This window comes from Mucilaginibacter mallensis (assembly GCF_900105165.1).
In the GTDB taxonomy this organism is placed as follows: Bacteria; Bacteroidota; Bacteroidia; order Sphingobacteriales; family Sphingobacteriaceae; genus Mucilaginibacter; species Mucilaginibacter mallensis.
This window is the reverse complement of the sequence record NZ_LT629740.1, coordinates 1038087-1095757: the sequence shown is the minus strand read 5'-3', so window position 1 is coordinate 1095757 and position 57671 is coordinate 1038087. Positions and strand designations below refer to the sequence as shown.

The 57671-nt window shown below is 41.2% G+C and carries 51 protein-coding genes (1 of these 51 only partly in view); 23 read left to right on the top strand and 28 right to left on the bottom strand.

Annotated features, from left to right (window positions below; genetic code table 11):
- Both BLU33_RS04515 and BLU33_RS04510 read left to right on the top strand, forming a co-directional pair.
- Positions 1-205 carry the end of an inorganic phosphate transporter gene (locus BLU33_RS04515; RefSeq protein ID WP_091369770.1) on the top strand. Its footprint begins 1211 nt before the window's first position, so only the last 205 of its 1416 coding nucleotides appear in the window; its start codon lies beyond the left edge, outside the window; the stop codon is at positions 203-205.
- Positions 206-244: 39 nt separating this feature from the next.
- Entirely contained in the window at positions 245-1066 is an 822-nt protein-coding gene (locus tag BLU33_RS04510) for a universal stress protein (protein WP_091369768.1), read from the top strand.
- Between the two features lie 194 nt (positions 1067-1260).
- Here BLU33_RS04510 and BLU33_RS04505 read toward each other — a convergent pair whose 3' ends face one another.
- Positions 1261-1932, bottom strand: coding sequence for a lipid-binding SYLF domain-containing protein (locus tag BLU33_RS04505; protein ID WP_091380178.1), 672 nt, complete (start codon positions 1930-1932; stop codon positions 1261-1263).
- A 199-nt stretch (positions 1933-2131) separates the two neighbouring features.
- Between BLU33_RS04505 and BLU33_RS04500 the strand changes: the two genes are divergently transcribed.
- Positions 2132-3115, top strand: a complete 984-nt coding sequence (locus BLU33_RS04500; protein WP_091369766.1) for a LuxE/PaaK family acyltransferase — start codon at positions 2132-2134, stop codon at positions 3113-3115.
- 58 nt (positions 3116-3173) lie between these two features.
- Positions 3174-3836 (top strand): PH domain-containing protein, encoded by a 663-nt coding sequence (locus tag BLU33_RS04495; RefSeq protein ID WP_091369764.1) that lies wholly within the window; start codon positions 3174-3176, stop codon positions 3834-3836.
- 85 nt (positions 3837-3921) lie between these two features.
- Here the strand turns inward: BLU33_RS04495 and BLU33_RS04490 are convergent, their stop codons facing one another.
- Genes BLU33_RS04490 through tyrS form a run of 3 tightly spaced genes read right to left on the bottom strand, consistent with a single transcriptional unit; the run spans position 3922 to position 6192 of the window.
- Positions 3922-4374 carry an RES family NAD+ phosphorylase gene (locus BLU33_RS04490; RefSeq protein WP_091369763.1) on the bottom strand — a complete coding sequence of 151 codons (453 nt, stop codon included), beginning with the start codon at positions 4372-4374 and terminating at the stop codon, positions 3922-3924.
- Positions 4374-4871, bottom strand: coding sequence for a type II RES/Xre toxin-antitoxin system antitoxin (gene parS / locus BLU33_RS04485; protein ID WP_091369761.1), 498 nt, complete (start codon positions 4869-4871; stop codon positions 4374-4376). The genes BLU33_RS04490 and parS overlap by 1 nt, the downstream gene beginning before the upstream one ends.
- A 37-nt stretch (positions 4872-4908) precedes the next feature.
- Positions 4909-6192, bottom strand: coding sequence for a tyrosine--tRNA ligase (gene tyrS / locus BLU33_RS04480; RefSeq protein WP_091369759.1), 1284 nt, complete (start codon positions 6190-6192; stop codon positions 4909-4911).
- A gap of 140 nt (positions 6193-6332) precedes the next feature.
- Between tyrS and BLU33_RS04475 the strand changes: the two genes are divergently transcribed.
- From BLU33_RS04475 to BLU33_RS04440, 7 genes are all read left to right on the top strand, one after another.
- A complete protein-coding gene (locus BLU33_RS04475; protein ID WP_091369757.1) occupies positions 6333-7004 on the top strand; it encodes a hypothetical protein in 672 nt (223 codons plus the stop codon).
- Between the two features lie 51 nt (positions 7005-7055).
- The gene (locus BLU33_RS04470; RefSeq protein WP_091369755.1) at positions 7056-7481 is read left to right on the top strand and encodes a lipocalin family protein; all 426 of its coding nucleotides are present in this window, start codon (positions 7056-7058) and stop codon (positions 7479-7481) included.
- A 181-nt stretch (positions 7482-7662) separates the two neighbouring features.
- Positions 7663-9630, top strand: coding sequence for a 30S ribosomal protein S1 (gene rpsA / locus BLU33_RS04465; RefSeq protein WP_091380174.1), 1968 nt, complete (start codon positions 7663-7665; stop codon positions 9628-9630).
- Positions 9631-9699: 69 nt separating this feature from the next.
- Positions 9700-10095, top strand: coding sequence for an ACT domain-containing protein (locus tag BLU33_RS04460; RefSeq protein WP_091369753.1), 396 nt, complete (start codon positions 9700-9702; stop codon positions 10093-10095).
- 675 nt (positions 10096-10770) lie between these two features.
- The gene (gene pyrR / locus BLU33_RS04450) at positions 10771-11316 is read left to right on the top strand and encodes a bifunctional pyr operon transcriptional regulator/uracil phosphoribosyltransferase PyrR (RefSeq protein WP_091369748.1); all 546 of its coding nucleotides are present in this window, start codon (positions 10771-10773) and stop codon (positions 11314-11316) included.
- A 137-nt stretch (positions 11317-11453) separates the two neighbouring features.
- Complete coding sequence (locus BLU33_RS04445; RefSeq protein ID WP_091369745.1) at positions 11454-12380, top strand: aspartate carbamoyltransferase catalytic subunit; 927 nt, start codon at positions 11454-11456, stop codon at positions 12378-12380.
- Positions 12381-12420: 40 nt separating this feature from the next.
- Positions 12421-13857 (top strand): serine hydrolase domain-containing protein, encoded by a 1437-nt coding sequence (locus tag BLU33_RS04440; RefSeq protein ID WP_157682044.1) that lies wholly within the window; start codon positions 12421-12423, stop codon positions 13855-13857.
- Between the two features lie 235 nt (positions 13858-14092).
- On the opposite strand, the gene BLU33_RS04435 is transcribed toward BLU33_RS04440, so the two are convergent.
- The 3 genes from BLU33_RS04435 to BLU33_RS04425 are packed head-to-tail and all read right to left on the bottom strand — an operon-like array spanning position 14093 to position 19841.
- Positions 14093-15283 carry an efflux RND transporter periplasmic adaptor subunit gene (locus BLU33_RS04435; RefSeq protein ID WP_091369740.1) on the bottom strand — a complete coding sequence of 397 codons (1191 nt, stop codon included), beginning with the start codon at positions 15281-15283 and terminating at the stop codon, positions 14093-14095.
- On the bottom strand, positions 15264-18509 hold the full coding sequence (locus BLU33_RS04430) for an efflux RND transporter permease subunit (protein ID WP_091369738.1): 3246 nt from the start codon (positions 18507-18509) through the stop codon (positions 15264-15266). The genes BLU33_RS04435 and BLU33_RS04430 overlap by 20 nt, the downstream gene beginning before the upstream one ends.
- Before the next feature lie 18 nt (positions 18510-18527).
- Positions 18528-19841, bottom strand: a complete 1314-nt coding sequence (locus BLU33_RS04425; protein WP_232009393.1) for a TolC family protein — start codon at positions 19839-19841, stop codon at positions 18528-18530.
- A gap of 177 nt (positions 19842-20018) precedes the next feature.
- Here BLU33_RS04425 and BLU33_RS04420 point away from each other — a divergent pair, with 177 nt between their 5' ends.
- On the top strand, positions 20019-21065 hold the full coding sequence (locus BLU33_RS04420; RefSeq protein WP_091369733.1) for a LysR family transcriptional regulator: 1047 nt from the start codon (positions 20019-20021) through the stop codon (positions 21063-21065).
- Between the two features lie 190 nt (positions 21066-21255).
- Here the strand turns inward: BLU33_RS04420 and BLU33_RS04415 are convergent, their stop codons facing one another.
- Positions 21256-22536: an MFS transporter gene (locus BLU33_RS04415; RefSeq protein ID WP_091369731.1), complete on the bottom strand. Its 1281-nt coding sequence runs from the start codon at positions 22534-22536 to the stop codon at positions 21256-21258.
- 320 nt (positions 22537-22856) lie between these two features.
- On the opposite strand from BLU33_RS04415, the gene BLU33_RS04410 reads away from it, so the two are divergent.
- From BLU33_RS04410 to mgtE, 3 genes are all read left to right on the top strand, one after another.
- Positions 22857-24155 carry a DUF2851 family protein gene (locus BLU33_RS04410; protein WP_091369729.1) on the top strand — a complete coding sequence of 433 codons (1299 nt, stop codon included), beginning with the start codon at positions 22857-22859 and terminating at the stop codon, positions 24153-24155.
- A 145-nt stretch (positions 24156-24300) separates the two neighbouring features.
- On the top strand, positions 24301-24522 hold the full coding sequence (locus BLU33_RS04405; RefSeq protein WP_091369727.1) for a PspC domain-containing protein: 222 nt from the start codon (positions 24301-24303) through the stop codon (positions 24520-24522).
- Positions 24523-24799: 277 nt separating this feature from the next.
- Positions 24800-26176 carry a magnesium transporter gene (gene mgtE / locus BLU33_RS04400; RefSeq protein WP_091369725.1) on the top strand — a complete coding sequence of 459 codons (1377 nt, stop codon included), beginning with the start codon at positions 24800-24802 and terminating at the stop codon, positions 26174-26176.
- Between the two features lie 2 nt (positions 26177-26178).
- On the opposite strand, the gene BLU33_RS04395 is transcribed toward mgtE, so the two are convergent.
- Genes BLU33_RS04395 through BLU33_RS04385 form a run of 3 tightly spaced genes read right to left on the bottom strand, consistent with a single transcriptional unit; the run spans position 26179 to position 28312 of the window.
- Positions 26179-26511 (bottom strand): MmcQ/YjbR family DNA-binding protein, encoded by a 333-nt coding sequence (locus BLU33_RS04395; protein WP_091369724.1) that lies wholly within the window; start codon positions 26509-26511, stop codon positions 26179-26181.
- 6 nt (positions 26512-26517) lie between these two features.
- Entirely contained in the window at positions 26518-27150 is a 633-nt protein-coding gene (locus tag BLU33_RS04390; protein ID WP_091369722.1) for a LysE family translocator, read from the bottom strand.
- A gap of 58 nt (positions 27151-27208) precedes the next feature.
- Positions 27209-28312 carry a PAS domain-containing sensor histidine kinase gene (locus BLU33_RS04385; protein WP_091369720.1) on the bottom strand — a complete coding sequence of 368 codons (1104 nt, stop codon included), beginning with the start codon at positions 28310-28312 and terminating at the stop codon, positions 27209-27211.
- A 185-nt stretch (positions 28313-28497) separates the two neighbouring features.
- Here BLU33_RS04385 and BLU33_RS04380 point away from each other — a divergent pair, with 185 nt between their 5' ends.
- Positions 28498-29274 (top strand): enoyl-CoA hydratase/isomerase family protein, encoded by a 777-nt coding sequence (locus BLU33_RS04380; RefSeq protein ID WP_091369718.1) that lies wholly within the window; start codon positions 28498-28500, stop codon positions 29272-29274.
- An 8-nt stretch (positions 29275-29282) separates the two neighbouring features.
- Here BLU33_RS04380 and BLU33_RS04375 read toward each other — a convergent pair whose 3' ends face one another.
- Both BLU33_RS04375 and BLU33_RS04370 read right to left on the bottom strand, forming a co-directional pair.
- On the bottom strand, positions 29283-29579 hold the full coding sequence (locus BLU33_RS04375; RefSeq protein WP_091369717.1) for a chaperone modulator CbpM: 297 nt from the start codon (positions 29577-29579) through the stop codon (positions 29283-29285).
- An 18-nt stretch (positions 29580-29597) separates the two neighbouring features.
- A complete protein-coding gene (locus BLU33_RS04370) occupies positions 29598-30521 on the bottom strand; it encodes a DnaJ C-terminal domain-containing protein (RefSeq protein ID WP_091369715.1) in 924 nt (307 codons plus the stop codon).
- 228 nt (positions 30522-30749) lie between these two features.
- On the opposite strand from BLU33_RS04370, the gene BLU33_RS04365 reads away from it, so the two are divergent.
- From BLU33_RS04365 to BLU33_RS04350, 4 genes are all read left to right on the top strand, one after another.
- Positions 30750-31109 carry a DUF1493 family protein gene (locus BLU33_RS04365; RefSeq protein ID WP_091369713.1) on the top strand — a complete coding sequence of 120 codons (360 nt, stop codon included), beginning with the start codon at positions 30750-30752 and terminating at the stop codon, positions 31107-31109.
- Between the two features lie 398 nt (positions 31110-31507).
- Positions 31508-32803 (top strand): Nramp family divalent metal transporter, encoded by a 1296-nt coding sequence (locus BLU33_RS04360; protein ID WP_091369711.1) that lies wholly within the window; start codon positions 31508-31510, stop codon positions 32801-32803.
- 364 nt (positions 32804-33167) lie between these two features.
- On the top strand, positions 33168-34331 hold the full coding sequence (locus BLU33_RS04355) for an acyltransferase family protein (protein ID WP_091369709.1): 1164 nt from the start codon (positions 33168-33170) through the stop codon (positions 34329-34331).
- Between the two features lie 121 nt (positions 34332-34452).
- Entirely contained in the window at positions 34453-35940 is a 1488-nt protein-coding gene (locus BLU33_RS04350) for a PAS domain-containing sensor histidine kinase (protein ID WP_091369708.1), read from the top strand.
- Between the two features lie 242 nt (positions 35941-36182).
- Here the strand turns inward: BLU33_RS04350 and BLU33_RS04345 are convergent, their stop codons facing one another.
- Positions 36183-39236: a protein O-mannosyl-transferase family gene (locus BLU33_RS04345; RefSeq protein ID WP_091369706.1), complete on the bottom strand. Its 3054-nt coding sequence runs from the start codon at positions 39234-39236 to the stop codon at positions 36183-36185.
- Between the two features lie 297 nt (positions 39237-39533).
- Here BLU33_RS04345 and BLU33_RS04340 point away from each other — a divergent pair, with 297 nt between their 5' ends.
- Together BLU33_RS04340 and BLU33_RS04335 are read left to right on the top strand one after the other, a co-directional pair.
- Positions 39534-41132: a gliding motility protein RemB gene (locus BLU33_RS04340; protein WP_232009392.1), complete on the top strand. Its 1599-nt coding sequence runs from the start codon at positions 39534-39536 to the stop codon at positions 41130-41132.
- 293 nt (positions 41133-41425) lie between these two features.
- A complete protein-coding gene (locus BLU33_RS04335; RefSeq protein WP_091369704.1) occupies positions 41426-41788 on the top strand; it encodes a response regulator transcription factor in 363 nt (120 codons plus the stop codon).
- 150 nt (positions 41789-41938) lie between these two features.
- Here BLU33_RS04335 and BLU33_RS04330 read toward each other — a convergent pair whose 3' ends face one another.
- The 8 genes from BLU33_RS04330 to rpsT form a co-directional block, all read right to left on the bottom strand.
- Complete coding sequence (locus tag BLU33_RS04330; RefSeq protein WP_232009391.1) at positions 41939-42475, bottom strand: Mpo1-like protein; 537 nt, start codon at positions 42473-42475, stop codon at positions 41939-41941.
- A 127-nt stretch (positions 42476-42602) separates the two neighbouring features.
- Positions 42603-44168, bottom strand: coding sequence for a ribonuclease Y (gene rny / locus BLU33_RS04325; RefSeq protein ID WP_091369703.1), 1566 nt, complete (start codon positions 44166-44168; stop codon positions 42603-42605).
- A gap of 224 nt (positions 44169-44392) precedes the next feature.
- Positions 44393-44683 (bottom strand): cell division protein ZapA, encoded by a 291-nt coding sequence (locus BLU33_RS04320; RefSeq protein WP_091369701.1) that lies wholly within the window; start codon positions 44681-44683, stop codon positions 44393-44395.
- Positions 44684-44704: 21 nt separating this feature from the next.
- Entirely contained in the window at positions 44705-44995 is a 291-nt protein-coding gene (locus BLU33_RS04315) for a hypothetical protein (RefSeq protein ID WP_091369699.1), read from the bottom strand.
- A gap of 106 nt (positions 44996-45101) precedes the next feature.
- Entirely contained in the window at positions 45102-47501 is a 2400-nt protein-coding gene (gene pheT / locus BLU33_RS04310) for a phenylalanine--tRNA ligase subunit beta (RefSeq protein ID WP_091369698.1), read from the bottom strand.
- A 301-nt stretch (positions 47502-47802) separates the two neighbouring features.
- Positions 47803-48021 (bottom strand): hypothetical protein, encoded by a 219-nt coding sequence (locus BLU33_RS04305; RefSeq protein ID WP_091369696.1) that lies wholly within the window; start codon positions 48019-48021, stop codon positions 47803-47805.
- 388 nt (positions 48022-48409) lie between these two features.
- Positions 48410-49111 carry a RadC family protein gene (gene radC, locus BLU33_RS04300; protein WP_091369694.1) on the bottom strand — a complete coding sequence of 234 codons (702 nt, stop codon included), beginning with the start codon at positions 49109-49111 and terminating at the stop codon, positions 48410-48412.
- A 175-nt stretch (positions 49112-49286) separates the two neighbouring features.
- Positions 49287-49541, bottom strand: a complete 255-nt coding sequence (gene rpsT, locus BLU33_RS04295) for a 30S ribosomal protein S20 (protein WP_091369692.1) — start codon at positions 49539-49541, stop codon at positions 49287-49289.
- Positions 49542-49710: 169 nt separating this feature from the next.
- Between rpsT and BLU33_RS04290 the strand changes: the two genes are divergently transcribed.
- A complete protein-coding gene (locus tag BLU33_RS04290) occupies positions 49711-50676 on the top strand; it encodes a zinc dependent phospholipase C family protein (RefSeq protein ID WP_091369690.1) in 966 nt (321 codons plus the stop codon).
- 16 nt (positions 50677-50692) lie between these two features.
- Here BLU33_RS04290 and BLU33_RS04285 read toward each other — a convergent pair whose 3' ends face one another.
- The 6 genes from BLU33_RS04285 to BLU33_RS04260 all read right to left on the bottom strand — a co-directional run bounded on the left by BLU33_RS04285 (position 50693) and on the right by BLU33_RS04260 (position 57350).
- Positions 50693-51340 carry a DedA family protein gene (locus BLU33_RS04285; RefSeq protein ID WP_091380165.1) on the bottom strand — a complete coding sequence of 216 codons (648 nt, stop codon included), beginning with the start codon at positions 51338-51340 and terminating at the stop codon, positions 50693-50695.
- 46 nt (positions 51341-51386) lie between these two features.
- Complete coding sequence (locus BLU33_RS04280) at positions 51387-52133, bottom strand: DUF4397 domain-containing protein (protein WP_091369688.1); 747 nt, start codon at positions 52131-52133, stop codon at positions 51387-51389.
- Positions 52133-52873 carry a DUF4397 domain-containing protein gene (locus tag BLU33_RS04275; RefSeq protein ID WP_091369686.1) on the bottom strand — a complete coding sequence of 247 codons (741 nt, stop codon included), beginning with the start codon at positions 52871-52873 and terminating at the stop codon, positions 52133-52135. The genes BLU33_RS04280 and BLU33_RS04275 overlap by 1 nt, the downstream gene beginning before the upstream one ends.
- Before the next feature lie 106 nt (positions 52874-52979).
- On the bottom strand, positions 52980-54104 hold the full coding sequence (gene dnaN / locus BLU33_RS04270; RefSeq protein WP_091369684.1) for a DNA polymerase III subunit beta: 1125 nt from the start codon (positions 54102-54104) through the stop codon (positions 52980-52982).
- A 36-nt stretch (positions 54105-54140) separates the two neighbouring features.
- Entirely contained in the window at positions 54141-56537 is a 2397-nt protein-coding gene (gldG, locus tag BLU33_RS04265) for a gliding motility-associated ABC transporter substrate-binding protein GldG (protein WP_091369682.1), read from the bottom strand.
- Positions 56538-56642: 105 nt separating this feature from the next.
- Positions 56643-57350 carry an ATP-binding cassette domain-containing protein gene (locus BLU33_RS04260; RefSeq protein WP_091369680.1) on the bottom strand — a complete coding sequence of 236 codons (708 nt, stop codon included), beginning with the start codon at positions 57348-57350 and terminating at the stop codon, positions 56643-56645.
- Positions 57351-57671 lie beyond the last annotated feature (321 nt).

Here is a 57671-nt window from a genome sequence, read left to right as displayed (position 1 = left end):
AGGCTTAAGTTCAAGCTTTGGTTTGCCGGTGAGTACTACGCACGTACTATCAAGCGGTATTGCTGGTTCTATGATGGCATCGGGTGGTAAAGGTAACCTGAACAGTAAAACATTGAAAAATATAGCTTTAGCATGGATATTAACTTTGCCGGTAGCTATAATTTTAGCACTTTTATTATTTATGTTCTTCCATTTATTTATATAACAGTTAATCAGCAAATTTCACATTAAATCTATTTAGACAATGAAACAAATATTGGTTGCAAGTGATTTTTCGAGTGCCGCAGGCAACGCTATGGAATATGCCATGAGCTTAGCTAAAGTATTAGAGATGGAAGTATGTGTAATACATGCCATAGGCCCAACAGAAGGGGTTAACAACAATACTTACGCTGCTATTTTTATTGATGATTACTATAATAATAAAAGACAAGCCCTTAAAGAATGGGCCGCGAAATATTCAGATAAGGACGAATACAAGGATATCGAAGTAAACACCGTTTGCGGTGTAGGATTCCTTAAAAGTGTTATAGGTAAATATATTGATGAGCACCATGTAGAAATACTGGTTATGGGGATCACCGGGGCTACCGGCATTACAGGTATTGTTGGCAGTAACGTAAGTGCAGTAGTTTCTGTAGTTAAAATTCCTACATTGATCATTCCGCTGGAAAGTAAATTCGCCAACGAACCTACCATCACTCTTGCCACAGATTACGAAACCAGGTTATCGGCACATGATGTAAATGCGCTGAATGAAATGGTGAGCGCCTTAGGTTCTGAAAAAATGCAGGTACTGTATGTTGCTGAAAAAGCCGACATCAAACGTATTGAAGCTGAAGAAAGCAGGCTCAGATCATTAATAAAAAACACCGAACTGGAGTTTAATTACCTCAATAACAGTCGCCCGTTGAATGGCATAATGGAATTTGTTGAAAAGAACGATACAGATATCCTTTGCCTGGTAAAACATCATCATAATATTGTTTACCGCCTGTTTAACCGCAGCACTGTAAACCAGGTGATGAATAAATCAGTAAAGGCGATATTGGTATTGCATGAGTAATTATCAGATGGCACTATAAACTTAACCTTTCATATCAAGGAGCTGCAATTGCAGCTCCTTTTGTTTTTGATCATATTTGATTTCTATCACATCAATTTTGAGGGATGAGAATAACCGGCCACAGACGAGTACCAACAATAAATGCCCGGCTGCAAACAACCGGGCATTTATATTTTTAAATCTAAAATTTATGCTTACATACCAGCCAGCGTAGTTTTTAATGCAACTATGCTTTCATTTTTGCTTTTGCCATAAGCAAACAGATCCTGTGAGGTAAAGGCGGGGCCATAAAAATTGGCATCGGCGCTTTTATCAATACTCAGGTTTGAGCCATTAATACTTATACCGGCAAACAAACCGCGGCTCCGTGAATAGGAATAAACTTCGGCCTCCAGTTTATAATCCGTATTAGCTGAGGTACTGCGGCCAACCGGACCAGCTGCTGCTGATACATCACCACCAATGGTAAAATCGCCATTTTTAACTTTGGTAAGCGCACCGCTGTGGCGAAATACCAACACCAGGTCGATAGATTGGACGCCTGCCTGGAAACCTACACTGCCACCGGTTAGGGTGATAAATACCGGATCGCTCCATTTGCCGTTTGGCAAACGCACTATGGCAATGCCCTTACCGCGCTTACCGCCGATACCAAAACTGGCGTTTATCAGGCCGGGGATAATGACAATACCTTTGTATGTTGCGATCAGCTCATGCGGGATGCTCTCTTTCATACCGCGAAAGGTTTTTAATACCTCCGTTGCTTTATTTACCCTTTCTGTTTCTTTACTAACATCAGTTGCTGACGCAAATACGATGAATAAGCTCAGCAAGAGTGGGATTCCTAAAATTTTTAATGTTTTCATGGCTGTGATAATTAATTTTTGTTTAATAGATGTACTTGTACAACCCTGAAATGCAGGCAATTGTTTGTAAAAAAGAGTCAGGAATTAAGAATCAAGAGTCATGATATTTAGTTCGAGGTTCGTGTGGCAGGGTTCGTGGCTTGAAGCTTCTTGATTCCTGACTCTTGATTCTTGACTCTCTTCCCTATCTTTGCCAATAATGAATTTGACTAAAGAGCAAGTATTTTCTATTAACAGCGACGAACAGTTTAGCAATGTTGCCATGCAAGTGTTCAGGCATCAGGCTACAGCATGTGTTGTTTACCGCGAGTTTATTGAGGGGATGAGGATTGATGTTAAGGGTGTTCAGCACGTTGATGATATTCCTTTTCTGCCTATTGAGTTCTTTAAATCGCATACCATAGTAAGCAATAATGATGCGATACAGGTTACATTTACCAGCTCGGGTACAACGGGCATGATTACCAGCCGGCACCCGGTTACTGATGTAAGCTGGTATGAAGCCAGTTTCCGCAAGGCGTTCGAGTTGTTTTATGGCGATATTAAAAACTATACCGTACTGGCCCTGCTGCCCTCCTACCTGGAACGTGAAGGCTCATCGCTCATTTATATGGCCGAAGACCTGATCAAGCAATCAAACAACTCCGATAGCGGTTTCTTTTTGTATAATCATGATGAGCTTTATCATCAGCTTAAAAAACAGCAGCAAAATAAAAGGCCCACCTTATTAATTGGCGTAACCTTTGCTTTGCTCGATTTTGTTGAACAATATCAAATCAACTTTCCCGAACTAATAGTAATGGAAACCGGCGGCATGAAGGGCAAACGCAAAGAAATGATCCGTGAAGAACTGCACGAGCAACTATGCAAAGGCTTTGGCGTTGATGCTATCCATTCCGAATACGGCATGACGGAGCTTTTATCGCAAGCTTACTCCACGGGCAGCGGCATATTCAACTGCCCGCCATGGATGTGCATCATCACCCGCGATACTAACGACCCGGTTACTCTGATTAAGGATGATAAGGCAGGTGGCATCAATATCATCGATCTTGCGAATATCAACTCATGCTCGTTCCTGGCCACACAGGACCTGGGTAAAGTTTATACCGATGGCTCGTTTGAGGTATTGGGGAGGTTTGATAATGCCGATATCCGTGGCTGTAATTTACTGATCGCGTAAAACTTAACCTGTAAATAACATAATATTCTTATTTTTGCAGCATAATAACAGCAATACTATGATCGAGAATTTTTTGAAAGACGAGCAGGACCCAAAAGCAGTTGAGAAAATTTACCTGCGTTTAGTCGACCTGCTTACTACCGGCGAAGAGATATTATACATAGCAGTTCAAAAAAAACCACTGGTAAATTTATTGCCCGATTGTATAGCGCTTACCAACAAACGCGTATTGTTTTTTACGCCTGCAAATCTGGGCCTATCCATAAAATTTGTTGATTTTGTGTGGAAGGATATAATTGACGTATATACCAAGGAAGAGATCATAGGCGCTATTTTCAGCGTAAAAACAACAAACGGTGCAGAAATGGGTGTTGATTACCTGCCAAAGGTACAGGCCCGCAAATTATACCAATACGCACAGGATCGTAAGGAATCAGAGCGTGAAGCCCGCCGCCTGCGCGATCTGGAAGAAAAACGTGCAGAATCAGGCGCGGTACAGTTTGAAACACCTGCTGTAGCCGCCTATCAGCCAGTAGCACAACAAGCACCTGTAGCTGCTCCGGCACCAGCGCCTATAGTACACGACGAACCCGTTGTAGTAACACCAAAGCCTGATGAGCTAACCGAAAAGCTAAAAAAATTAAGGAGTCTGTTTGATAACGGCCTCATCTCGCAGGAAGAGTATAACGCTAAGAAACTGGAACTACTGAGCGACTTATAGTCATTGGTTCATTAGTTCACTGGTTCATTGGCGTGCTAGTTATTGAGGCAAAAGGTATCAATGAACTAGTGAACTAATGAACCAATCAGACCAACCTTTTATCAAAAGTAAACAGTTCCTTGCTGATCACTTTCACTTTCTTCATATCAGGGTGCTGAATATTGAGCAGGTAGTTATATTCTGCAGGCACTATTGCCGATGGTACTTTTAATAACAGGTATTTGTTGGCAGCCAGGAAATCGTCACCTATCTTTTTTAATACCGTAGGCGGCTGCATAGCATTCCAGTTAGCGGGCAGATCTTTAGCTGCTAGCTGTACAATGCTGGTATCAGGCACTTCAATTGATACCAAATAATAGTTTTTAGGTTCTATTAATGCCGGCAGATGTACCAGCACCTCAAGCAAAGCCAACGACTGTGACGATGCCATGTAAATGGTCGCTTTGCCTTTACTATTCCACCGGCCTCCATACAAGCGGGCACCTGTTCCGCTCAAATCATCGGCATAAGCTTCTTTTGTAAGGCGGAATAGTGTCATCAGGCAAAAATACCATGCTCTATACGGCCCAGTTCGGTAAAAACCATATCAAAGCCGACAGAGGTATCTAAAAGAGCTAAAGGAGATTCACCATTAAAAATAATGCTGGGCGTTTTCATCCATATCTTAAAGTTATCAATAGAACCAAAAACTTCATTACCACGCGTATACAGGCGTGCAAGCTCAATAGCTTTTTCACTATACTCGGTTTTGATAACTTCATTATCATCATAGCGCTGTAAGGTACGCTCCGAGATATGCATAATACCGGCTAAATCCTGTATGGTTAAGGATATTTTCCGGGCTAAAGATAAGATAATCCGCTTAGGTAAGCCCTGACGTGCTAAGGTTACCATATCCTGATCAGACATGGACATTAAGCCGAAATTTCTTGCAGCCTCTCCCATTGTAGTGCTGAATATAGTACCAGTAATAGCATAGGCGACTTCTGGTTCACTAACTACAAAACTTTCAATATGTTTTTTCTTATCAGACATTTATCCAAATTTACATACCTTTTGTCGGTTTTACAAATTATTCAGCAATAATTAAAAAATAATTTTTCTTGCCTTTCTGCGCCACCAAAAATTTTCCATTGATTAATGCATCTGCCTGGTAAACATCATCTGCCGTACCTATTTTTTGCTTATTGATAGCAACGCCGCCGCCCTGTATCATCTTTTTAGCTTCGCCCTTTGATGCAAATACAGCAGTTTTCCCGGCCAATAGTTCAGTTGCATTTATACCTTCTATCAATTCGCTTTTTGCGATAGTAAAATTAGGTACACCTTCAAACAAACCGATCACCTCAGCATCATTCAATTCGTTCAAAAACTCAATCCCTGTATTACCGAATAAAAACTCTGATGATTTTATCGCTTTTTCATACTCAGCCTCGCCATGCACCCTTATGGTAATATCTTTAGCCAATGCCTTTTGTAAAGTACGTAAATGCGGTGCGGCATCCTGTTCAGTTTCAAGGGCAATAATAGTATCCTGATCAAACAGGGTAAATATCCTGATATAAGTCTTAGCATCAGCATCGCTAGTATTTAGCCAAAATTGGTAAAATTTATATGGCGATGTTTTCTCCGGGTCGAGCCAGATATTCCCGCCTTCGGTTTTACCGAATTTGGTACCATCCGACTTTTTAATTAACTGTGTAGTTAAAGCATAGGCTTCACCTGCATCTTTACGGCGGATCAGTTCAGTACCGGTAACAATATTACCCCACTGATCACTGCCGCCCATTTGCAGAACGCAATTCTTATTCTTCCACAAATAGTAAAAATCATAACCTTGCACCAATTGGTAAGTAAATTCCGTGAACGACATGCCGGTATCACCACTGATGCGGTTCTTCACCGAATCCTTGGCCATCATATAATTAACCGTAATATGCTTACCTACATCACGTATAAAATTCAGGAACGAAAATTCTTTGAACCAATCATAATTATTCACCATTTCGGCGCTATTGGCGGCGCTGTTAAAGTCTAAAAACTTCTCCAGTTGCTTTTGTATACCATTTAGGTTATGTTGTAATGTATCTTCAGATAATAAATTACGCTCGGCAGATTTACCCGATGGATCACCCACCATACCTGTGGCACCACCTACCAGCGCATATGGTTTATGCCCCGAGCGTTGAAAGTGGATCAAGGTCATGATCTGGGCCAAACTACCCACATGCAGTGAATCGGCAGTTGGGTCGAACCCTATATAACCTGATGCCATTCCTTTATTTAACAGTTCTTCGGTGCCGGGCATAATATCATGCAGCATGCCTCTCCAGCGTAATTCTTCAACAAAATTCATCGTATATACTATCCGTTTAAAGCGGACTGCAAATATAGCAGAATACTATAAAATCTCTTTTTTACTCTTCAATCAACATTCGTTAGCACAAATTTTTCGTATATTGGGTTAATTGGGGTATTTTGCAAGGGAAGCTATATATGAATTTTCTATCGCATTTTTATTTTGACCGGCATGTTACCAACTGTTACCATATACTGGGGACGGTACTGCCCGATCTGCTCAAAAATGCCGATAAAACCATCGTACTGCACCCTGAAAAACTGCATCACAGTAACGAATCAGTAAACGCCATCATCAAAGGATGGAACAAACATTTGGAGGTCGACCGCTACTTTCATTCCTCTGATTTCTTTCTAACCCGCTCGCACGAACTAAAAAAACTATTGCTGCCAGCTATTGAAGGCTCACCGGTAAAACCTTTCTTTTTAGGGCACATTGCTTTAGAACTGATACTGGATAACCTGCTTATCACCACTAATAAAATAACTGTTGATGATTTTTATGATCACATGGCAGGCTGCGACGATGCCGTTATACAAGAGTTTTTAACTTTTTCCGGCTTACAGGATACCAGTAAATTCTTTAAATTTTTCAACCGCTTTAAACAGGACGGTTACCTGCACACCTACTCCGAAACCCCTAAAATAGCCTATGCCTTGAAAAGGATCTGTATGCGGGTATGGGATGATCCTTTTACAGATGAGCATGAGACAGAAATAAACGAAGTTGTTGTTGATTACCGCGAGCAGATATATGATGATTTTATGCTGATTTTTGATGAGATAGATGGGAAATTATCAGAAAACTAATTCTAATCACCCATATTTTTTATATTGGCAGACTAAAAATCATATCACATAATGAAGAAGTTTCCTTTGTATACTATCCTGACGGTTATAATATTTTTTATCTCCTGTAAAAAGGATTCCAATTCAGTAAATAAAGCTTCTATAATCGGAAAGTGGTATTGGGTTGAACAAACTTATACAAGCTATACCAACAATGTATTAACAAGCACTCAGGACTATACAACTACTTTGGATCCTACTAGTTATTTTGAGTTTGATGCAAATGGAGTATTTATTGAAAAACCGCAAGACTCAATGAACGTGCTTGATTCCGGCCAATATCATATTGCAGGAGACAGCTTATATTTAAAAAGAAACATTGATACACGTACTACTTCGTATGATATTAAAAAACTTACGTCTACAAGCCTGGTAATTTATTCTTTCTCAAATGAACCTCCATATAGCGGCAGTCTGGAATATACAATGAAGCGGTAATTACTATAAAAACCTTATAACATACTCATTAATATAATAAAACATCTATCACAATTAAACTTTTCTATCAAAATCACCTAAAAATCAGCATTTAACAATAAAAATATTTTTTTGTACCAAAATTATATCCGTACCTTTGCAGTCCCAATTAGAAAATTGGGAAAAGGAGAAAAATTATTTAATGGCAAAAAAACAAGAAGCAGAAAAAGAATTAAAAGCAAAAGAGGCTGAACTGGGAACAGTTACCGCACCTACTGCAGAAAAAGAGACTATCGAGTCAGAAGCTGATTCGATCTCTATTGAAGACATCAAGTCACAAATTGCAATTACCCCCGACGCAGATTTCGATTGGGATGCAGATGACAAGAAGTTTGGCAATTACAGCGACACTGATCGTGAGAAATTAGAGAAACTTTATGATGGCACTTTCAGCTCTATCACTAAAGGCGAGATCATCACCGGTACAGTTGTAAATGTTAACAGCAAAGATGTGGTATTAAACGTAGGCTTTAAGTCTGACGGTTTAGTATCAGTTTCTGAATTCCGTGATACACCTGATCTGAAGATCGGTGATACAGTTGAAGTTTTTGTTGAATCACAGGAAGATGCTAACGGACAGTTAGTACTTTCACGTAAACGCGCGAAAACTCAAAAATCATGGGAGCGCATTAATTCAGCTTTAGATAATGATGAGATCATCACAGGTTTTGTTAAGAGCAGAACTAAAGGTGGTTTAATCGTTGATATTATGGGCGTTGAAGCCTTCTTACCAGGTTCACAGATCGACATTAAACCTATCAGGGATTATGACGTATATGTTGGTAAGACAATGGAATTCAAAGTTGTTAAGATCAACCACGAATTTAAAAACGTAGTAGTATCGCACAAAGTGCTGATCGAAGACGATTTGGAAAACCAAAAAACTGAGATCGTTGCCCGCCTTGAAAAAGGACAGGTACTTGAAGGAACCGTTAAAAACATTACCGACTTTGGTGTATTTATTGACCTTGGTGGTGTTGATGGTTTACTACACATTACAGATATTTCATGGGGCCGTATTGAGCACCCACGCGAAATCTTAGCATTAGATCAAAAAATCAACGTTGTTGTGCTTGATTTTGATGATGAGAAAAAACGTATCGCTCTTGGCTTAAAACAATTAACTCCACACCCTTGGCAGTCATTGGATGAAACCATCCAGATCGGCTCTAAGGTTAAGGGTAAAATTGTTACCGTTGCTGATTACGGCGCATTCTTAGAAATCATCCCGGGTGTTGAAGGTTTGATCCACGTGTCAGAAATGTCATGGTCTCAAAACTTACGCAATCCTCAGGAATTCCTTAAAGTTGGTGACGAGATTGAAGCACAAGTGTTAACACTTGACCGCGACGAGCGCAAAATGTCATTAGGTATTAAACAATTAACCCCAGATCCTTGGCAAAATGCTGCTGAACGTTACGCTGTTGGTACACAACACATAGCTACAGTTAAAAACATGACCAACTTTGGTGTATTTGTTGAGCTTGAAGATGGTATTGACGGATTGATCCACATCTCTGACCTTTCATGGTCTAAGAAAGTAAATCACCCTAACGAATTCACTAAAGTTGGTGAAAAATTAGACGTGGTTGTATTGGAACTTGATGTTGAAAACCGCAAATTAAGCTTAGGCCACAAACAGCTTGAAGAAAACCCTTGGGATACTTTTGAAACCATCTTCACTATTGACTCAATACATGAAGGTACCGTGTTAAAAGTAACTGAAAAAGGTGCTATCGTAGCTTTACCTTACGGTGTTGAAGGCTTCGCGCCAACCAAACACCTGGTTAAAGAAGACGGAAAGAGCTTAAAAGCTGAGGAAACTGCTGAATTCAAGATCATTGAATTTAACAAAGAAAACAAACGTATAGTTATTTCACACTCACGTATATGGGAAGAAGCTCGCGCTGATGCTCGTGTTCAGGAATTTGAAAACCGTAAAAAAGAAGCAAAATCTGCAACTAACGCGGTTAAGAAAGTGAAAGACTCGGTTGAAAAATCAACTTTAGGCGACCTTAGCGTACTTGCTCAGTTAAAAGAGCAAATGGAAGGTGCTGAAAGCAAAGCCCGCAAGGCTAAAAAATCAGAAACTGAAGACGAAGCCCAATAAGCTTTAGACACTAATATTCTGCAAGCCCTCATGATTTTATCATGGGGGCTTTTTTTATATATTTAAACCATGAACGGAGAAACCGATTTAAACATCTTGCTAAAAAACATGACACCCCTGCTGCATGATGGTGATTATGCTTTTTGTACGATATCCAGCCTGGCCAATATTGATATTAATGAGATCATAGCATCTTTCAAAGAAACCGAAGGCATAACCCTCATCCTTAAAAAAGAAACTGCAGATAGGCTTAAACTTGATTACAGCTATATAGCCGCCTGGATAACGCTAACCATACATTCTTCCCTCGAAGCTACCGGCTTAACCGCCGCATTCGCGACAGCACTGGCTAATGAAGGCATCAGCTGCAATGTTGTTGCTGCTTATTACCATGATCATATTTTTGTTGCAAAAAAAGATGCGGGGAGGGCGATGGTGGCGTTGGAAAGATTGGCAGGAGCATAGCAATCAAATCCTCTTACTTGTGTTGATTTCGTCCTTTGTTGATATTGTCATGCTGAGGAACGAAGCATCTATTATACATGCGGCAGATCATCGCTGACATATGAACGCGGATAGGTTCTTCGCTGTCGCTCAGAATGACAAGTTGATTTTGATCTGTATAGTTAGTGATAACTTCGTTCCTCGTAAAAAGATGTGGTGGAAAGGATTGTTTTCTTTTCCCCCGTCAGTAGAACAGCTTCGGACGAAATCAGGCAAAACGGTGGTGGCGTTGTGTGCAATGGCAAGGCATAACAGATTTTTACAGAAGGGTAAAGGCCAAGTGTGTAGCGACAGCAGGGTAAAAATATAGCAGCCCAGGTTTTGCCTGATTTGCAGGGCAGAGGCCTTGTGCGTAAAGAAGCCTAATCTACTGACTTGATTTTTTTGGTTACTTTTTGTATCAAGACAAAAAGTGACTTCTTAGCGAAAAGCGATTCGAAGCGATAAGTAAACCGCTATCCAGTTGCAAACTGAAAGATAATTCAGTACCCGACAGCATCGTCATCCGTAGGCTTCAGTTGCAAACTGAAGCCAGTGAAAATCCGCTTTACAATTACACCTTCATGACGTTTCTGTTAAATTGCAATTACCTATTTTCTAAAAAATTATTACCTTTGCCCAAATCCACCCCCAACGATGCAAAATCTTACACTGCTCGACGGTCAAAAGTTTCAGATCACTATTCAGCGTTTATGTCGTCAGTTAATTGAAAATCATAACGATTTCTCAGGCTCTGTACTTATCGGCATACAACCACGCGGCATTTATTTAGCCAAGCGTGTAGCTGAAGAATTACGCAAAATATTACCAGGCAAAACTATATTACAAGGCGACTTGGATATCACTTTCTATCGAGACGACTTCCGTCGTCGTGGCGAACAGCTGGTGCCTAATCAAACTAAAATAGACTTTATAATTGAAGGCAAAAAGGTAGTGATGATGGATGATGTGTTGTGGACGGGTCGCACCATCCGCGCTGCAATGGATGCTATGCTAGCCTTTGGTCGCCCTGAGAAGATTGAATTGTTAACATTGGTTGACCGCCGTTATTCAAGGCATATACCTGTGGCGGCAGATTATATAGGTATCGAGGTTGATTCCATCGCATCGCAAAAAGTTGTGGTAAGCTGGAAAGAAACCGATGGTGAGGATAAGATTGTTTTATTGTCGGAAGCAAAATAATTTGACTTCGGATTTCGGAATTTTGATTTCGGAATTGATATAAAACAGCAAGTCATCCTGAACTTGTTTCGGCATGACAGTGAAATAAAAAATAAATAAATCCGAATTCGAAATTCCGAATTCCGAAATAAATAAAAATGGCAGGACTAAGCACAAGGCACTTATTAGGTATAAAAGATCTGAACCCGGCGGATATTCAACTCATTTTTGAAACCGCTGATACATTTAAATCCGTTTTAAACCGTCCGATAAAGAAAGTCCCGTCGCTGCGTGATGTTACCATTGCCAATATATTTTTCGAAAACTCTACACGTACCCGCCTTTCATTTGAATTGGCCGAGAAACGCTTATCAGCCGATGTGGTAAACTTCGCGGCATCGTCATCATCCGTTAGCAAAGGCGAAACGCTGATTGATACCGTGAATAACATCCTGGCCATGAAAGTGGATATGGTGGTAATGCGCCATCCATACGCCGGTGCAGGCATCTTTTTATCAAAACACGTAAAAGCCCAGATAGTAAATGCCGGTGACGGCGCACACGAGCACCCTACCCAGGCTTTGCTCGACGCTTTCTCCATCCGCGAAAAATATGGCGACGTTGCAGGCAAAAAAGTAGTTATTGTGGGCGATATACTGCATTCACGTGTGGCGCTTTCGAACATACTATGTCTTAAACACCTGGGTGCGGAGGTAATGGTTTGCGGACCAACTACGCTTATCCCAAAATACATTGGCTCGTTAGGTGTAAAGGTGGAGCATAACCTGATAAAGGCCTTAAACTGGTGTGATGTAGCCAATATGCTACGCATACAGCTGGAGCGCCAGGATATTAAATACTTCCCATCCCTGCGTGAATACACCATGCTGTACGGGCTTAATAAACAAATCCTCGACTCACTTGATAAAGAGATAACCGTAATGCACCCCGGCCCTATCAACCGCGGTGTGGAAATCACCAGTGATGTAGCCGACAGCAAGCAATCCATCATCCTCGATCAGGTTGAAAATGGTGTGGCTATACGTATGGCAGTGCTATATTTGCTTGCCGGGCAAACTCCGTAAGCCAATATTTTTTTCGCATATTCGTTAAACATTAATGCGTATGAGATCAGCAAGAATTTTCGCTTTGGGATTGGTATGTTTATTATTGTCTATTTCCCTAAATACCATGGCCCAAAGCATTCAGCAGCAAAAAACTGATTCCGTATTTAAACAGGTTAAAAAGCAGTTTAATGCCCAACAGGCCGATTCGCTTTATGCCCTTGCCGGTGCCGAGCTTAAAAAAGCGCTCATTATTGAAGCCTTTAGGAACATAGCTAACAACCAGCTTTTCCCATTAGGCGCTATTAAACAATCAACGCTTATCAGCTTTGAGAATAACAAAATAGCTACTTATAAGCTGGTATTCAGTACAGGTATTGTATTGCAGCTATTAATGAGCCTGGATGATGAAGATAAGCTACAGGTATTCCTCTTTCAGCCTTATAAAAATCCGGTTGGCAGCAAACAGGTGCTCGCAGCTACATCAAACCCCTTAAAAACAATTACCGATAAAAGAGTTGATAGTGTGGCCCGCATCTACATACAAAAAGCAAATACAGTTGGCTTAAGCATTGGCGTATTTAAAGATGGCCAGATCAGCACTTATAATTACGGCGAAACAGCACTTGGCAATGGCAAGCTGCCTACCCCTAACACCATTTTCGAGATCGGTTCTATCACCAAAACATTTACAGCAACCATACTGGCTTATTATGTTAATGAGGGAAAGGTTAAATTAAACGATCCTATCACCAAATACCTGCCCGATTCTGTTGCCAAAAACCCCGAGCTAAAGGATATTACACTGCAAACATTAAGCAATCATACATCCGGTTTACCGAGCCTGCCCGATAATATTTCAGGACCGACAACCGATTCGCTTAACCCTTATAAGTATTATACCCAAAAACTATTGTACGCTTATCTTAAAACCTGCCATCTTAAAACCAAACCCGGCGAGGTATACTCCTACTCTAACATGGCGGTAGGCTTATTGGGCAATATTTTAGCACATATCAGTGGTAAAACCTATGAGCAACTGGTTGCCGAAATTATAACCGGGCCGCTAGCCATGAGTAGTACTGAACAGCGTTTAACGCCATTACTGGCTCAACGTTTTGCAACCGTGTATAACGAAGAGGGTAAGCCAACTCCTGCATGGAATTTTGATGCATTTGCCCCTTGCGGCGCATTAAGATCAACCGTTAATAACCTGCTGGTATATGCAAAAGCCAACATGGTTAAAAACGATACAAAGCTTTCAAAAGCATTTGAGTTAACCCACCAGATCACCTTTAATAAAGGTGTTAAAATAGGCCTGGGCTGGCACATCATCACTGTTAATAATGTGGATTATTATTTCCATAACGGCGGCACCTATGGCAGCAGCAGCTTCCTGGCTTTTAACGCGGAGAAAAACATTGCTATTGTAGTGCTATCTAACTGCGGCGAAAGCACGGATAATGTTGGTGTGGGGATATTAAAGAAATTACAGTAAACGTCGCCCATATTTTTCAATTCCCTCCCTACGGGAGGGGTGCGGCTGATTGTGTGGTGGCAGGGAGGGGTCTCTACGCCATATATACCGGATTAAACCCCTCCCCGCCCCTCCCGTTGGGAGGGAATCGCACAGGGCCCTTGCTTTTTTTTAGTGTGCACATATGATCTACAAAACAAAAAAGATCAGATCGAACTTAATCAACCTGATCTATAACCCTCATTATCAATCTCCACTACTTTTTCGCAGCAGTATCTTTCTTTGCACCCTTATCATCATCAGCCGCAACAGGGCTGCTTCCTATTTTTACTGATGCACCATCTCTTATCTCCTCGGTTGCTGCTTTAACCAGCTGATCGCCGGGTTGAATATCAGCATACAACTCAACCATATCACCTGCTTCAAGGCCTTTTTTGGCATTCACCCATTCTGCCTTACCATCTTTTACCCTTATCACAAATACCTTCTCGGTTGATGTTACCACGGCCGATTTAGGTACGATGAAAGCACTGTCGCGTGATGGCAATGGTACATTAACATCAGCATACATGTTTGGTAACAGTTTGCCACTGGTATTGTAAACGTCCATTTCCAAACGTTCTGATCTTAGCGTATTATCCAAGGAGCCGGCTAAACGTTCAATTTTGGCAGTGAATTTTTCGCCCTGCAATTCTTTTATGCTAAACGTAACCTGATCCTTATTAGTTAAACCACCGGTAAAGCTTTCAGGTATTGATATTACCAAACGCAGCCGTTTATGATCCTCAATAACAAACAAAGGCTGATTGCCTCCGCCCGCTGCCGGACCAACATAAGTACCCAGGTTAATATTACGCAGGGTTACTATCCCGTCAAACGGTGCCCTTATCTGTAAATAAGCCAGGTTTGCTGAAACCTCTTTATAAGCAGATTTAGCGGCCTCAACATTTGCCGAGTCTGATTGCATTTTGGCAATAGCCTGCTCCAGATCGTTTTCAGATACAGTACCCGGCGTTTTGCTGGTACTATACAACCTGTCGTAAGTTGCTTTGCTGGCAAAGTATATAGCCTTATTTTGTTGTATGCGTGATTTTGCTTCTTCCAGTTGTGAGTTGATCTCCGGCGCCTCTAAAGTAGCCAGCAGTTGCCCCTGGTGTACTTGTGAGCCTATATCAACCGTAAGGCTTTTTACATAGCTATTTATTTTTGCATACAAATTAACCTGTTGGTATGGCTGCAATTCACCCGGAACGGTAATGCTCGAGGTTAGCTTGCCTTTAGCAATAGTTATTAGTGAAACAGTAGGCGTATCAAGCGCGTTTACCTGTTCCACAGTTTGGTTTTGCTCTTCCTTATCCTTTTTATTGGGGCCACAAGCGCTTAAAAAGCCTGTGCCTATAACCATTATGGTTAGGGCAATAAATAATCTATTTTGTTTGATGTTCATGGTGCAATGGGACATAAAATTTACTTTCCTTATCTTCAGGGTCTAATGATACAGATTGAGTGGTAGAGTTGCCTTGTACCCAGGCAAATACCAGTGGTAATATAAATAATGCTGCAAATGTTGATGCCAGCAAGCCGCCTATTACCGCGCGGCCCAGTGGTGATGTTTGATCGCCACCCTCACCTAAGCCCGATGCCATTGGTATCATACCCACAATCATGGCCAAGCTGGTCATTAATATTGGGCGTACACGTATGGCAACCGCCTCACGTGCTGCTCTAAGGGCATCGCCATTATGCTTCCGTAATTCCTCGGCATTGGTAATCAATAACACCGCGTTGGATATAGATACACCGACGGACATGATCATACCCATGTAGGATTGCAGGTTCAATGTGGCCCCGGTTATTTTCACCAGGAACAGTGAGCCGAACAATACTGCCGGAACCGTTGACAATACCACTAATGATACCTTAAACGATTGGAAGTTAGCTGCAAGCATCAGGTAGATGACTAAAATAGCAACTAATAAACCTGTTTGCAGGCTATCCAGCGTATCGGTTAAGGTTTGGCTCATACCACGCAGTTCAACAGTTAAACCGTGAGGAAGCTTTCCTAACCGCTTAATAGCTTTTTGTACATCATTGGTAGCTGTACCCAAATCCTTCTTGTTGATATTGGCAGTAACCGACATGGTTGGCACAGCGCCTATATCATCATTTTCGCCATAAGTGGTATCCATTTTAATACTGGCAACATCACTTAACACCGGCCTTGGCTGGTTGGCTAAAACAGGTATCTCACGTATATCATTCAGGCTGGCCATCTGGTATTCGGGAACTTCAACCTGTACCTGGTAGCTTAAGCCTGCTTTCTGATCAATCCAAACGTTCTTTTCGGTAAGGCGTGATGACGAGGTTGAAGCGGTAAGTGTACGTGATATATCATTGATACTCACACCCAGCTCAGCTGCCCTTGTCCTGTCTATATCAATATTTATAGCCGGATATTTATAGGCTTGGCCTATCTGCACATCGCGCAGGTAATTAATACTATCCAGTATTTTCACCATTTTTTGGGCGTAACCTACATCGGCTATTTTGTTTTTGCCGGTAAATGCCACCTCAATAGGTGTTGGCGAACCCTGGCTCAAAATTTTATCGGTAAGCTCTATCGGCTCAAATGACAGCTTCACATCAGGCAATTCCTTTTTCATGGTATCCCTGAAACGCTCCTTCAGATCATCCAGATTCACTTTGTAGCCTTCAGCAAGCTGTACCTGCATTACCGCTTCCTGCGGGCCGGCCATAAACATGTAGATAGGGTTTGTTGAGAATGATGACGGGTGCGTACCAACTATACTTGAAGTAATGGCGATATTTTGTTTACCAACCAAACCTTCTAATAAATGCAATGCTTTAAGCGTAGTGGTTTCTGTACGTTCAAGCCTGGTTCCATCGGCCCCGCGTAAACGTACCTGGAATGTACCTGAGTTTACTTTCGGCAATACATCCCTGCCTATTATAGCAAATAACAGGAATGCCAAACCAAAGGCCACTACCAGGTAAACCGTTACAATAAGCTTGCGCGCTTTCATCATCGCGTCAATCACACCTAAAAACCATACCCTGAATTTATCAAAGCCTGTTTCCTTTTCGCCTGCTTTATGTTCAGTAGCATGTTTTACAGCTTCTTCCTTTAGCTTAGCCTCATCGGCATCGTCATCCATGGCATAATCTTTTTTCTCATGCTTGTTAATCATTATCCAGTTGGCCATAATTGGCACAAAGGTTTGGGCAAGCAGGTAAGATATGATCATGGCGAAACCAATTGCCAGTGACAACGGCAGGAATAATGCGCCCGGTATACCTGTCATGGTAAAGGCTGGTGCAAACACCGCCAGGATACAAAACAGGATCAATAATTTAGGGAAAGCGATTTCCTTACAGGCATCCCATATGGCTAATGCCTTGGGTTTACCCATATCAAAGTGCTGGTGAATATTTTCGATCGTTACCGTCGACTCATCCACCAGAATACCGATAGCCAGCGAAAGCCCGCTCAGCGTTATGATATTTATAGTTTGATGGAACAGGTAAAGGAAGAATACGCTGGATATAACGCAGGTAGGGATCGTTAATATTACGATCAGCGCCCCGCGCCTGTCGCCCAGGAATAATAACACCATTAAGCCTGTAAGTACGGCACCAATAGCACCCTCCTCGGCCAAACTCTTAACGGCGTTTATTACATATATAGATTGGTCGAATACAAACGACAGCTTAACATCCTGCGGTACCAAACCCTGGAAACGCGGGATAGCCTTTTTCAGACCTTGCACTACTTCCCATGTTGATGCTGATGATGATTTTGTGATCGGCAGATAAACAGATCGCTTACCATTTATTAAGGCGTAGCCCGATGTAATATCGGCGCCATCTTCAACAGTAGCCACATCATGCAGGAATACTGTTTGAACGCCATTTTTATACAATGGAATATTACCAAAATCACTCACATTTTTAATGGTGGTATTTGTTGGCGTTAAGTAGTTATAGTCACCTATACGCACGTTACCAGCAGGTGTGTTCTGGTTATTATCGCGCAGGGCGACAACCAGTTGATCCGGCGTTAAATTATGTTGACGAAGCAATTCGGGATCGGCCTTAATTACAATTGTACGCTGGTTACCCCCGAATGGTGCCGGAGCAACCAAACCCGGAACTGAGGTAAAGGCCGAACGTATATAAACCAATGCAAAATCGAGCAATTCGTTATTACTGCGGGTGGGGCTGCTTAATACCAGCTGACCAACAGGCAGTGTTGACGCATCAAAGCGCATGATAAATGGCGGCTGTGACCCTTGCGGGAAGCCGGCCTGGGCCCTGTTGGTGTATGCCGTGACCTCCGCGGCGGCCTGGGCCATATTAGTACCTTCGTAAAACGTAACTTTTATAAGTGTTAAGCCCTGTATATTTTTTGTTTCGATGCTTTTTACACCCGATACAAACAACAGCAAGTTAACGTACGACTTGGCAAAGTACGCCTCCATCTGGTTTGGTGTAAAACCACCGTAAGGGTGCGATACATAAATTACCGGCAAATTAAGGTCAGGAAAGATATCTATCTTAATGCTGCGAGTGGCATTAATACCGAAGAAAAACAAACCTGCTACTATAACCAGTATGGTGATTGGCCTTTGAAGGGCCCCTTTTATCATTCCCATTAGTTCGTGTTCTGTATATTAAAAATTATTTATAAAAATCCCGAAATCACCCGTAGCGGCTGATTTGTAGAGCAAAGCCTGCCAAACACTGTTCGATGCTATATCCTGGTCAACTTCGGCACGGTTTAAGGTGTAAAGCGCATCAGTAAAATCAACAATATTGGCCAGTCCGTTTTTGTACAGGGCAAATTTTTGAATGTAGGCACTGTTTGCCGCCTTAACTTCAACAGGTGCTTCGGCATAATTTTTTAAGGCGCTGTTAATCCTGGTTTCAGCAAGTGCCTGCTGATCCTTTAACTGCTCACTTTGCAAATTATACTCGTCCTGGTATTGTGCCGAGGTATATTTTTGTGACTTTACCTGGTAATGCACCCTGAAAGGCATGGTAATATTCCATACTACACCTATACCCAGTAAATAGTTATAACGGGTAGGATCGGCACCTGCACCATAGCTTGAGCTGTAATCGTTCAGGTTGCTACTATAATCACTTTTGAAACCTGATCCCCTGCCCTGATATAAACCAAACAAACTAAAGGTTGGGTAAGCGAACGTGCTTAAATACTTTGCCTGTTCATCACTCACACCAATACGGTTGCGGTAATACTTTAACAGCGGGTGCTCATCAGTGCTTATAGCGGGCTGTACTAAAATATTATTAGGCGTTTTAGTAATAAAGGCACTATCAAGCTGAAAATCCTGCGGAGGGATCCCCATGTAATTGGCCAGTTGATTGCTTTGATCCTGTACGGTTTGCTGTGCGTTGGTTAATGAAATACGGGCATTTGACACCTGTGCATTTGCCAGCGATGAATCAACCCCCGGGTTCAAGCCATTTTTTACGCGGGCTATAACCACTGTTTGCAGATCAATACTGCGGTTAAGGTTGTCCTGCTCCGCTTTTGCAAGCTGCTGGGCAACCAGTAAATTAAGGTAAGCGCTGGCAACTCTCACTTCATGTTCAAATTGTTCCTGCGCCAGGTCGGTTTCATCCAGATTAACAATGGATTTTTGCACTTTAACTCTTTCTCTCGATTTTCCGAAAGCAAAGAAGTCCCAGTTTACGTTTGATACATAAAGAGAACCAAAGGCTGCGTTCCAGTTTTGATTTGCCAATACCGGGCCTGATGCCGCGGTTGCCAAACCATGATAACCTGAAATTGGGCCAAACTGGCTGTTTACTGTTCCGTAAACCTGTTGTGCTGATAAGTTTACATCAGGCAGGTATTCTGTTTTAGATTCCTTCAGGGATGCTTTAGATGAGTTTAACTGATTTGCCTTTGCTTTGATAGATCCGTAATTAGCAAGTGCTGTTTGTTCTGCATCTTTCATGCCCAATGTTTTTTGTTGGGCCTGAGCATTTATGAAATAAAAAATACCTGATAAAACTAAGAATAGACGTTTAGATATTGAGACTAACATATTCGGTATTTGTTGCGGCAAAAGTAAAACTATCGGATATATGAAAAAAATGAATTAATTTTGTGATAATGATTAATAAAAGTAATAATGAATATAGCCATCCATCATTTTCGTTTAATTGATACCATTTCAAAAGAGGGAACGCTTACAAAAGCGGCCTCTACGCTTCATTTAACCCAATCTGCACTTAGTCACCAGCTAAAAGAACTGGAGCGCGAGCTTGGCATTGATGTGTTTAACCGTAATGGTAAAAAACTCCATCTATCAGAACAAGGCTACAGATTTTTACGTAGCGCTGAGAAAATCCTCGCTGAAATTAAATCTTTAGAGGAAGATATTAATAATTACAAGCACGGTAAGACCGGCAAGTTAAGCATAAGTATGCAATGTTACACCGCATATCACTGGCTACCAGGCATTATAAAGTATTACAAATCTCGCTGGCCTGACATTAATATCCAAATATTATCTGATGCCACCCGTCGCCCTTTAGAATATTTAATGAATGGCGACCTCGATATCGGCATCATTCGCACCCAAATGGTGAATACAAAAATACGCTATGAACCTATTTTTGAGGATAGATTGGTGGCAATTATAAGCAAAGATCATCCTTTAGCTAATAAGGATGTAATAGAAATAGCTGATTTTCAGGACCAGGAATTGATTCTACCGCTGTATGATCCATCCTATCAGGATACACCGATGATCGAAGCATTGATACAGGCACAACAGGTAAAACCAAAAACTTTGCACCGTATACATTATACCGATGCTACCATTGAAATGGTGAACGCGGGCTTGGGCATAAGCGTTATGGCCGACTGGATTGTTGAACCATACCTCAAAAATCGCAACATTGTTACAAAGCCAATGCACCATAGCGTGGCCCGGAGGGCTTGGTTTGCGGCTACCTGCAAACAAACACCGGCTATTACCAACTTTTTGGAATGCCTGAAAATGTATTTTTCGGGCGCGGATATGAATGTTGCGGAGGTTGAGAAGAAACAGATCATACAGGCACATGCCACGCAAATACAAAAGACCTTGCCTGAACCGGTTATCCCCGGCATGATCAATAACGAGGTATTTGTTACCGATGCTGTACGAAATCATAAAAATTACCAGTATTAACATCATATGTGTTCGGAAGATATATTTTCTTACACATATTGAGCATGGGGTCACCTGAGGCACTCGAAGGGTAAGCGTAAGGGCCTTTGCCCGCATGCTTCGAGTGGCTCAGCATGACTCCCTTTCTTAACCTTCCGAACATCTATGGCATTAATATTTAGGATTGATTGAGGTACTGTTAAACAGTACCTCAATCACTTTCTATTTTTGAATGTTTGCGGGTATCGAGCATCGTAACATATATCACCAGTGATATAGCTATACAAATGGCTACATACCAGTAAAACCATTCCTTATGCCCCTCATCCTTAAAAAGCAGGGCTATATATTCAGCGGTACCGCCAAATAATGATACCGCTATAGCATAAGGAAACCCCACGCCCAAGGCCCGCACATTAGCCGGAAAAAGCTCCGCCTTTACCACCGCGTTAATAGAGGTGTAGCCACTAACAATAATTAATGCACACATGATTAGTGCAAAGGCCACCCAAACATCCTTTGTGCCGCTTAAGCTATATAATATAGGTATAGTAGTGATGGCACCCAGTACACCAAAGGCTATTAATAAAGGCTTGCGCCCTATTTTGTCAGACAATAAACCAAACAGCGGCTGTATCAGCATAAAAACAACCAATGTGAGTGTAGATATAAGCGTTGCACTGTTTTTTGAAAAACCCGAAGTATTCACCAAAAACTTCTGCATATAGGTGGTGAATGTGTAAAATGCTACCGTACCGCCTAAAGTCAAGCCGATAACAGTTAGTACTGCCTTTGGATGCTTTGCCAGTTCCTTTAAAGTACCCCGGTTTGATGTAGGCTGAACATCCTTAACAAATGAGGCCGACTCCTGCAAACTACGCCTTAAATACATAGTGATAACTGCCAAAAACGCCCCTATACCAAATGGGATACGCCAGCCCCAATCATGCAATTGTTGTTCGGTTAGGAATACCCGTTGCAATAAAACCAACACACCCAAGGCGATCAGCTGCCCCATGATGAGCGTAACATATTGAAAGCTGGAATAAAAACCCCGGTGCTTGCGGGTGGCGACTTCACTTAGATAGGTGGCGCTGGTACCGTACTCGCCGCCAACGCTCAGCCCTTGTATAATACGGGCAATAACCAGAATAATAGGTGCTGCAATACCGATCTGCTTATAGCCGGGCGTTACCGCTATAATTAGCGAACCCAAACTCATCAGCAATACCGAAAAGGTGAGCGCGGTTTTACGGCCCTTTTTATCAGCATAAGTACCCATGAGCCAGCCGCCTATGGGTCGCATCAAAAAGCCTATGGCAAATATGCCCGCGGTATCCAACAGCTCAGCAGTTTGATTGCCAGAGGGGAAGAAGATATGCGCAAAATACAACGAGAAAGCGGAATAAACATACCAGTCATACCACTCAACCAGGTTGCCCAGCGAGCCACCGATAATTGATTTTAACCTGCCTGCGGTTGTTTGCTCCATAATGTTGTTTGAGTATAGCGGTTTATTATGGCTAAAATACGTTATCCCCTTGTCATTTCGAACGATAGCAAGAAATCTTCTTCGACCGGCATTAGCGTTATGCATTTTGCAGAAGATCCCCGCCCGTTCAAGCGTCCACGCTTGAATGCTGTTTTTTGTAAGCGTCCACGCTTACGACAGCAAAAAACACCATTAAGCGTGGACGCTTAAAATTTGTTGAGTTCAAGCGTGGACGCTTGAACTGGCGGCAGTGGTGAACTAAAGCGAAGAAGATTTCTCGCTATCGTTCGAAATGATAGGAGAAGTATTTATATTAGACCATGCTTTTCACCGAAGACTTTTTGCATTACGTATGGAAATTCAGGCTGTTTGATAAAACCAATCTCAAAACTGTTGAAGGTGAAACGATAGAGATTTACTCCGCAGGCATGCAAAACACCGATGCCGGGCCCGATTTTCACAATGCCCGTATTAAAATTGGCGATACCATGTGGGCCGGGAATGTGGAAGTGCATGTGCCGTCATCCGACTGGTATAAACACAACCATACTAATGATGGTTCGTATAATAATGTAATACTCCACGTGGTTTACCGCGATGATGAGCCGGTTATTTTGCCCAACGGCCGTCGCTTGCCAACACTGGAACTGCAAAACCGTATCTCACCCGATCTGTATAACCGTTTTCATTCCCTTGTTTACAGCAACCAAACCTTTATCCCCTGCGAGGCCAGTATCGGCACAGTTGATGAATTTACCATGCGCAGCTGGTTTACCCGTATACTGATAGAGCGCTTAGAAAAACGATCAACCGCGGTAATAACCGCCCTAAACTTAAACCGCGGCGATTGGGAGGAAACTTTTTACCAGTTTTTGGCAGCGAACTTCGGTTTTAAAACCAATGCCCTACCGTTTGAGCTATTGGCAAAATCGCTGCCGCAAAATGTATTGGCCAAGCATAAGAACAACCCTATGCAAATTGAGGCACTCCTATTTGGGCAGGCCGGTTTTTTGGAGGGCGAGCTAACTGATGAATACCCGCTAACACTTCAAAAGGAATATAATTTCCTCCGCAAAAAATATAATCTTAATCCTGTTGAAAACCATTTATGGAAATTCCTGCGGATGCGGCCGCAAAACTTCCCAACCATAAGGCTGGCACAGTTTGCAGCACTCGTAGTCAAATCAAATCACCTGTTCTCCAAAATACTGGACATAAAAGATGTAAAAGCCCTGCGTGAGTTATTTATTGATATACCTGTTAACCCTTATTGGGAAGATCATTACCGTTTTGATGCACCATCAAAACCTATGGCAAAAAACATAGGGCAATCATCAGTAGATGTATTGCTGCTGAACACACTGGTGCTATTTTTGTTCAGCTATGGTAAGCACCTGCAATTACAATATTATATTGACAGGAGTTTAAAGCTGTTGGAAAATTTGCCAAAGGAAGAAAACAATATCATTGCTGATTTTAACGTTGTTGGAGTAAAGATAAAAACCGCATTTGAGTCGCAGGCTTTATTGGAGTTAAGGAATAATTATTGTAATTTTAAAAAGTGCCTGCAATGCAGCATTGGCAATAAAATACTGGCTCATTCAAAGTCAATGTATTAAATTTGCCAATTAATATGCAAGTAGGATTATCATTATGGTCTGCGTTTAATGGTGCTATACTTTTAGCCGCCATTTATTTAATTTACAAATATTTAATTAAGCCACTTATAAAATGAGCGCTTGATCTTAAAATTTTAAGGCTGATATGTTGCAACGGATACTCACTTTTTTTGAACGCTACTCTTTCGGGGTATGCACCTATCTTGGCGAGCGCTTTAATGTATCGATCAGTAAAATACGCCTGTTTTTCATCTATTCTTCATTCCTGGCAGTAGGCTTCCCGCTTATATTCTACATATTTGCCGGTATAGTGCTCGATATCAGGAACTATGTAAAGCGTGTGCATACACGGGTTACGGATCTGTAATAATTTCTAAAAATAATTCTCCCCAATCCTCTTTGCGCGCAGCGAAGAGAGGGTGGTCGAGCGAAGCAAAGACCGGGTGAGTTAAAATATGCAGGCGGTTAACGTGGGTGATATAAACGCGCTCCGTTGACTCACCCCGACTACTCCGCTATCCAGCGGATCGTCGACCCTCTCTGCCGCAAGCGGCAAAGAGGGTGCGGCCAAGTACCCAACATTTTATTTTGAGTTGCCCTTGCTCAGCGTTTAAGTATTATATTAGCCCTGCTTAATCTGATTTATGAATTTAAAGGACATTAAGGATAAGATAGTAAGCGGCGATCTTAAATCACTGCTACATCCGGGCACTAATACAGACATTCACCCCGTGGATGTTGCCCGAATACTGGACACATTGCCTTTTAACACGGCTTACAATTCATTTATTGAATTTCCTGAAAAAAAGAAGGCAACCCTGTTTGCTTACCTTAGCCATTTTCTTCAACATAAGATCATTTGCAAGCTTGAGCCTAAGGATGCCATTTACATTTTAAATCATATCAACTCAACCGACAGGTACTCCTACTTTGTTTCATTAAAACCGATCGACCGCTCCAAATACCTGGATTACCTGGATGATAAGAATAAAAAGGCCACATGTGATATGCTGGGTTATCCTAAACAGAGTGTGGCCCGGTTGGTTAATACCGATTTTGCAGCTATAACCGAGGGCATGACCATTGCTGAGGCCAGTGAGCATCTGCGGAAAAATCAGGCAGACTCAGATACTGCCAACGTTATTTATGTAATTGATGGAGAGGGGAAATTAATTGATGATATTCCGGTAAGGCGTTTGGTATTGAATGAGCCATCAAAAACCATAAAGGATATTATGGATGATGTGGTTATCAAACTAAATATCGGCGATAATACCGACGAAGCTATAAATAAATTTAAAGAATACGATCGTACCGTATTACCAGTAGTTAATAATGATAACCTGCTGATAGGTGTTATAACTATTGACGATATAATTGATCTGGCTGAGCAAAAGACCACCAAAGAACTGCAACAATTCGGTGGTGTGGAATCACTGGAATATCCCTATGTTAAAACCCCCGTTTTTTCACTTATTCGGAAACGTGGGGGCTGGCTTATTGTATTGTTTTTGAGCGAAATGCTTACTGCTACTGCTATGGGCCATTTTCAGGATGATATAGCCAAGGCGGTTGTACTGGCACTGTTTGTACCACTGGTAATGTCGAGCGGGGGTAATAGCGGCTCGCAGGCGGCTACATTAATTATAAGGGCGCTGGCTATAAAGGAGCTTACTATAAGGGATTGGTGGTATGTAATGAAGCGTGAAGCATTCTCGGGATTATGCTTAGGGATTATTTTAGGTACGATAGGTTTTATACGTATTGCTGCCTGGCAATGGCTGGGCTGGTATAATTACGGACAGTATTGGGAATTGATGGGTGTTACTATATTCTTCTCCCTTATCGGCATAATCCTGTGGGGAACGCTAAGCGGTTCAATGATCCCTATCGTACTTAAAAAATGCAAGCTTGATCCTGCCACATCATCGGCGCCATTTGTAGCTACATTGGTAGATGTTACCGGCCTGATTATCTATTTTAGCATAGCTGCCGTTATATTGAAGGGGAAATTACTGTAATATTAGTGGGTTTTCCTTTTCCTGTTATCAAGAATAGTTTGCCATGCTGTAGCGAGCGCATCCTTAAGCATATCATGCCGTACCTTTGCCAGTTCAACAAAAGTTGCGCCTTGTAATCCCCATTTATTTGGCACAGGATAAAAGATGGAATTATCAAAAGCAACAAATACGGATTGATCAATTGGTGAGAGCTTTACCATAACCTTGTTTTCCTTGATCCACAAGGTGGAAAAAATCTTATTATTTACCCTGAAGGATGGCATGCCAAAATGATCATGCTCTACAGTACCCGGTAGCGACAAGGCAATTTCCCGTACAGTTTCTGTATTAACCATATACCATTATTTTTTTGATAACAAGGCTACCTTGATGCCTAACGCTATCAATACAAAACCCGTAACCTTTTCCTGTATGGCCCACACTTTTGGGTTTTTATTGAAAAAGTCTTGGGTTTTCCCTAAAACACAGGCTACAACTACCAACAATAATGAACCCTGCACATCAAACCAAAACCCAAGTGTAAAAAGCTGAACTTTAAAATACGGCGATGATGTATCAATAAATTGTGGCAAAAAGGATAGAAAGAAGATGGCAACTTTTGGATTTAATGCATTGGTTATAACACCTTGCTTAAACAGTTTCCAATAATTGGCACGTACCGGCGATTGGGCAGTAGTGTTAACATTGGGTTTTGATATTAATGCCCTTATACCCAGGTATATTAAATACCCTGCTCCCGCAAACTTAATTACCTGAAAAAGATAAGCCGATTTTGCAATGATGATGGATAGGCCCATTACAGCTGCAAAAATATGCACAAAACAGCCAACAGCTATCCCCGCTGCTGATACTATGCCAGCTTTTACACCTTGCGAAATACTCCGCGATGCTACATATAGCATATCATTTCCTGGTGTGAGGTTCAGTAATAATGATGCAATAAAGAATAAATATAGATGTTGAAAATTGAACATAGTGCCTGATTTTACAAGCTAATTTATCAATTTTAATTTGGTTGCAGTGTCAATAAAACTAACTGTGCTGCAGCTTTACAAATGGCAAGGTAAAATGAAATATAGAGCCCAGTCCTTCACGGCTGTCGACCCCTATCTGGCCGTTGTGGCGGTGTATGATCTCGTCGCATATATACAGACCCATACCAGTACCTTCAATATCAGCACCGTTATCAGCCTTGAACGACTTTTTGAACAGCTTTTTAATATCCTTTTCGGCAATTCCTATGCCGTAATCCCTGACAGCTACTTTAAGCATAACCCCATATACAGTTAAATTTACATCAACCGTATTGCGGTTTGGCGAATATTTAATGGCGTTGGTAAGCAGATTGGTTAATACTTGGCTAATACCCTGCCTGTCGCCCTCTATCCAAACACAGGGCATGGCCCCCACTTGTATTTTATGGGTAAAAGATATGGTTTGGACGTTGTCAGCAATTTCCCATATCAATTCATCAAGCCTGAAAACCTGGCTGTGGTGGTTAAGTCTGGCACCGTTTTTTTGCGAGGTGCTCAGGTAATCATTGATGATATTTCTCAACCGCTCAGCCGATTTGGAGGTACGCTCAACTATCTGGCTTATCTTTTCATTTGCATTACCGGCTGTTAGGCGCGCAAGTAATTGTAAATAGCTGCGTATGCTGGTTAAGGGTGTATTTACTTCGTGGTTTACAATGCTTATCAGCTCGTCTTTTTGTAGCTCAATTAATTTACGCTCGGTGATATCAATGGTTGTGCCCAGCATTTTTACAGCTTTACCGTTTTCAAATAAAGCAATGCCATCGGCCTTTACCCAACGGATAGGGCTGCTTGCATAAATTATCCTGTATTCCGACTGATACCTTTGCCCTTCATTTTCAATAGCATTTTTCATACTATCGTTCACCTGTGGCAAATCATCCGGGTGTATTAGTGAAAGCAACGTAGGATAGTCGAGGTAAGCATGGGCAGTTAAGCCTACGTTTTTCTTGCAGGTACCGGTGCAGCGCATTTCATAAGTAAGCAGGTCGAGCTCCCAAAAGCCTATCCTTGAGTTATCAAGGGCAATACACAGATGCTGATCAGATATTAGTTCTAAATCATCCTGTCCATACGCGGAAAATGGGCCACTGGTCTCCATACAGATTTATTACAGGGATTTAAATATACAAAATCTAAATATAATGCTATTCTAATTAATTACCTTTAAGTTAATGCGGATTTAACTTAAAACCCAGCCTAATCATTGTCACAAATTATCGTTCACCTTGTTTAAAATAGGAAATTGGTTTTGCGTACTTTCACGCTATAAATAAAATATCAGTTATGTCTGCAACCGACAATGGAAATGTAAACCTAATTATCAATAATAGCGGAATTGCTACAGTTAGTTTTTATCACCCGGCTCAAAACTCATTACCTGCGGCTTTACTTGATGAGCTTACCACAAGAATTGAGCAGGCCGGCAATGATGCGCAAACCCGTATTATTATATTGAAAAGTGAGGGTGAACGTACCTTTTGCGCAGGTGCCAGCTTTGATGAGTTGTTGCAGATAAAGGATAAGGAAGCAGGTGCTATATTTTTCTCGGGCTTTGCAAGGGTGATAAATGCCTGCCGAAAATCGCCGAAAATTATTATTGCCCGTGTACAGGGTAAATCTGTAGGCGGCGGTGTAGGCCTGGCTGCCGGGGCAGATTATTGCCTGGCTACTGAAGCAGCATCCATAAAATTGAGCGAACTGGCTATTGGCATTGGCCCGTTTGTAATATCGCCCGCAGTGATACGCAAGATAGGTTTACCCGCATTTTCACAATTAACCATTCGCGCGGTTGATTTTCAAACAGCGCAATGGGCCATGCAAAAAGGGCTATACAATGAGGTTTATGCTGATATTGCCAGTCTGGATGAAGCCGTTAACAGCCTTGCTGAAAAACTGGCTTCCTACCATCCCGAAGCGCTTACCGGCCTTAAACAAATTTTATGGGAAGGCACCGAAGACTGGGATAATATACTCCATGAGCGCGCGGCTATAAGTGGCGAACTGGTACTATCCGAGTTTACACAACAGGCTTTGCAGGCCTTTAAAAGCGGGAAAAGATAGAATAATTATTAATCTTCCTCGTAAAGCCTCAGCCGGTTCTTTAAGTTGAGCATATTTATCTGCATCTGCTCAACGCGATCAAGCAAATGGGTGATGGCTTCAATACCCGCTATGTTTATTTCCAGATCATGATGGAGATGAATCATTTTTTCAAGCTTTTGCAGTTCAGTTTCGGGTATATAAGGGGTTTCATTTACCACGGTTATCTGCACCAGCCCTGCTTCCTGTAATGAAGTGATAAAGGTGCGCTCCACATTATAGTAAACGCAAAAATCGCTGGTTGCTATTAAATGCTCTTTTGTCATCTTCTTATAGGTTTAATATCAGGATTTGGCTAACTCCTCAAACAATTCCTTTTGCCTATTGGTAAGGTTGGTTGGCAGCTCTATTTCATAGGTAAGATACAGATCGCCAAATTCGCCTTCCTTTTTATAAACCGGCATACCTTTTCCCTTGAGCTTTACTTTGGTGCCATTCTGTGTTTCGGGTTTTACCTTGAGCTTTACTTTGCCTGTTAAAGTATCGGCCGTTATATCGCCGCCTAGTACAGCGGTGTACAGGTTAAGCTTTATGGTATTATACAGGTCGTTGCCTTGTCTTTTAAATTTCGGATCGTTTGCCACTGAAAATGTTATAAATAGATCGCCTGTAGGTCCGCCGTTTACACCGGGGCTGCCATGGCCTTTTATTTTAATTGTTTGCCCGTTCTCCACACCGGCAGGTATGGTTATGCGGATATTTTTACCGTTAACGGTAAGTGTTTGTTTATGGGTTTCTACAACTTCCTGCAAGGTTAAATGCAGTTCGGCATTAAAATCCTGCCCGCGGTATTTGGCTTGACCGCCTCCCCTACGTGCGCCGCCCATCGATCCGCCAAACATCGACTGGAAAAATTCGGAGAAATCATCGCCACCGCCATCGTTGCCAAAACCTTCATACTCATAGCCCCGCCCACCTGATCCACCCGCATAGCTTCGCTGCTGGTTCTGTTGCTGCTGCCGGGCCTGCTCGTAAGCTTCGCTATGCTGCCAGTTCTCGCCATACTGATCGTATTTCTTGCGGTTTTCAGCATTGCTTAGCACCTCGTTGGCCTCATTCAATTGCTGAAACTTTTTATTAGCTTCAACATCATTAGGATTAAGGTCGGGGTGGTACTTACGCGCAAGTTTGCGGTAGGCGCCCTTTATATCTTTTTCTGATGCGTTTTTATCTACACCTAATATTTTGTAATAATCAATAAAAGCCATTTGTAACAGGGTATTAACCGTGATAATTTAAACCGCAAACATGGCGGCTTGGTTTTATAAATATCGGGTTTTATTTATGAGTAGCTATAATGATTTTGAAAAATGACATCGCGCTAAGTATAGCAAATACAATTATGTGAAAAAGTGTTAAAAAGTATGGTGAGATGCAACTTTATTAGAAAGAATAACGTCATATAAGGCAAATAACCAAAAATACTATTCTGATAAATGGAAGAGGTGCTGCCCCAGTTAAAAGAATTTATTGTTGATTACTGTAACAGGTATAAGATACAGCAGGTTGACCCTTGTGCCATATACCTGGATACCAGTATAGACCTTGACCTGGCTATTTTTGATATTGAGATGGAGCTGTTTTTAGCCGAGTTTGTAGAAACATTCAGGGTAGATAACTCGAAATTCACCTGGTATAAGTACGGCTACCCGAAAGGTTCGCCGGGGGTGGAAGTGATAAAGGCCTTGTTTGGTTACAGATCGGCTTGGGTAAAGCGTTTATCGCATAGAATATATAAGCCCAAATTCAGGGTTAGCAATTTGCAGGAGGCCGTGAAAACGGGCAGGCTGGTTTAATTAGTGGTCAGAGATCGGTGATGAAAGGTTAGTATCGCTGATTTAATAATGAGATTTAAAATAGGTGCTGATAATTGGTTTTGCTGATTGATTGTCACTAATCTTTTATTACCGATCTGTGATCACAGGAAAGAATACAAAGCGAACTCCAGCTTAAGGCCACAGCAATAAATTTACAGGCAGCTTTCAACGTTCTGTAGTTTAGGAGTTCGCCGAGTATTCGTTTTTAAATATCCCTTCTATAACGGGCGATAGGCCCAATTATTTCCCCATTGAACGTAAAATGTTACGCTGCTGTTCCTACTCGCAAAACAGGTAGCAAATAGAAATTAATATTGCTTTAACACAATTTCTTCAATTATCTCTTATCTTTAAACATTAGTGATTATACCCATAAAATGGATACTGAAACCAATCCTAAGAAAAACAAAAGCCGCATTTGGCGATATTTTACATTATTGGGCCCGGGCCTAACTACCGGCGCTGCTGATGACGACCCATCGGGCATTGCCACTTATTCACAAACCGGTGCGCAGTTTGGCTATGGCCAATTATGGACAGCCCTATACATGCTCCCGTTTATGACAGCTGTGCAGGAAGCCTGTGCACGCATAGGATTGGTGACAGGTAAAGGCATAGCCGCCGTGGTAAAGGAAAATTATAGTCGGCCGGTATTATATGCCGTGGTGGGGCTGGTAGTTATTGCCAACACCATAAACATAGGCGCCGATATTGGCGCAATGGCATCGGCGGCGCAATTACTGGTACCTGTGCCATTTGTTATACTCACGCTGTTTTTTACTGCAACCATTTTGGTGTTGGAGATATTTACCAATTACAAGGTTTATTCAAGGATATTGAAATGGCTGGCGCTGGCATTACTGGCCTACCCTATTACTGTATTTATAGTACATCAGCCATGGTTAACTGTATTAAGAGCTACTGTTGTTCCTCATTTTGAGTTTACTTTTGCATTCCTTTTCATTATTACCGGAGTATTGGGCACTACTATATCGCCCTATATGTTCTTTTGGGAGGCATCACAGGAGGTGGAGGAAGAAAAAGAGAAGAATAGGATCAAAAACGGCAAGCCTATTGTTGGCTGGCACCGCATAAAACGTATGCGTTTGGATAATAATGCCGGTATGATCATCTCCGAGATCACTACCTGGTGCATTTTATTGGTTGCCGCTACCGTTTTACATAACAGCGGTGTAAGGGATATTAACACATCGGCTGATGCGGCTAAAGCGCTCGAGCCCCTGGTACACTCTTTTCCGCATGCAGGCTTCTTATCAAAACTAATTTTCTCTATAGGCATTATTGGCTTGGGGATGCTGGCAGTGCCGGTGTTGTCAGGTTCTGCTGCCTATGCTGTAGCCGAAGCTGTTAACTGGAACGCCAGTCTCAATTTTAAATTAAAGCAGGCACATGGCTTTTATGGGGTTATCACTATAGCTACTTTAATAGGCCTGATGATAAATTTTGTGGGTATCGACCCGGTAAAGGCGCTGGTTTATGCAGCTGTATTAAATGGAGTGGCAGCTGTACCCCTATTATTTCTTATTGCTAAAATTGCGCGTAATCAGAAAATTATGGGCGAATACAAAAGTGGCATGCTATCACACATACTGTTATGGGCTACTTTTGGGGTGATGGGCATTGCTGCCGTAGCCATGTTCTTTACTATCTGATCTGCAAAGCTTTTAAAAACAATTATTTCCGCGGCAGTGTTAATCAATAAGCAACATTTATTACCATAGGAATATTACAACACATTGAACACTAAATATCAGCCATGAACGATCTCGTAAAAATTAATTACGACAAAAGGCTATGGTGAATTCATAAAACACATCACAATTAAAGCAAAAGGCCATATAAAGCGGATAATTACCTCAGCTTTATATGGCCTTTATAATTTAAAGAAGAAATCATAGTCATCAATATCTAAATAAATGGCATAAAATTCATATAACCTCCCTATCTTTATTTCGTATAAGTTAAGCAACTGATAACCATTGATAAATAAGGATCTCTCCTTTTCTAACTATTTAAATGCAGGCCAAACCTAAACTTGATTACATTAACGCGGTAAGGGGCATTGCAATTTTATTGGTAATACTGCTGCATGTATCAAGAGCGGCTGTAAAAGGTTTGCCTGAAACATTTGCTTATATATGTGCTAAAGGCTCATATGGTGTACAATTATTTTTTGTAGCCAGCGCCTTTACCCTATATATTTCTTATAGCAACCGCATAAACATAGAAGGTAAAAATACAAACCGCAACTTCTTCATACGGCGTTTTTTCAGGATCAGTCCGATGTATTATTTGGCTGCTGTTGTTTATGCTGTACTCTGCTATTACATACCCCATTATAACGATGGTAAACCATTGGTTATATGGAAAGTACTGGCAAACATATTCTATATTAATGATTTTGTACCGGGTGCCATCAATTATTTACCTCCCGGCGGATGGTCGGTTGGTGTGGAAATGCTCTTTTACTTATGTCTGCCTTTTCTCTTCAGCAAAATAAAAAATATAAAGATTGCAACTGCCTGGTTTTTAATTTCAGCAGCTGGGGCTATTGTTTTAAAATTGGTTATCCGGTATATGCTTATACGGCTTTCCATAAACTACCAAAAACCCGAAAGCTGGTTCCTGTATTTTTGGTTCCCCAACCAATTCCCAGTATTCTTTTTAGGGATAATTTTATTTTATGCTTTACAAAAATATGTCGTTAAAAGCGCTGTAGTCATTTATGTTGCATTTGCCGTTTCAACTTTTTTATTAATGATCATAAGCTATTTTATGCCCGTCATTGATCCGTATAACATATTGCCCGAGCACATTATTGTAGCGACTTTCTTCACCATCAATATATTCTTGCTGGCGCAGCATAATATCAAAATATTCAATAATAGGTTAACCCGTTTTTTAGGTGAAATAAGTTTTAGTTTATACCTGATACACTTTTTAGTGATATACTTACTGGCCGATTATTTCCCTTTACCGGTCAACCCCTATTTAAGTTTCATCACTCTATTGGCCCTAACCATTACTATAGGTGGTATTATTTCAAAAATAACTTATCATGGTATTGAACTTAAAGGCATAAAGCTCGGTAACAGATTTATCCATAAAAATGCCACCATCTCAAAAGCCAAATATGCTATATTTAATCCCGGTGAGACAAATAAGTTACACGATGCATAATGCTACATTTTAGTATCAGCTAAATAATAACCTAACCTTTATAATATCCATAACAAAATTTAATTTTACCTTTAAGAATAATACAACCAATCCTGCGTATAACACAATATAACCTCACTTAATGAGCGTAGATACTAATTATACCTTACCCGGGAATATTTTTCAAACTATTTTTGAAAAATCGCCCGGTTCTATATTGGTTAAAACTGATCTGCCGCGCTTTACTATACTTGCCGCAAGCGATAGCTATTTAAGAGTAACATCAACCACACGCGAAGCGATATTAGGCAAAGGATTTTTTGAAGTTTTCCCGGATGCTGAAACTCAGCTGATTGATGAGAAAGCGGCTCGCCATGTTTTTACAAAAGTTATAAATACCGGCAAAATAGTTGATATTCCCAGCTACCGTTACGATGTTTTTAACCCTGATACCGGGAATCGCGAGTTACATCATTGGTCGTGCAGTAATGTTCCTATTTTGGGTAATGACGGCGAAATAGCCTATATTTTAAATACCATTGCTGATATTACCGAAGAAGTAAAGGCCAAGGAAAACGCCATGGAAAGCGCAAGCAGGTTACGCCTGGCTACGGAAGTTACCGGCCTTGCTACCTGGGATATTGACCTGCAGCATCATGGCTTTTACTACTCGCCAAGGATGGTTGAAATTTTTGGTCAGCCGCCGGGCACCGTGCTTACTATAGGCAGCATGAGGAGCCAAATGAGTGCCGATGACATGCAGAACATTGTACGCAAATCATTTAAAGAGGCGCTAATTACCGGCGAACATTTATACGAGATTAAAATTGTATGGCCCGATGGGTCGGTACACTGGATAAAAACACAGGGCACCATTATATTTGATGGAAATAAGCGTGCTGTACGCATGCTCGGAACGGTATTGGATATAACCGAAAGCAAGCGCGATGAAATACGCAAAAATGATTTTATAGCTATGGCCAGCCATGAGCTTAAAACACCACTTACATCGCTCAAAACCTATATACAGTTATTGGCTAAAAAAATATCAAAAAGCGATGATCCCTTTGTAAGCAATGCATTGGCTAAAGCGGAGAATCAGGTGAATAAAATGTCCGACCTGATCTATAGCTTTCTTGATCTTTCGCGACTTGAGGCGGGCAAGTTATCTGCCAAACTACAACCGTTTGATATAAATAAGCTGATAAACGAAACAATTGCCGATACTAACCTGGTGAATAACAGCCATACCATTATTTTTAACAGCAACGAGGCAATTGCAGTTAACGCCGACAGGGAAAGAATAGGCCAGGTGATCAGCAATTTCCTGGGTAATGCTATAAAGTATTCACCAAAAGAGTACCCTATAATAGTTACCTGTAAAATAATAGGCGATAGTGTTCAGGTGGCCGTAACTGATTACGGTATCGGCATAAAACAGCGCGACCAGGAAAAACTATTCCAGCGTTTTTACAGGGTTGAAAACGAGCGGGCAAAGAACATATCAGGCTTTGGCATCGGGCTTTACCTTGCCAGCGAGATCATACAACGCCACAAGGGAAAGATCTGGGTTGAAAGCCAGGAAGATGCAGGCTCTACTTTTTATTTTAGCTTGCCGGTGGGCAGTTAGCGGTTGCAATTTTACTTTATTTTTTTATTCCCTCCCCACGGGAGGGGTGCGGTTGGATGTGAAGTGGCAGGGAGGGGTTTCTGCACTTGAAAGGCTAATGTACAAACCCCTTCCTCCCCTTCCCAGGGGAAGGAATCGCAACAGGCCACGGCTTTTAAATATTGTAATCCCTCAAAAACAAAAATGGGCAGTATGCAGCTAAATAACTGCAAACTGCCCACCGTATACTGCAAACTGTATAACTACTGCTGTGGCTGTTGTTGCCTTAAAACAGAAGCAAATTTTGCTTGATAGTCTTTAAACTGTGCTGACAGTTTATTGTATAGCGCCGTTTGATGATTATCCTTCGTAAATTCCATCATACCACCAATTAGCTGAACGCTTATGTTTATATCACGCAAACTCAGATCCGTACTATTATTTTGCAATTGGTAGTAATTATAATCCAGCTGATCGGTCAGATAATCATCTATACCGGTTACAAACTTATTACCCATTACAATATCATGCAGATTATAGGCTGCCTGTGCCAGGTAAAATTTACGGGCCACTACATCAATAAACGGATTTATATCCGGCATTTCCTGATCGTATTTCGCCAGTACTTTACGTGCTGAATCAAGTTTGCCCGCTTGCATCAAACTTTGTGTAAGATCAAGGAAAGTGGTCATCATTACAGGATAAAACATAGTGGTTGATTCGTGGTCAAGATACTTGGCAGTTTTAAAATTGCCCCATTTAAACTTGTTTACCACGTTATTATACATCACATCAGTATTAACCTTTTCCATCTGATCGTGTGAAGCGGTATCTGGCTTGAAAGGTATCAGGTGGTATACAAAACCTTCTTTATATAGGTACGGCTGCAAACCGATCAGGTTTTCAGGCCCAACAGTAACGGTAAAGCATATTGGCCTTTTCCACCCGTTATGCGCCAATATATCAAACATGGCCAGGTTATCTTTCATTACATAGTTTGATGTATATGTAAATTTAAGGGTATCTGTAAGCCTGTTTCTTTCACTTGCCGGTACCACACCGTTAGCAATAATCTCATCAGGGTTGATGGTCATCTTAATTTTCTTGGTTGGCAGGTAATTGGCACTCTCACCACTTTGATATTCCAGCATGGTGCGTTTATCATCTGATGATATAAAATCAAATACATCCTTTATATCAACATAGCCAGGTATTTTGGCATCGTTATAATAGATCACATCGCGTACACCATCTTCATACTTTTCAAAAGGCATAGTGATAGGCAGCGGTGCCGATTCATTCATCTTATGCGTCATTTGCTTAATGTACCAGTCACCGGTAAATAAGCTCAGGTTCACAATGCGCACATCGGGCCTTATGCCCTCCACTTCCTGGTCGTACCATAACGAGTAGGTATCATTATCGCCATACGTAAACAATATAGCATTTGGCGGGCACGATATCAGATAGTTATAAGCCATATCATGCGGTGTCATTTTAGTCGACCTGTCATGATTTTTCCATTCTTTGCTTGCCAGCAATACAGGGCCCGCAAGCAAACAAACAGTGGTTGCACCAATAGTTGCCACCTGCGCAGTTAAAAACTTACGGAGTATTTCGGCAAGGGCAATAACCCCTAAACCTATCCAGATAGCAAAGGCATAGAATGAGCCTACGTAAGAATAATCACGCTCACGCGGCTGTACCGTTGGCTGGTTAACATATATTACAATAGCCAAACCGGTGAAGAACCACAGCAATGTTACTACTAAGGCATCTTTTCTTCGGCGGTTAAAGTGATATATCATTCCCAGCAAGCCAATTATAAGCGGAAGAAAATATAATGGTGTGTAAGTGATGCCGGCCAAAGGATTTGATTTATCGCCGCCAACAATTGATTTTGGCAGATGCCTTGTGCCGTCGAAAATACCGCTTGTCCAGTTACCATCAATACCAAACATGCTCGATTGCCCGTCCATATCGTTATAACGGCCGGCAAAATTCCATAAAAAGTATCTCCAGTACATCTGGTACATTTGCCAGCTGAACATGAACTTAAAGTTGTCAACAATATCAGGGCTTTTTCCGTCAGGTATCTGCAACCACTCTTTATAAAACTGAGGATCCTGGCCATCAGTACTGTATATACGCGGCAAAATGGTATTGTGATCGTAAATGGTTGTTAACTTTTTGCCAGCAATTTCATATTGAGTTTTTCCCTTACGGTAGATGTTAGCGCCCTGGGTTTGATCAATAGGCTTTGCATCATAATACGGCCCGTAAAGCAACGGCGTTTCGCCGTATTGATCACGGTTAAGGTAACTATTCAGCGTAAATGCGTTATCAGGATGGGTGTTATCCAGATTTGTGTTAGCTGTTGCCCTGATAGGGATATAAGCAAAAGAACTGTAGCCTAAATAAATAAATGCTATACACAAAAATGCCAGGTTTAAAATTGGTTTTTTGTTGCGTATGCTGTAAACTATACCTGCAACTATTACAATTAATAGCAGTATAAAGAATACAATAGCACCGCTGCCGAAACCGAAGCCCAGATGATTAACAAAGAACAGATCGAAATAAGCAGCAAACTTTATAGTATACTGCCTGATGCCGTATTGGATAAATACCAATATAAATACGCTTATTAAAAAGGCGACGATACTGCTGCGAACAGTAATATTTTTTGATCTGCGTAAAAAATAAACCAGCGCTATAGCAGGTATGGTTAATAAATTCAATAAGTGTATACCTATAGATAAGCCGATAACGTAGGCTATCATCACTATCCATTTATCAGCGCCAGGCTCATCAGCGCGGGCATCCCATTTTAATATAGCCCAGAAAACTAAAGCGGTACATAATGATGACCATGCAAAAACGATGGTTTCAACAGCCGAGAACCAAAAGGTATCAGTATAAGTAAATGCCAGGGCACCTACTAAACCTGCACCCATTATTAATAAGATACGTGGCTGATCTGTTTCTTCATCTTTATCGAGCAGCATTTTTTTAGCCAGCGCAGTTATTGACCAAAACAGGAACATAATAGTTGCCCCGCTCGCCAGGCCCGAACCCATATTGGTGAAGAAAGGCACTTTAGTGTTATCGCCCATTGAAAGCAGGGAGAATATCTTACCCAGCATGGCAAACAATGGATAGCCCGGTTGGTGGGCAACCTGTAAACGGTAGGCACATGATATAAATTCGCCGCAATCCCAAAAACTTACGGATGGCTCTAATGTTAAAATATAAGTAATTGAGGCTATAACAAAGCAAAGCCAGCCTAAAAGGTTATTGATTCTTTTGTATTGCATGTATAATTAATAAGAATTTTAAAGCAGGGGTAAATATCAGAATTTTTATAGGTTTATTTAAAAAAAACAATTTTGCTAACATTGCATTTAACAGAATTTAACTTTTAGCGCTCTATAATAAGTGCCAAATATCACATTTTTTTTATATGCATATCAATTTATCATGCATTTCTAATCACTTCTTAATTTAAATACCAATTGTTAAGTATATTTTTGCTCCCGGGATATTAATTTAATCCACACCTTTGTATTAATTGTATCTGAATATTTATCTTTAAAAAATTACTCTTATTGCGCATGCAAAAACTATACACCACATATTTCCGCAAATTGTTATTGCTTACAGGTATTATTCTATTTACTACTCAGGTAAGCCGGTCGCAAGCAACATACCTGCCCTACTCTTATCAGTTCGACCAAAAATTCAATGCTGAAGTATATAGCGTTAACAATTCATTCCATAGCGCGCTTAAACCTTATATTATTGATAGTATTTTAAATAAAAGGTACAATACACTCATGAATTTGGGGGTTGACAGCACGCACAAAAGCTGGGTATACAGAAAATTATTTAATGAACATCTTTTTGATGAACGAACAAAAGAATATACTTTTTATGCCGATTATCTTCCCGACCTGCAACTAGGCCGTGACTTTACTGATAAGATAACTACCTATCTTAACACCCGTGGTTACCAGCTGGGCGGTACTATTGGTAACAAATTCTCTTTTTATACCAGCGGTTATGAGGACCAGGGCCGGTTTGCTACTTATTATCAAAACTATATTAATAAAATAGGTTTTATACCAGGGGAGGCATATGACAGGGATTATTCTACTAAAACAACTGACGATTGGTCATACGTTACCGCGATAATTTCATATACACCAATAAAAGAATTGAACATTACATTGGGACAGGATAAAACTTTTATTGGTGATGGCTATCGATCATTATTATTATCTGACAATGCGGCAACTTATCCGTTATTACGCGCTACTGCCACTGTTGGGCATGTGCAGTATATGATGATGTGGACCAATATGGAAGATCTTTATGCTCCTAAATATGACGACTTTGGTAATAACCGCCGTAAATGGGCCATGTTTCATTATTTAGACTGGAGCGTAACCAACCGTTTCTCATTAGGTTTCTTTAACGCGCTTATAGCCGCAGAAGCAAACGATAAGGGTGAAAGACATGGGTTTGATGTTAATTATATAAACCCGCTGGTATTTGCAAGCTCCCTTGGCCCTAAAACACCGTATAGCGACAATGTACTGATGGGTTTTACAAGCAAGTACAAAATATTTGACAAAACCGCTGTATATGCTCAATTACTGCTTGATCGCTTTAATGAAACGGATGCGCCAAAGAACACTGGTGGTTACCAAATAGGTATCCGCGGTGCCGACCTGTTTAAGGTTACTAACTTTAATTACCTGTTTGAGTTTAATACCGTTAAACCTTATACCTACTCATCTCCACAGGTTATTAGTAATTATACTGATTACGGCCAGTCTTTGGGCGATCCGCTGGGTTCAAATTTCAAGGAGCTGATAGGCATATTAAGCTACTCCATAGGTAAGTTTGATTTCCAGGGGCAGGTGAATTATGCCTCATACGGACTTGGCGCTAACGGCATAAATTACGGCAATGATGTAACACTGGCATTCCCTGCTGTTGTGCAAACCGGCAGCACCGGGCAAGGCCTGTCTACAAAATTGTATTATGGCGAAGGTTTGGTATCATACCTCATTAACCCTAAATATAACTTGCGTATTGAAGCCGGTGCGCTTTTCCGTGATCAAAAGAATAACCTTGGCTCAGCAAAAACAACCATGCTTACTTTTGGTTTAAGAAGCACTTTCCGCGATCTGTATCATGATTTTTAAATCACTGGCAATAATAATTTAACAATAGTAAAACACATACATCAAACACAAAACCTACCTTACTCATCCTGATTTGTGCAACTATTATGTCATAAACAGGCGGAATAGTTGCCGGCGGAATAAGATTTTAATCCCCAATCCGTTAACATATTATTAAATCAGATTAAAAAGGTTTCACTTTTTTACAATTCCTTTTTAAACCAACAGCTCTTTAATCAGTCAAAACACAACAAAATCTGTAACAAAATTGCTTTATGGTATAAATATCTACTAAACCTTTTAATAATTAACCTATGCGCAAGCGAATATTAGTACTAGATGATAACCAGGATATACTTGATATTATTCACGAAGCACTGCTGTACCAGCAGTTTGAAGTTAAGGTAACGCTTGATAGTACTACTATTATTAACATAACGCAGGAATATCAACCCGATCTGATCATACTCGATTACCACCTCACCGGTAAAAATGGACAGGAAATTTGCCAGCTATTAAAAACCCACCCGGATGTGGGGCATATCCCCGTTATTATCTGCTCCGCCTATGTACAAAAAGATACCGACCTATCGGCCTGGGGATGCGATGATGTTATTGCCAAGCCATTTGGGTTGGAAGAGTTAACTGAAAAAGTGAATAATTTGATTTTAGGGTAAGTTACACTCCTAATTCTCCTTTGTCGTGCTGAGGTACGAAGCATCTATTATACAAGCAACAGGTAATCGCTTGCAAATTGAACGCGGGTAGGTTCTTCGCTATCGCTCAGAATGACAGTTTTTTTTCAATCTGCCCCTATTGTATAAACATTAATACTTTATCTTAAACCTCCTGAACACCAAGTGCAGTAAGAACAAAGGCGCTATGAGTATATTTTTGTAACGATACTCAAATGATAGTTTTTTACCTTCCTTTTTATAACCCGCAAATAATAATGCACTTGCCAGTATAAACAGCAAGCCGGAAAATTGCCATAACTCCGGGCCGCCGAACTTTTGCCATTGGAGTAGTTGCATTATGATATAGCTAAAACCTAACAGGATAAACAACACCATATAAGATAATACCGGCGATAGTTTAAGGTAGTAATAGATACATGCAGCTATTAAAAACGAAGACCAGTTAAAGTCCTCATTGTACTTTCCTAAAAATTTCAGATATGGGAATGGTATAGCCCACACCAATCCAAATATGCTAAACATGAGCAATGGAATAGCAATAACATGAAGGACTTTGTTGAGTGGCTCCTGGTGCGCAGCGGCATACTTATCAAAATAAAACTCCAGGCTACCAGGTTTAACGGGGACTGGAGATTTTGTTGGGGTTGGTTTCTTATTTTTTGCCACAATTATATTCTAAAAAAAATGTCATTTCGAACGTTAGTGAGAAATCTTCTTGAATAACCATAGCGAATATGTATGGTGAAGAAGATCTCTCGCTAACGTTCGAGATGACAATAGGTAATTAAGTGCGTTACTTAGCAAACGCTACCGACCTGGTTTCCCTTATTACAGTAACTTTAATTTGTCCCGGATAGGTCATTTCAGTTTGTATACGGTTTGATATATCTGCCGCCAGTATTTCTGATTCAGCATCGCTTATCTTTTCGCTTTCAACCACTACACGCAGCTCACGGCCTGCTTGTATAGCAAATGTTTTTTCAACACCTGGGTACGACAAAGCAAGCTCCTCAAGCTCTTTTAAGCGTTTAATGTAGCTTTCAACCACCTCGCGCCTTGCACCCGGCCTTGCGCCTGATATGGCGTCACAAACCTGTATAATTGGTGATAGCATGGAAGTCATCTCGATCTCGTCGTGGTGAGCGCCGATAGCGTTGCACACTTCCGGATGTTCTTTATATTTTTCGGCCAGCTGCATACCTAATATCGCGTGTGGCAATTCAGGGTTATCATCAGGCACCTTACCAATATCATGCAGTAAACCGGCACGCTTAGCAAGCTTAACGTTTAAGCCTAATTCAGCCGCCATAGTAGCGCAGAAATTGGCTACCTCGCGCGAGTGCTGCAACAGGTTTTGCCCGTATGATGAACGGTAACGCATACGGCCAACCATACGGATCAACTCAGGATGCAGGCCGTTTATGCCTAAATCTATTACTGTACGTTCGCCTATTTCAACTATCTCTTCTTCAATCTGCTTTTTGGTTTTGGCAACCACTTCCTCAATACGAGCAGGATGTATACGGCCGTCTGTTACCAAACGGTGCATGGCAAGCCTTGCAATTTCGCGCCTAACCGGGTCGAAGCCTGAAAGTATGATAGCTTCCGGGGTATCATCAACAATGATCTCGATACCGGTAGCAGCTTCAAGCGCACGGATATTCCTACCCTCACGACCGATAATGCGGCCCTTGATCTCATCATTCTCGATATTAAATATCGATACGGTGTTTTCAATAGCGCTTTCGGTAGCGGTACGTTGTATGGTTTGTATAACTATCTTTTTAGCTTCCTTGGTAGCAGTAAGTTTAGCTTCGTCAACAATATCCTTTATCTGTGCCATCGCTTTGCTACGGGCATCATCCTTAAGGTTTTCAATTAACTGGGTACGCGCTTCATCTGCCGACAGGCCAGCAATAGTTTCCAACTGCTGCACATGCTGGTTCTTTAATGAATCAACATCTTCCTGCTTTTTGGTAACTATTTCAGTTTGCTTTTCCAGGTTTTTGCGCACACCGTCAATCTCGTTTTCCTTACGGGTTAAATTTTCCAGGCGTTGATTTACCGATTGCTCTTTTTGTTTAAAGCTGTTTTCGCGTTGATTAAGGCTATTGTTTTTGGCGTTTACTTCCTGCTCATGCTCGGCTTTCATTTGTAAAAAGCGCTCTTTAGCTTCCAGTAATTTATTCTTTTTCAGAATTTCCGCGTTATTTTCAGCGTCCTTTAATATCAGTTTTGCTTTGTTTTGGGCCGAATTCTCCTGCGCTTTGAAAAGCTTACGAAGCAGGAAACGGCCAATAATAATGCCTAATCCGACCCCGATCAGGAGGCCGATAATGACATATAATGATGAATCCATTTTTTAAGTTTATAATAAATAAAAAAACCGCAACTAATTTTTAAGTGTCATGTATTGAAAAACTTCGATACAGATATTGGGATCATGGGTTACCGTAAAATCTACGATTAACGCATGCCTCCTTGATCCGCTGAATATTGAAGCGTTAAGTTTTTAATAGTGAAACCTAAAATTTAACTGCGGTTAAATCTTAAATGCTCTGATTTATATGCAAAGAACGTTTATTACTTTGAGAAAAATTCGGTTAGTAAATGATCTAACTGGTAAACTTTTTCGGCTACATCAGTATCTTCAACTGTAACTCTCTTCTCCGCTTTTAATGATGATGTTGCATAATGCAGCACGCACATTGAAAGCAGATCCTGTTTATCCTTAACCGCGTAATTTTCCTGATATTCCTTTACACGGTCGTTAATCAGCTTAGCTGCCCTACGTATTATTTCTTCTTCCTCCATGTTCACCTTTAAGGGGTAAACTCTGTCAGCAATATTTATTTTTATAGAGATTTCTCCCATTTGAGCTTTTCACTTTTTGTATTACTTTTTCAATAACACAATGCACTTATCTATTTCCTGCACAAATTCGTTAATTTTTTGCTTAATGTCAACACTTTTTTCATTTGTTTCTGAAAAAGATTTTGCCACTTTCAATACACGAAGCTTTTCATCCAGTTCTTTAGTCTTGTTTTTGCTTGCATCCAGCGCCACATTCAGTGCGTCGTTCTCCAGTTTCAGCAGGTCATTCTCCTCCTGTAAAGCCGCACACAGCTCAACCAAACGCAATGTTTTGTCAATTACCTTATCTAATTGTTCGGCTACTTGTGACATTTTTTTAGTGATTAGAGGCTGGAGATTAGAGATTAGTTTTTTTGAGGTAATGACTAAAATATTATTCCTTATTCAGGACTAATCTCTAATCACTAACCTCCAATCACTATTTCCTGATCTCCGCTCCTGCTTCTTTTTCTAAATTATAAATTAATTTTTGCATTATGCTATCTATCGCTTTATCCGTAAGCGTTTTTTCTATATCCTCAATTATAAAGCTCAGCGCGTATGACTTTTTACCCGCAGGTAATTTGTCACCCTCATACACATCAAACACATTTACCTCTTTCAGCAGCTTACGTTCAGTTTTTTGGGCGATCTGTTTCAGCGCTCCGAAGGATACATTCTTATCGATCAGCATAGAAAGATCGCGCCTTACCGCCGGGAATTTTGAGATCTCCTGGTACACTATCTTGTTCTTACGGGCAAGTGCCAATACCAGGTCGAAATTAAAATCGGCATAAAACACATCTTTATCCACATCAGCCAGTTTTAGCGATGTTTTTGCTACCTGGCCAAACTTAACCAGTTGCTTGTTGCCGCGCATATATTGCAGTCCGTAAGCCATCTTTTTGCAGGTAGCATCCTCAACTGTAAAATCCTTAACGTTCAGTTTGGTGATGATGCCATCAACAACAGCTTTCAAATTATAAAAACTAACGGGCTTTGCTTTTTCATTCCAGGCTTCCGCAGTATCAGCACCGGTAATAAAAATAGCGAAACGTTGTGTTTCCACATATTTGTCTTCATTAACACTATACACCTTGCCAAATTCGTACAACTTTAAATCAGGCGCCCTCCTGTTTTGATTACGGGCGATAGCCTCCAACCCCGAGTACAGCATAGTTTGGCGCATAACATCCAGATCGCTGCTCAATGGGTTCAGTATCTTAACCGCCGAATCCAGATCACTTGAATAGGCAGATTTGGTTAATGAGTTCGACATGATCTCATGAAAACCATTAGCCGTTAACAGATCAGCCAGCTGGTTTTGTACTGCATCCCTATCCGGCCTGATGGAAGTGTTTAATGAAGCTCTTATCTGCGTTGGGATATGGATATTGTTATAGCCATAAATACGCAGTATCTCTTCAATAACATCCACATCACGGGTTACATCCACACGATAAGGCGGCACTTCTAATGACAGGCCTTCACCGCTTTCTTCAACAATCTTAATATCCAGTGCAGTTATAATGCTTTTTATTTCATCATAAGGGATCACCTGCCCTATCAGCCTTAAAATATTGCTGTAAGTTACATCAACCTTAAATGGCGCAACCGGTGCAGGGTAGTTATCAAAAATATCTGATGATATCGTTCCGCCGGCAACTTCCTGAATTAACAAGGCAGCTCGCTTCAACGCAAACACCGTCATATTTGGATCTGTGCCACGCTCAAACCTGAACGATGAATCAGTCTTCAAACCATGCCTTTTAGCAGTTTTACGAACCGACACTGAATTAAAGTAAGCGCTCTCTAAAAATATATTTTGGGTAGATGCGCTAACGCCTGATTTAGCCCCGCCGAAAACACCCGCGATACACATCGGTTCTTCCGCATCGCATATCATCAGGTCATCGGCACTTAGCTTGCGCTCCACATCATCCAGTGTGATGAATAATGTCCCTTCAGCGCAATTTTTAACGATCACTTTGTTGCCTTTTATCTGATCAGCATCAAAGGCATGCAACGGCTGACCCAGATCATGCAAAACATAATTGGTAACATCAACCACATTGTTGATTGAACGCACACCAATAACGGCCAAACGCTCTTTTAACCATTTAGGCGATTCTTTCACTTCGATACCTGAAATAGTTACACCTGAGTAGCGTGGTGCAGCCTGCTCGTTCTCAACCACTACCTCAACCTTACTGCTATTATCATCAACCTTAAATGCCGAAACATTAGGTTTTTTTATGGCGATCTTCAGGAAAGCAGCAATATCACGCGCAGTACCCAAATGCGAAGCCGCATCGGCACGATTTGGCGTTAAGCCAATTTCGTACAGGTAATCGTCGTTAAGTTTAAAGTAGTCTTTAGCAAGTGTGCCGGGAACAGCAGATGGGTCAAGCACCATAATGCCATCATGCGATGTACCCAGGCTTACTTCATCCTCGGCACAGATCATCCCTTCAGAGATCTCACCACGTATTTTTGATTTGTTGATCTTGAATTTTTCACCTTCCAGCGGATGCACGAAAGCACCAACTACAGCTACCACAACTTTTTGTCCTGCCGCCACATTTGCCGCGCCGCAAACAATTTGCAGGTCCTCGCCAGTGCCAACATCAACTTTGGTAATATTCAGGTGGTCGGAATTTGGATGAAAGGTAGCTTCCTTTACATGCCCTATCACTAAACCCTCCAAACCGCCGGGAACGGCCTGCACTTTCTCCAGGCTTTCAACTTCCAATCCGGTACCGGTTAGTATGGTTGAAATTTCTTCAGGAGTTTTATCCGTATCAATAAATTCTTTAAGCCAATTATAAGATATCTTCATTATAGCAGAATGATAATCGGCAAAGATAGGATTTAGTGGGGAAGTTGGGAAGTCCGAAAGTCCGAAAGACGGAAAAGTCCGAAAGTTAATTTTGAGACTTATTTTTTTATGGTTTGTGATGCTGAGGAACGAAGCATCTGTTCTAAAAGCAGCCTGTTGGCCAAAGGTTTTGTATGATATAAAAATAACAAAGCGTCATTGCGAGGAACGAAGCAATCCCAAACTATACAGGGGCGGACCTGCTAATCTGGGATTGCTTCGTTCCTCGCAATGACGCCTGGTGAATAAGTCTTTTTAAAAATTACTCATCATCGTCTTCATCATCCAGCGTGTAAGCTGATTCTGAAGCATCATAAGCCTGGTCTAATCCTGAAATATCAGCATCTGGTTCAAGATCGTCAAGATCTATCTCATCCTCTTCATCAAAACCGTTTGAGTGAATGTCTTTTTGACTTTGTTGATCATCAGCATCATCATCGTATGAATCGTCTAATGGTATTTCGTCTCCTGGAGTAATCATAATAGTATATTTAGTTAGTATTTAAGATAACCAAAGAAAAGACAAATAGTTTATAAAAGAAAATTCAATTGAACATCGGCTGGTAAAAGAATTTGCCGCATGTATAATGAATGCGTGGTTCCTTAGCATGACAATTTTCTCATCCTGTCATTCTGAACGGAGTGAAGAACCTATCCACATTCAGCTCATCGCTTGCTAAATGGATGCTTCATACCTCAGCATGACAAAACGAAGAAAAGCCATTCCATTGTTTGTGTCCCCACAAACAATCCATTAAGATAACATATAGCTTCCCTGTCATTCTGAGCGAAGCGAAGAACCTGCATGCGTTCAGCTCATCGCTTGCAGAATAGATGCTTCGTACCTCAGCATGACAATGGATCTGAATCTACATCACCCCCTCATCAGCAAAACTATAATAACCGCTATCAGTAATAATTAAATGATCAAGCACTTTAATATCAAGCAAGCTGCCTGCAGCAGCTATTTTCTTGGTAAGATCAATGTCCGGTTTACTTGGTTTTAAATTACCTGAGGGATGATTATGGGCCAGCATAATAGAAGTTGCCGAATAGCGCAAAGCCGCGCTGTATATAATTTTAGGATCAGCTATTGTAATTGTTAAGCCACCTTTGCTGATGAGTTCCTTGCCTAATACCCTATTATTTTGCCCGAGCAGTAGTATCCAGAATTCTTCATGGTTCAAGTCGACCAACAGACGTTTAAGTATATTATAGGCATCTTTACTACCGGTTACTTTGTCAAGCACCGCCACTTCGGTATCATTCCTACGGCGACCGATCTCCAGCGCGGCAATAATGGAAATTGCTTTGGCTTCGCCGATACCTTTAAATTTGGAAAGCTCCTCAATTGATGCTTTGCCGAGTTTATTCAGGTCGTTATCATAATGGTGCAGGATACGCTTGCTTAGCTCCACCGCCGATTCATCGCGGTTACCGGAGCCTATGAGTATGGCTATCAGCTCAGCATCCGTTAACGCCCGTCTGCCTTGTCCACTTAACTTCTCTCGCGGACGGTCTTCCTCGGCCCATGATTTTATGCTGATCTTGTTTTCGTAAGGATGAACCATGATTTGTAGGATTTAGGAGATTTACAGGATATATTTAAACATCCAAAATACATCCTTTTTATTTAAAATCATGAAAATCCGTAAAATCCCAAAAATCCCGGTTCAGAATCCTGGTTCAAAAAAAAGGCGATGAGTTTATCACTCATCGCCTTTCTGTAGGATTTAAAATTCCTTATTATTTCAAAGTATTTACAAACTTAGTCAGTTTCGACTTATTGTTTGAAGCTTTGTTTTTATGTATAACGTTCTTTTTAGCTAAACGGTCAAGCATAGAGATCACTTTGTTTAAAAGTTCACTTGCCTCAACTTTAGTAGTTGTGCCTCTTAATTTTTTGATGGCGTTCCTGGTGGTTTTAGCCTGGTATCTGTTACGTAAGCGCTTCGCAGCGTTAGACCTGATCCTTTTTAATGATGATTTATGATTTGCCATTGTATAGCTTGTTATTCTTTTTTCTTTAAGGACTGCAAATATAGGATGATATTTTTAATTATGCAAACGAATTATCAACAAAAATATTTAGGGTTATCAACATGCCGCTCAACCTTAATTATTCGTAATAATCTTATCTTACGGCTGTTATTTTCATTTATACACGCTAATGAAACGCAACCTGGCCCTATCTCTTATAAGCATACTGGTTATAATTACCTGCTCCTCCTGGGGATTTTTTGCGCATTATCGCATCAACAGGCTGGCCGTTTTTACGCTACCTAAGGCTATGGCAGGCTTTTACAGGGCTAATATCGAATTCATAACCGAACATGCCGTAAGCGCAGATAAACGCCGTTACGTGGATTCTACCGAAGCGCCAAAGCATTTCCTGGATGCCGATCATTATGGCAAAAGCCCCTTCAGCGCTATACCGCAGAACTGGGACGATGCTGTAAAGAAATATTCTGCCGATACCATATACAAATATGGTGTGGTGCCGTGGACCATTCAGTTTGAATACTACCGGCTGGTTAAGGCATTTAAGGACCATGATACTACCGCTATTTTAAATATATCAGCCAACCTCGGCCATTATGTAGCCGATGCGCATGTGCCGTTACATTTAACCATGAACTATAACGGGCAACTGACCAATCAAACCGGCATACATGCCTTATGGGAAAGCCGCCTGCCGGAATTATTTGGCGATCATTACAATTACTATGCGGGTAAGGCGCGCTATATTGACGATCCGCTGAAAGAGGCCTTTAAGATCTGCCGATCATCATTTAAAGCCGTTGATTCCGTTTTGCGCTTTGAACGAATGCTGGGTAAAACCTTCCCGGCCGATAAGAAATATGAAATAGTTAAACACGGCAACCGTAAAGTGCAGGATTATTCGGTTGCATACAGTAAAGCCTACCAAAATATGCTTAATGGCATGGTACAGCGCCGTATGCGTTCGGCCATATTATCGGTGGGCAGTTTCTGGTACTCAGCCTGGGTTGATGCCGGGCAGCCCGACCTGGATAAGCTGATAGCCATACCGCTTACCACCGATGAAAAGCGGAAAATTGCACAGGAGGAAGCTTTATATAAAGCCGGAAAGATTTTAAATTTAAAGGAGCAATAAATTGGGGCAGTAATTATTATGCCTTCTTAGCGCTCCTGTTTTTTATAGCTGCAATAATTGGCGGTACAATTGAAAGCAGTATAATTAGTATCCCCAATAAAGATATATGCGCTTTAAGGAACGGTATATTTCCCAATTCATAGCCAGCAAACAGGAACAGTATGATCCATGATGCACCACCTATGATATTATATAAACTGTACCGTAAAAATGGCATACGCCCCACTCCTGCAACAAATGGTGCTATGGTACGAATTATAGGCATAAACCTGCTGAATATTACCGCCTTGCCACCATGCTTATCAAAAAAAGCTTTGGTTTGCAGGTAATAATCCAGTTTCAGTATTTTGTTTTCAGGCTTAAAAACTTTGGGGCCCAAATAACTACCTAAAGCATAGTTAAGGCTATTGCCTGTAAATGCTGCAGCGATGAGTATCAATCCTAAAAAATAGATATCCAAACCTGTATTACCGCCGGCTATTAAGGCGCCTGCTGCAAATAATAAAGAATCGCCGGGTAAAAACGGGGTTACAACAAAGCCGGTTTCTGCAAAAATTATTACAAATAATATCACATATGTCCATCCCTGGTACTGCGCTATAATAGCTGCCAGGTGCTTATCAATATGTAAAATAAAATCTATCAGGTGGGTTATAAATTCCAATGTGTGTGTTTTTTGTGCAAAAATATAAATATAAATTACACTTAAGCTACCTGTTTGTAACCACAGCAGCCCCAAATGCCGAAGTATCGGTAGTAGCACGGCCAATTATGCCATAAGTATAAATGGTATACAGGCGACTATCCTGTATGGTAATGCTTTGTACATTGGTGTTGGGCAAATAAACGGTTGGCGTTGATGTTTGGCTTAGCTGAAAATTATAATTCCCGGCCGGTATTTGTATGTAGTGGGTAACTGCCTTATACTTTACTCCTATAAATGGTGTATCTAATGTTCCGTTTACTGTAATATTCAGCTGATTATTTATGGGCAGGCTCGCATTTACAAACCTTATTTTACCATAGCCTTCCGCTGGAGTTGCAATGGCATCATCCTGCGTTAAAATTGATGTGACCGATTTATTAGCATATAAGCCGGTTATAAATAATGAATATTTATGACCCGCCTTCAGCACAGTATCTAAATTAATAAAATTTATGGTTGCGGTAGTTATCGCTGCCGATCTTACCTGCATAGGTGTATCTAGTGTAGATAAATAAAAATACCCTGAAGCATTGGGATATGCATAAGAGCTGCTGCCTTGTTTTAAATAATTTACATACAGGTATACCGATTGTATATCAGGACCAAGATTAAAAACCTGCATCTGTGTATTTAAACCAACACTACTGGCCGCCCCGCCTTTACCGCATGAGCTTACAAACGGCATGATCAGCACTACTGTTATAAACAGTGCCAAAATAAATGTTATTCCTTTATTACTTTTTGATATCATTATTGTTGTGTTCCTGTTGCGGTTATAATAGTACCGTTAGTCATTAAACTCACGCCAAATGCATTATAGCCTTTTGCATTTAATATTCCTTTCGCAAATAAAGTATAAACCGCACCCGATTGCAATGTTATTGTAGTATCCAACAATAGTGTAGTGCTATTCGCCGGATATATTTTTATTGTCCTGGTACCCTCATACACTTTAAAATATTGGCTCTTATATTTATAAGCGGCATTGGCGATGTTTATGGTATCGCCCTTGTCGAAAACTACGTGCAATGGGCCGCTGGTATAAGAGGCATGTACAAATCTCAGCATTGCGATAGTGTCAATATGTGCTGTATCTTTAGCATATACGGTAAGGGCCGAATCTATAGCATCGGTAGTAAAAAATGTTTTATCGGCTGATTCGCCCGCTATAAACAATGAGGTATAAATATGTTTTGAGGTATCAGATAAACTATAAGTACCGATAAACAGATTTACCGCGCTGCGCTCTTTTTTAATCTCATAATTTTGCGTGCCTGCCGGGGTATATAATCCATATGCACCTGCCGGGTAAATACCCGAAAAACTATTCTGCCGGCTGTTATTTACCAAAAAATTTAGTGTATCTGCTGTGGCATTAACCACTGCAAGGTTGGCAATAGCAACCGTAGCTGGGGCCAGATCTTTTTTATTACAGGCCAATAAACCTGTTACAAGAGTAAAAAAAAGTAGAATGTATATTCTGATATTCATGTAAATAGTACTATAACTGCTTATAATATATTTTGTTATACGAAAGAACAAAAAAGTCCGGTTTTTAGCCGGACTCTGTTTTGGATTTATAATTTAAGTTAACAACTTAAGCATAACTATTAAGCATAACCGGCATTACCAGCATCAGCACATCCTCGTTCTCATCTCCGCCCTGTGGTAATAATAAGCCGGCACGGTTAGGTGTCGACATTTCCAGTGTTACTTCTTCACAACTCAGGTTCTTTAACATTTCGATCAGGAAACGCGCATTAAAACCTATTTCCATATCCTCACCTTCATATTGACAACTTAAACGCTCATGCGCCTCGTTTGCAAAATCAATATCTTCTGATGATATGTTTAACTCGCTGCCATTAATTTTTAACCTTACCTGGTGCGTAGTTTTATTAGCATAAATAGCAACACGGCTCAGCGATCCAAGGAACGACTGCCTGTCGATACTTAATTTATTTGGATTATTCAACGGTATAACCGCCTCATAATCAGGGTAACGCTCATCAATTAAGCGGCATACCATATTTATGTTACCAAATTTAAAGAACGCGCTAGTACTGTTATATTCAACCGATACATTTACATCATCACTTGGCAAAGCCGACTTTAAAAGCGTTAAAGCTTTTTTAGGCAGAATGAATGATGTGGTGCTTTCGGCCTTCGCATCCTTACGGCGGTAGCGTACCAGTTTATGCGCATCAGTAGCAACAAAAGTAATGTATTGGGTTGATAGCTGGCAGTAAACCCCCGTCATGGCCGGGCGCAGTTCATCATTACTTACCGCAAAAATTGTTTTGTTTATAGCCTCAGCTAAAACAGAAGCAGGTAAATTAACTGATGATGCGTTTTCAACCACCGGTATCTTCGGGAAATCTTCACCATTCTCACCGCTCAGCTTGTATTTACCATCGCCGGCGCTTATTTCAATCGCGAATGTAGCATCATCAACAGAAAAAGTAACAGGCTGCTCAGGCAGCGATTTCAATGTCTCTAACAATATGCGCGAAGGGATAGCTATACGGCCGTTTTCTTTAGCTTCAACGCTTAAAGAAGTGGTCATGCTGGTTTGCAGGTCAGTGGCAGAAATGGTCAAGTTTCCATCCTTTATCTCAAACAAAAAGTTTTCCAGTATAGGCAAAACGGTACTGTTGCTTAGTGCACCGCTTACAGACTGTAATTGCTTGAGTAAGGTTGATGTAGAAACAATAAATCTCATATAATTTTTAGTATTAGTAACTCAAAAGTATAAAATTTAACGGGCATACTTTCGCTTGCGCATATAATGTTGAAAAATAGCAAATATTAACACTATACACAAGGGTGCAACAGTATTTATTAATTGCCAGTACAGCTTCTCGCTACGTATGCGGGCACGGGCAAGCAGGCGTATCTGTATTTCTTTTGTACGCAGCGCTATAAGGCCCGAATCGTCGGTCATATAGTCGGCAATATTGAGTAACAGGTTCTTATTGCCATAGTTTTGGCGGGTGTACTGGTCATAACCCAAAGGGTATGGCGAGCCATCGGCAGCCACATTATTTTTAAATACATCCCCATCACTTATCACGATCATTTTTGTAGGCTTGCTCTCGGTTAATGGGTCGATATGCTCAGTTAAGCCTTCAGGCGCAGGCCTGTTCAGGAAATCAGATGCAAATTTACCCTCCAGCAAAACCGCCACCGTTTTAGGTGTACTTTGAAATTCCTTAGGATTGGGCTCCTGCTCCAGTGCTTCTAATGATAGCATTTTAGGCGCATTCAGTCTTTTATTATAGGGCGATGAAGCCAGCAGCACCGTTTTCGTAACATTTTTAATGGCCAGCGTATCAATCGTACTGATAAATTCGCTCTTTATACCATCCAGGTTTTTAACCACAGGATGCTTCGACAGTGGCATCAGTATAGGATAAAACAGCCATGGCACCATTTGTATTTGTGCCTGCCCGCCTACATTGCCGGTGCTAACCGGGATCTGCGCGCAACTGATATCAGCTATCAGGTCGTAATTGATACGTACCCCATACACAAATAATTGATCGTCGAGATTTAGTTGTTTTGGGAAAGCCATTTCCTCATCGCCGTGCTTTTGCAGGCTATCGAGCTCGGCGCTTACCTGGTCAATCGTCCAAACTACCTTGCCGCCACGCATAATATACTGGTCGAGCTTGAACTTTTCCAGTTCGGTAAATGGTTTATCAGGCTTAGGTATTATCAGTAAGCTTATTTTTTGCAGGCCATCAAACGGGATAGTTTTCAAGTCTACCCTACCCACAGCATAGCCGTCAGCTAATGATCGCATGGCATCATTCAGCTGCACATCGGTAAGTTCATTATGGCCTTCGGTAAAGCCAATTTCGGGCTTGCCGCCGCTGGTTACTTTTTTTATGGCCGATGAAAAGGCGTATTCTAAATTCTGGATAGAGTTATTCAGCACTTCATCGTCAGATAAGCCAATGCGATTTTGCAACAGGCTAACCGGAATATCCCTGCTACCGGCAGATACCATTGCCGCCGGGAAAATGATCTTCTGCGTTAAACCATTATCGGTTTTTACGCTCAGGTTGGTAGGCGCTATACCTTTTGATTCCAAAGTATCAATAACCGCTGTTTGCTGCTCCTCGCTTACACCTGCAAGCGGATTCACCAGTTTAAATTGCAGGTTGCCGTGGCTATACGCCTGTAAATCTATCAGCATATCGCGTGTAGCACGTTGCAGGCGTTTAAATCCACCGGGGAAGTCATCGCCCTTTAAATAAACAGTAACCTTAACCGGCCCGGTAAGCGTCCCCATAATTTGCCTGCTGATGGGCGATATGGTGTAGCGTTTCTCCTTAGTAAAATCAAAACGGGTAAACATTCTGATAGATACCGCTGCTAATAACAGCATTATACCCAGCGTACTCAAAAACGCGGTATTTATCAGCTTTTTTTGGCGCTGCTTAAGTAATATAAATATTGTAAGCCAAATAAAAGCAGCCGACAGGATGATGAAATAAGCCAGATCCCGGGTATCTAAAACACCACGACTTACCGATTGGTAATGCTCGGTAATACCAAGGTCCTCAAGCGTTAAATTTTGCAGTGATAATATCTGGCTCAATGAATCGAACCCGCTATAAAAGAAGAAACACAGGAAAACCGCGATGGTAAAAGCGATGATCTGATTTTTGCTGATTGATGAGGCAAACAAGCCGATAGCGCAAAATACGGCACCCAGTAAAAACAAGCCAATGTAAGAGCCTATAACTGCTCCGGTATCAATATTACCCTGTGGGTTACCCAGCACATATACCGAATAATAGTAAACCAGTGTAGGCAACAACGCGAACAGCACCAGCAGCAGGCTCGCCAAATATTTACCCAAAACTATTTGCCAGTCGGTTAGCGGGCGGGTTAATAAGAGCTCGAAAGTCCCCTCTCTCCGTTCCTCGGCCAGTGAGCGCATCGTAATGGCCGGGATAAGGAACATGAACAGGTAAGGCGCGGTGCTGAACAGGCTGTCCAAACCTGCATAACCATAATCCAATATGCTTGAATCGGGGAAAACCCATAAAAAAAGCCCTAATACAATTAAAAATACGCCAATGGTAACATAGGCTACCAATGAGCTGAGGTATGAGGTTATTTCTTTTTTTAGGATACTGTACACTGTATAAACTTAAATATATTTTGTTGTTTTTTTGCCTCGCTTGTTCGATCTTCTAATCGGGGATTGCCACGCTATCGCTCGCAATGACGCTTGGTTAACTGGGTCTTATTTATTCGTTAAACTAATAAAAATATCCTCTAAAGATTTGCCCTTATTCTTATCTCTCAACCCCTGCAGGCTATCATCGGCTACAATTGTACCTTTATTAATGATGATCACCTGGTTACAAACGGCTTCCACCTCCTGCATAATATGGGTTGATAAAACAATAGTTTTTGTTTTACCCAGATCAAGTATCAACTGCCTGATGCCGATCAACTGGTTTGGATCGAGGCCCGATGTAGGCTCATCCAGTATCAATACCTCCGGATTATGAATAATGGCCTGCGCCAAACCTACCCGCTGACGGTAACCTTTTGAAAGCTGACCTATCTTTTTATGCTGCTCAGGTCCTAAGCCGGTTTGCTCAATAACTTCGGCTATCCTTTTTTCAGGTGATGCAATTTTGTGGATGCCGGCTATAAACCCCAGCGATTCCTTCACATACATATCCAGGTAAAGCGAATTGCTCTCGGGCAAATAACCAATATGTTTGCGAACATCCAGCGATTGCTTTTCCACATCAAAACCGTAAACAGATGCCGTACCCGAAGTTTGTGGGATGAAGCAGGTAAGGATCTTCATGGTGGTGGATTTCCCCGCACCATTCGGACCAAGAAAACCCAATACCCCCGGCTCCGCCGAAAACGTGATGCCGTCAATAGCCTTTTGTTTCCCGTAAACTTTTGTTAATGCTTCAACCCGGATACTCATGGGCTCAAAAATAGATTTTAGATATGAGATTTGAGATAGGAGATTTAAGATTTGTTTAAGAACTGCTATTCACCACGCGTCATTGCGAGGAACGAAGCAATCTCTATGCTATGCAGAGCGGATTAGCATATCGTTTACATATCGCGTGCAGCCGCTCATTGCCGCGGAGGCTACTACTTTTGTCTTGATACAAAAGGTAGCAAAAACCGACCAGAGGGAGCTCATGAATACCATTGAAGAACAAATAATAGATGAATAAATCAAGTCAGTAGATTAGGCTTCTTTGCCGCACTTGGCCTTACCCTGCAAATCAGGCAAAAC

Bases quoted from the DNA above. Each gene is read 5' to 3' on its own strand.
- tyrS (WP_091369759.1), bottom strand. From the start codon at position 6,192: ATGAATTTTGTTGAAGAATTACGCTGGAGAGGCATGCTGCATGATATT.
- BLU33_RS04365 (WP_091369713.1), top strand. From the start codon at position 30,750: ATGGAAGAGGTGCTGCCCCAGTTAAAAGAATTTATTGTTGATTACTGT.
- BLU33_RS04335 (WP_091369704.1), top strand. From the start codon at position 41,426: ATGCGCAAGCGAATATTAGTACTAGATGATAACCAGGATATACTTGAT.
- BLU33_RS04305 (WP_091369696.1), bottom strand. From the start codon at position 48,021: ATGATTACTCCAGGAGACGAAATACCATTAGACGATTCATACGATGAT.
- BLU33_RS04350 (WP_091369708.1), top strand. From the start codon at position 34,453: ATGAGCGTAGATACTAATTATACCTTACCCGGGAATATTTTTCAAACT.
- BLU33_RS04355 (WP_091369709.1), top strand. From the start codon at position 33,168: ATGCAGGCCAAACCTAAACTTGATTACATTAACGCGGTAAGGGGCATT.
- BLU33_RS04320 (WP_091369701.1), bottom strand. From the start codon at position 44,683: ATGGGAGAAATCTCTATAAAAATAAATATTGCTGACAGAGTTTACCCC.
- BLU33_RS04260 (WP_091369680.1), bottom strand. From the start codon at position 57,350: ATGAGTATCCGGGTTGAAGCATTAACAAAAGTTTACGGGAAACAAAAG.
- BLU33_RS04375 (WP_091369717.1), bottom strand. From the start codon at position 29,579: ATGACAAAAGAGCATTTAATAGCAACCAGCGATTTTTGCGTTTACTAT.
- BLU33_RS04380 (WP_091369718.1), top strand. From the start codon at position 28,498: ATGTCTGCAACCGACAATGGAAATGTAAACCTAATTATCAATAATAGC.
- rpsA (WP_091380174.1), top strand. From the start codon at position 7,663: ATGGCAAAAAAACAAGAAGCAGAAAAAGAATTAAAAGCAAAAGAGGCT.
- BLU33_RS04430 (WP_091369738.1), bottom strand. From the start codon at position 18,509: ATGGGAATGATAAAAGGGGCCCTTCAAAGGCCAATCACCATACTGGTT.
- rny (WP_091369703.1), bottom strand. From the start codon at position 44,168: ATGGATTCATCATTATATGTCATTATCGGCCTCCTGATCGGGGTCGGA.
- BLU33_RS04425 (WP_232009393.1), bottom strand. From the start codon at position 19,841: ATGAAAGATGCAGAACAAACAGCACTTGCTAATTACGGATCTATCAAA.
- BLU33_RS04370 (WP_091369715.1), bottom strand. From the start codon at position 30,521: ATGGCTTTTATTGATTATTACAAAATATTAGGTGTAGATAAAAACGCA.
- BLU33_RS04290 (WP_091369690.1), top strand. From the start codon at position 49,711: ATGAAACGCAACCTGGCCCTATCTCTTATAAGCATACTGGTTATAATT.
- mgtE (WP_091369725.1), top strand. From the start codon at position 24,800: ATGAATTTAAAGGACATTAAGGATAAGATAGTAAGCGGCGATCTTAAA.
- BLU33_RS04420 (WP_091369733.1), top strand. From the start codon at position 20,019: ATGAATATAGCCATCCATCATTTTCGTTTAATTGATACCATTTCAAAA.
- BLU33_RS04495 (WP_091369764.1), top strand. From the start codon at position 3,174: ATGATCGAGAATTTTTTGAAAGACGAGCAGGACCCAAAAGCAGTTGAG.
- BLU33_RS04440 (WP_157682044.1), top strand. From the start codon at position 12,421: ATGAGATCAGCAAGAATTTTCGCTTTGGGATTGGTATGTTTATTATTG.
- BLU33_RS04475 (WP_091369757.1), top strand. From the start codon at position 6,333: ATGAATTTTCTATCGCATTTTTATTTTGACCGGCATGTTACCAACTGT.
- BLU33_RS04395 (WP_091369724.1), bottom strand. From the start codon at position 26,511: ATGGTTAATACAGAAACTGTACGGGAAATTGCCTTGTCGCTACCGGGT.
- BLU33_RS04510 (WP_091369768.1), top strand. From the start codon at position 245: ATGAAACAAATATTGGTTGCAAGTGATTTTTCGAGTGCCGCAGGCAAC.
- BLU33_RS04280 (WP_091369688.1), bottom strand. From the start codon at position 52,133: ATGATATCAAAAAGTAATAAAGGAATAACATTTATTTTGGCACTGTTT.
- parS (WP_091369761.1), bottom strand. From the start codon at position 4,871: ATGTCTGATAAGAAAAAACATATTGAAAGTTTTGTAGTTAGTGAACCA.
- BLU33_RS04460 (WP_091369753.1), top strand. From the start codon at position 9,700: ATGAACGGAGAAACCGATTTAAACATCTTGCTAAAAAACATGACACCC.
- BLU33_RS04315 (WP_091369699.1), bottom strand. From the start codon at position 44,995: ATGTCACAAGTAGCCGAACAATTAGATAAGGTAATTGACAAAACATTG.
- BLU33_RS04385 (WP_091369720.1), bottom strand. From the start codon at position 28,312: ATGGAGACCAGTGGCCCATTTTCCGCGTATGGACAGGATGATTTAGAA.
- radC (WP_091369694.1), bottom strand. From the start codon at position 49,111: ATGGTTCATCCTTACGAAAACAAGATCAGCATAAAATCATGGGCCGAG.
- BLU33_RS04415 (WP_091369731.1), bottom strand. From the start codon at position 22,536: ATGGAGCAAACAACCGCAGGCAGGTTAAAATCAATTATCGGTGGCTCG.
- BLU33_RS04275 (WP_091369686.1), bottom strand. From the start codon at position 52,873: ATGAATATCAGAATATACATTCTACTTTTTTTTACTCTTGTAACAGGT.
- dnaN (WP_091369684.1), bottom strand. From the start codon at position 54,104: ATGAGATTTATTGTTTCTACATCAACCTTACTCAAGCAATTACAGTCT.
- BLU33_RS04505 (WP_091380178.1), bottom strand. From the start codon at position 1,932: ATGAAAACATTAAAAATTTTAGGAATCCCACTCTTGCTGAGCTTATTC.
- BLU33_RS04345 (WP_091369706.1), bottom strand. From the start codon at position 39,236: ATGCAATACAAAAGAATCAATAACCTTTTAGGCTGGCTTTGCTTTGTT.
- rpsT (WP_091369692.1), bottom strand. From the start codon at position 49,541: ATGGCAAATCATAAATCATCATTAAAAAGGATCAGGTCTAACGCTGCG.
- BLU33_RS04500 (WP_091369766.1), top strand. From the start codon at position 2,132: ATGAATTTGACTAAAGAGCAAGTATTTTCTATTAACAGCGACGAACAG.
- BLU33_RS04410 (WP_091369729.1), top strand. From the start codon at position 22,857: ATGCTTTTCACCGAAGACTTTTTGCATTACGTATGGAAATTCAGGCTG.
- BLU33_RS04445 (WP_091369745.1), top strand. From the start codon at position 11,454: ATGGCAGGACTAAGCACAAGGCACTTATTAGGTATAAAAGATCTGAAC.
- BLU33_RS04490 (WP_091369763.1), bottom strand. From the start codon at position 4,374: ATGACACTATTCCGCCTTACAAAAGAAGCTTATGCCGATGATTTGAGC.
- BLU33_RS04470 (WP_091369755.1), top strand. From the start codon at position 7,056: ATGAAGAAGTTTCCTTTGTATACTATCCTGACGGTTATAATATTTTTT.
- pheT (WP_091369698.1), bottom strand. From the start codon at position 47,501: ATGAAGATATCTTATAATTGGCTTAAAGAATTTATTGATACGGATAAA.
- BLU33_RS04435 (WP_091369740.1), bottom strand. From the start codon at position 15,283: ATGAACATCAAACAAAATAGATTATTTATTGCCCTAACCATAATGGTT.
- BLU33_RS04390 (WP_091369722.1), bottom strand. From the start codon at position 27,150: ATGTTCAATTTTCAACATCTATATTTATTCTTTATTGCATCATTATTA.
- BLU33_RS04340 (WP_232009392.1), top strand. From the start codon at position 39,534: ATGCAAAAACTATACACCACATATTTCCGCAAATTGTTATTGCTTACA.
- BLU33_RS04360 (WP_091369711.1), top strand. From the start codon at position 31,508: ATGGATACTGAAACCAATCCTAAGAAAAACAAAAGCCGCATTTGGCGA.
- BLU33_RS04405 (WP_091369727.1), top strand. From the start codon at position 24,301: ATGTTGCAACGGATACTCACTTTTTTTGAACGCTACTCTTTCGGGGTA.
- pyrR (WP_091369748.1), top strand. From the start codon at position 10,771: ATGCAAAATCTTACACTGCTCGACGGTCAAAAGTTTCAGATCACTATT.